General features: G+C 65.9%; 41 protein-coding genes and 1 riboswitch (1 of these 42 running past the window's edge). Of the genes, 17 read left to right on the top strand and 24 right to left on the bottom strand.

The window, feature by feature from the left end; all coding sequences use genetic code 11:
• A protein-coding gene (locus DK926_RS15350) for an arabinosyltransferase domain-containing protein (protein ID WP_243636839.1) crosses the window boundary here: on the top strand, positions 1-2,415 show its 3' portion. 867 nt of this gene lie to the left of the window's left edge; the window shows 2,415 of its 3,282 coding nt (coding positions 868-3,282); the start codon falls outside the window, past its left edge; it ends in the stop codon at positions 2,413-2,415.
• Positions 2,416-2,732: 317 nt separating this feature from the next.
• The gene (locus DK926_RS15340) at positions 2,733-3,680 is read left to right on the top strand and encodes a hypothetical protein (protein WP_114331126.1); all 948 of its coding nucleotides are present in this window, start codon (positions 2,733-2,735) and stop codon (positions 3,678-3,680) included.
• A gap of 150 nt (positions 3,681-3,830) precedes the next feature.
• Here the strand turns inward: DK926_RS15340 and DK926_RS15335 are convergent, their stop codons facing one another.
• The 16 genes from DK926_RS15335 to cobM all read right to left on the bottom strand — a co-directional run bounded on the left by DK926_RS15335 (position 3,831) and on the right by cobM (position 28,151).
• Entirely contained in the window at positions 3,831-5,375 is a 1,545-nt protein-coding gene (locus DK926_RS15335) for an acyl-CoA carboxylase subunit beta (protein WP_068430012.1), read from the bottom strand.
• 4 nt (positions 5,376-5,379) lie between these two features.
• Positions 5,380-10,413 (bottom strand): polyketide synthase Pks13, encoded by a 5,034-nt coding sequence (gene pks13, locus DK926_RS15330; protein ID WP_114331168.1) that lies wholly within the window; start codon positions 10,411-10,413, stop codon positions 5,380-5,382.
• Positions 10,414-10,534: 121 nt separating this feature from the next.
• Positions 10,535-12,433: a long-chain-fatty-acid--AMP ligase FadD32 gene (fadD32, locus tag DK926_RS15325; protein WP_114331125.1), complete on the bottom strand. Its 1,899-nt coding sequence runs from the start codon at positions 12,431-12,433 to the stop codon at positions 10,535-10,537.
• Positions 12,434-12,596: 163 nt separating this feature from the next.
• A complete protein-coding gene (locus DK926_RS15320) occupies positions 12,597-13,637 on the bottom strand; it encodes an LLM class F420-dependent oxidoreductase (protein ID WP_084423912.1) in 1,041 nt (346 codons plus the stop codon).
• Between the two features lie 179 nt (positions 13,638-13,816).
• Positions 13,817-14,785 carry a cutinase family protein gene (locus DK926_RS15315; RefSeq protein ID WP_114331124.1) on the bottom strand — a complete coding sequence of 323 codons (969 nt, stop codon included), beginning with the start codon at positions 14,783-14,785 and terminating at the stop codon, positions 13,817-13,819.
• A gap of 11 nt (positions 14,786-14,796) precedes the next feature.
• Positions 14,797-15,348 (bottom strand): DUF732 domain-containing protein, encoded by a 552-nt coding sequence (locus tag DK926_RS15310; RefSeq protein ID WP_114331167.1) that lies wholly within the window; start codon positions 15,346-15,348, stop codon positions 14,797-14,799.
• A gap of 99 nt (positions 15,349-15,447) precedes the next feature.
• On the bottom strand, positions 15,448-17,337 hold the full coding sequence (locus tag DK926_RS15305) for an alpha/beta hydrolase-fold protein (RefSeq protein WP_165839580.1): 1,890 nt from the start codon (positions 17,335-17,337) through the stop codon (positions 15,448-15,450).
• 255 nt (positions 17,338-17,592) lie between these two features.
• Positions 17,593-18,606, bottom strand: a complete 1,014-nt coding sequence (locus DK926_RS15300) for an alpha/beta hydrolase family protein (RefSeq protein WP_068430007.1) — start codon at positions 18,604-18,606, stop codon at positions 17,593-17,595.
• Positions 18,607-18,957: 351 nt separating this feature from the next.
• Complete coding sequence (locus DK926_RS15295) at positions 18,958-19,950, bottom strand: alpha/beta hydrolase family protein (RefSeq protein ID WP_174551479.1); 993 nt, start codon at positions 19,948-19,950, stop codon at positions 18,958-18,960.
• Positions 19,951-20,129: 179 nt separating this feature from the next.
• Positions 20,130-22,043, bottom strand: a complete 1,914-nt coding sequence (gene zomB / locus DK926_RS15290) for a flagellar motor control protein ZomB (RefSeq protein ID WP_279387088.1) — start codon at positions 22,041-22,043, stop codon at positions 20,130-20,132.
• Positions 22,021-22,926 carry a decaprenyl-phosphate phosphoribosyltransferase gene (locus DK926_RS15285; protein WP_068430006.1) on the bottom strand — a complete coding sequence of 302 codons (906 nt, stop codon included), beginning with the start codon at positions 22,924-22,926 and terminating at the stop codon, positions 22,021-22,023. Before DK926_RS15285 ends, zomB begins: the two co-directional genes overlap by 23 nt.
• Positions 22,923-23,459, bottom strand: coding sequence for a phosphatase PAP2 family protein (locus tag DK926_RS15280; protein ID WP_114331123.1), 537 nt, complete (start codon positions 23,457-23,459; stop codon positions 22,923-22,925). The genes DK926_RS15285 and DK926_RS15280 overlap by 4 nt, the downstream gene beginning before the upstream one ends.
• Positions 23,437-25,344 carry a glycosyltransferase gene (locus DK926_RS15275; RefSeq protein ID WP_114331122.1) on the bottom strand — a complete coding sequence of 636 codons (1,908 nt, stop codon included), beginning with the start codon at positions 25,342-25,344 and terminating at the stop codon, positions 23,437-23,439. Before DK926_RS15275 ends, DK926_RS15280 begins: the two co-directional genes overlap by 23 nt.
• Positions 25,341-26,570 (bottom strand): UDP-galactopyranose mutase, encoded by a 1,230-nt coding sequence (glf, locus tag DK926_RS15270; protein WP_174551478.1) that lies wholly within the window; start codon positions 26,568-26,570, stop codon positions 25,341-25,343. The genes DK926_RS15275 and glf overlap by 4 nt, the downstream gene beginning before the upstream one ends.
• 67 nt (positions 26,571-26,637) lie before the next feature.
• Positions 26,638-27,366: a precorrin-6A synthase (deacetylating) gene (cobF, locus tag DK926_RS15265; RefSeq protein WP_243636833.1), complete on the bottom strand. Its 729-nt coding sequence runs from the start codon at positions 27,364-27,366 to the stop codon at positions 26,638-26,640.
• Positions 27,363-28,151, bottom strand: coding sequence for a precorrin-4 C(11)-methyltransferase (gene cobM, locus DK926_RS15260; protein ID WP_114331120.1), 789 nt, complete (start codon positions 28,149-28,151; stop codon positions 27,363-27,365). The genes cobF and cobM overlap by 4 nt, the downstream gene beginning before the upstream one ends.
• Before the next feature lie 317 nt (positions 28,152-28,468).
• Here cobM and DK926_RS15255 point away from each other — a divergent pair, with 317 nt between their 5' ends.
• Positions 28,469-30,556 carry an N-acetylmuramoyl-L-alanine amidase gene (locus DK926_RS15255; protein WP_114331164.1) on the top strand — a complete coding sequence of 696 codons (2,088 nt, stop codon included), beginning with the start codon at positions 28,469-28,471 and terminating at the stop codon, positions 30,554-30,556.
• 180 nt (positions 30,557-30,736) lie between these two features.
• On the opposite strand, the gene DK926_RS15250 is transcribed toward DK926_RS15255, so the two are convergent.
• Positions 30,737-31,573 (bottom strand): HAD family hydrolase, encoded by an 837-nt coding sequence (locus tag DK926_RS15250; RefSeq protein WP_114331119.1) that lies wholly within the window; start codon positions 31,571-31,573, stop codon positions 30,737-30,739.
• A 130-nt stretch (positions 31,574-31,703) separates the two neighbouring features.
• Here DK926_RS15250 and DK926_RS15245 point away from each other — a divergent pair, with 130 nt between their 5' ends.
• The 5 genes from DK926_RS15245 to DK926_RS15225 are packed head-to-tail and all read left to right on the top strand — an operon-like array spanning position 31,704 to position 43,180.
• The gene (locus DK926_RS15245; RefSeq protein WP_114331118.1) at positions 31,704-39,878 is read left to right on the top strand and encodes a non-ribosomal peptide synthetase; all 8,175 of its coding nucleotides are present in this window, start codon (positions 31,704-31,706) and stop codon (positions 39,876-39,878) included.
• A gap of 10 nt (positions 39,879-39,888) precedes the next feature.
• Complete coding sequence (locus DK926_RS15240) at positions 39,889-40,845, top strand: ATP-binding cassette domain-containing protein (RefSeq protein WP_114331117.1); 957 nt, start codon at positions 39,889-39,891, stop codon at positions 40,843-40,845.
• A complete protein-coding gene (locus DK926_RS15235; RefSeq protein ID WP_243636832.1) occupies positions 40,842-41,618 on the top strand; it encodes an ABC transporter permease in 777 nt (258 codons plus the stop codon). Before DK926_RS15240 ends, DK926_RS15235 begins: the two co-directional genes overlap by 4 nt.
• Positions 41,615-42,388, top strand: coding sequence for an ABC transporter permease (locus tag DK926_RS15230; protein WP_114331116.1), 774 nt, complete (start codon positions 41,615-41,617; stop codon positions 42,386-42,388). Before DK926_RS15235 ends, DK926_RS15230 begins: the two co-directional genes overlap by 4 nt.
• Before the next feature lie 48 nt (positions 42,389-42,436).
• Positions 42,437-43,180 (top strand): CPBP family intramembrane glutamic endopeptidase, encoded by a 744-nt coding sequence (locus DK926_RS15225; RefSeq protein WP_114331115.1) that lies wholly within the window; start codon positions 42,437-42,439, stop codon positions 43,178-43,180.
• Positions 43,181-43,498: 318 nt separating this feature from the next.
• Here DK926_RS15225 and DK926_RS15220 read toward each other — a convergent pair whose 3' ends face one another.
• Together DK926_RS15220 and DK926_RS15215 are read right to left on the bottom strand one after the other, a co-directional pair.
• Complete coding sequence (locus DK926_RS15220) at positions 43,499-44,245, bottom strand: lysophospholipid acyltransferase family protein (protein WP_114331114.1); 747 nt, start codon at positions 44,243-44,245, stop codon at positions 43,499-43,501.
• 2 nt (positions 44,246-44,247) lie between these two features.
• A complete protein-coding gene (locus DK926_RS15215) occupies positions 44,248-44,991 on the bottom strand; it encodes a lysophospholipid acyltransferase family protein (RefSeq protein ID WP_114331113.1) in 744 nt (247 codons plus the stop codon).
• A gap of 64 nt (positions 44,992-45,055) precedes the next feature.
• Here DK926_RS15215 and DK926_RS15210 point away from each other — a divergent pair, with 64 nt between their 5' ends.
• Together DK926_RS15210 and DK926_RS15205 are read left to right on the top strand one after the other, a co-directional pair.
• Positions 45,056-45,886 (top strand): hypothetical protein, encoded by an 831-nt coding sequence (locus DK926_RS15210; RefSeq protein WP_114331112.1) that lies wholly within the window; start codon positions 45,056-45,058, stop codon positions 45,884-45,886.
• On the top strand, positions 45,883-46,305 hold the full coding sequence (locus tag DK926_RS15205) for a hypothetical protein (RefSeq protein ID WP_114331111.1): 423 nt from the start codon (positions 45,883-45,885) through the stop codon (positions 46,303-46,305). The genes DK926_RS15210 and DK926_RS15205 overlap by 4 nt, the downstream gene beginning before the upstream one ends.
• Before the next feature lie 86 nt (positions 46,306-46,391).
• Here the strand turns inward: DK926_RS15205 and DK926_RS15200 are convergent, their stop codons facing one another.
• On the bottom strand, positions 46,392-48,341 hold the full coding sequence (locus DK926_RS15200; protein WP_114331110.1) for an amino acid transporter: 1,950 nt from the start codon (positions 48,339-48,341) through the stop codon (positions 46,392-46,394).
• Positions 48,342-48,392: 51 nt separating this feature from the next.
• Here DK926_RS15200 and DK926_RS15195 point away from each other — a divergent pair, with 51 nt between their 5' ends.
• The 5 genes from DK926_RS15195 to DK926_RS15175 all read left to right on the top strand — a co-directional run bounded on the left by DK926_RS15195 (position 48,393) and on the right by DK926_RS15175 (position 53,331).
• The gene (locus DK926_RS15195) at positions 48,393-49,622 is read left to right on the top strand and encodes an NAD(P)/FAD-dependent oxidoreductase (RefSeq protein ID WP_114331109.1); all 1,230 of its coding nucleotides are present in this window, start codon (positions 48,393-48,395) and stop codon (positions 49,620-49,622) included.
• A 214-nt stretch (positions 49,623-49,836) separates the two neighbouring features.
• Complete coding sequence (locus DK926_RS15190; RefSeq protein ID WP_114331108.1) at positions 49,837-50,880, top strand: ABC transporter substrate-binding protein; 1,044 nt, start codon at positions 49,837-49,839, stop codon at positions 50,878-50,880.
• Between the two features lie 5 nt (positions 50,881-50,885).
• Positions 50,886-51,695: an ABC transporter ATP-binding protein gene (locus DK926_RS15185; RefSeq protein ID WP_114331162.1), complete on the top strand. Its 810-nt coding sequence runs from the start codon at positions 50,886-50,888 to the stop codon at positions 51,693-51,695.
• The gene (locus DK926_RS15180; protein ID WP_114331107.1) at positions 51,692-52,516 is read left to right on the top strand and encodes an ABC transporter permease; all 825 of its coding nucleotides are present in this window, start codon (positions 51,692-51,694) and stop codon (positions 52,514-52,516) included. Before DK926_RS15185 ends, DK926_RS15180 begins: the two co-directional genes overlap by 4 nt.
• A complete protein-coding gene (locus DK926_RS15175; protein ID WP_243636831.1) occupies positions 52,513-53,331 on the top strand; it encodes an ABC transporter permease subunit in 819 nt (272 codons plus the stop codon). The genes DK926_RS15180 and DK926_RS15175 overlap by 4 nt, the downstream gene beginning before the upstream one ends.
• Positions 53,332-53,386: 55 nt before the next feature.
• Here DK926_RS15175 and serS read toward each other — a convergent pair whose 3' ends face one another.
• Both serS and DK926_RS15165 read right to left on the bottom strand, forming a co-directional pair.
• Positions 53,387-54,640, bottom strand: coding sequence for a serine--tRNA ligase (gene serS, locus DK926_RS15170; protein ID WP_114331106.1), 1,254 nt, complete (start codon positions 54,638-54,640; stop codon positions 53,387-53,389).
• Between the two features lie 11 nt (positions 54,641-54,651).
• Positions 54,652-55,047, bottom strand: a complete 396-nt coding sequence (locus DK926_RS15165; protein WP_114331105.1) for an ankyrin repeat domain-containing protein — start codon at positions 55,045-55,047, stop codon at positions 54,652-54,654.
• Between the two features lie 33 nt (positions 55,048-55,080).
• Here DK926_RS15165 and DK926_RS15160 point away from each other — a divergent pair, with 33 nt between their 5' ends.
• A complete protein-coding gene (locus DK926_RS15160) occupies positions 55,081-56,172 on the top strand; it encodes a septum formation family protein (RefSeq protein ID WP_243636830.1) in 1,092 nt (363 codons plus the stop codon).
• Between the two features lie 13 nt (positions 56,173-56,185).
• A complete protein-coding gene (locus DK926_RS15155) occupies positions 56,186-56,518 on the top strand; it encodes a metallopeptidase family protein (protein ID WP_068429938.1) in 333 nt (110 codons plus the stop codon).
• Positions 56,519-56,569: 51 nt separating this feature from the next.
• Here the strand turns inward: DK926_RS15155 and DK926_RS15150 are convergent, their stop codons facing one another.
• Both DK926_RS15150 and DK926_RS15145 read right to left on the bottom strand, forming a co-directional pair.
• A complete protein-coding gene (locus DK926_RS15150; protein ID WP_114331103.1) occupies positions 56,570-57,361 on the bottom strand; it encodes a CbtA family protein in 792 nt (263 codons plus the stop codon).
• On the bottom strand, positions 57,352-57,546 hold the full coding sequence (locus DK926_RS15145) for a CbtB domain-containing protein (RefSeq protein ID WP_114331102.1): 195 nt from the start codon (positions 57,544-57,546) through the stop codon (positions 57,352-57,354). Before DK926_RS15145 ends, DK926_RS15150 begins: the two co-directional genes overlap by 10 nt.
• 57 nt (positions 57,547-57,603) lie before the next feature.
• Positions 57,604-57,668, bottom strand: a riboswitch (cobalamin riboswitch).
• Positions 57,669-57,671: the final 3 nt, after the last annotated feature.

Genomic DNA, 57,671 nt, shown 5'->3' with positions numbered 1-57,671 from the left:
GGCTACATGGCCAACTACTTCCGCTGGTTCGGTGTCCCCGAGGCACCCTTCGGCTGGTACTACGACGTCCTGGCCGTCTTCGCCAAGATCTCGACAGCGAGCCCGTGGATGCGTCTGCCCGCGCTGATCGCAGGCGTGCTCTGCTGGATGGTCATCAGCCGCGAGGTCGTCCCGCGCCTGGGCCGGGCAGTGCGGAAGTCCAACGTCGCACTGTGGACCGGCGGCCTGGTCTTCCTCGCCTTCTGGCTGCCCTACAACAACGGCCTGCGACCCGAACCCATCGTTGCCGTCGGCGCGCTGCTGACGTGGTGCTCGATCGAGCGCGCCATCGCTACCGGGCGGCTGCTGCCCGCCGCGGCCGCGTTCCTGATCGGCGCCTTCACGCTCGCATCGGCGCCCACCGGTCTGATGTGTGTGGCTGCCCTGCTCGCAGGTGCCCGCCCGATGGCCCGCATCGTGGTGCGTCGTCATCGTCTCGTCGGCACGTTGCCGCTGCTGGCGCCGTTGGCTGCCGCCGGCTTCCTCGTACTCGTCGTCGTCTTCGCCGACCAGACGTTCGCGACGGTCATGGAGTCGACGCGGGTGCGTACCGCCATCGGTCCGAGCGAGGCGTGGTACCAGGACTTCCTGCGCTACTACTACCTGTTCGTCCAGACCGTCGACGGTTCCGTGGCACGCCGCTTCGCGTTCCTCGCCATGATCCTGTGTCTCTTCACGACGCTGTTCGTGCTGCTGCGTCGTCGCCGCGTTCCCGGCATCTCCAACGGGCCCGCGTGGCGTCTGATGGGTGTCGTCTTCGGAACGATCTTCTTCATGATGTTCAACCCGACCAAGTGGACCCACCACTTCGGTTCGTACGCGGGCATCGCAGGCAGCCTTGCAGCCCTGACGGCCGTTGCCGTCTCCGCGAGCGCACTGCGTTCGCGCCGGAACAGGACGATCTTCCTCGCCGGCCTGATGTTCGTTCTCGCACTGTCGTTCTCGGGCATCAACGGATGGTGGTACGTCTCCAGCTACGGTGTGCCATGGTTCGACAAGACGGTATCGCTGAGCGGAAACCAGTCCAACACACTGTTTCTCGTGCTCTTCGCGCTCGCGCTGGCACTCGCCGCATGGCAGTACCTACGTGAGGGCTACGCCCCGCCGCAGCCGCGCGCAGGTACCGAACGCGGACGACGCATCAAGAAGTTCGCAGCAGCACCGTTGACCGTGATCGCAGGACTGATGGTGCTGTTCGAAGTGCTGTCACTCGTCAAGGGCGCCGTGTCGCAATACCCGGCCTACTCGCTGGCGCGCTCGAACATCCAGGCATTGACCGGAAACACGTGCGGACTCGCGAACGACGTCCTCGTCGAGTCCGACGCCAATGCCGGCGTGCTGCAACCGATTCCGGACGACTTCGACCCCGAGACCGGACCGCTGGGAGGATCGACGCCGTCGAACTTCACACCGAACGGTGTGCCGACGGACCTCAGCGCCGATGCCGTGGAAGTCAAACCGGGACAAGGCAATACGGATCAACAGAGCGTCGGACCCGCGTTCGAGGAAGGCCAGAGCTCGGGCACCGGAGGAGGCGTCGGCGCCCGTGGCGTCAACGGTTCCACCGCGGCACTGCCGTTCGGACTCGACCCCGCCACCACCCCGGTCCTCGGCTCCTACCAGCCGGGCATCCAGGAGCCTGCGTCGGCTACGTCGAGTTGGTATGCGCTGCCGGAACGTTCGGACTCTGCACCGCTGATCGTCATCTCGGCCGCAGGCCGCATCCTGTCGTACGACGACACCGGCGCGATGACCTACGGTCAGTCGCTGCTCGTCGAATACGGCACCCGCCAGCCCGACGGCACCGTCGACGTCAAGGGCACCTACCTGCCCCGCGACATCGGCCCCGCGCCGTCGTGGCGCAACCTGCGCATCCCGATCGCCGACCTGCCGGGCGACGCCGACGCCGTTCGCATCGTCGCCAACGACCCGAACCTGACCGGTGACCAGTGGTTCGCGTTCACCCCGCCGCGCGTGCCGCAGCTGGAGACGCTGAACTCCGTCATCGGCAGCGAACAGCCCGTGCTGCTCGACTGGGCCGTCGGACTGCAGTTCCCGTGCCAGCGTCCCTTCGACCACCAGTACGGCGTCGCCGAGGTGCCCGGATACCGCATCCTCCCCGACCGCCCGCTGGCCGTCAGCTCCACCGACACCTGGCAGTCCGCGGACAACGGTGGTCCGCTGGGATGGAGCGAACTCCTCGCCCAGCCCGTGACCGTGCCCACCTACCTCAACCGGGACTGGGCGCGCGACTGGGGTTCCTTGGAGCGCTACGACCCGTACTACCCCCAGGCCGTCCCGGCGACCATCGACACCGCCGAAGCCACGAGATCGGGCTTCTGGACGCCCGGGAACCTGCGCGTGTTCGACAGGTAGGTTCTGCGGGTTCTGCTGAGCCCTTCCGGCATCGATGGACCACGGCAACTGTCTAACGGTTGTGGCGGGCCATCGACGCCGTTGCTTCAGCGCACCTTTTCGGCATCGATGGACCACGGCAACTGTCTAACGGTTGTGGCGGGCCATCGATGCCAACCGGTGCGACCGCACCAGATCGGCACCACAACGGCGCGTCGACTGTCCTCGCCCATCGCCGACACGACCATAGTTGTCCACAGGACGCCGCTATCCACAACCCAATTCGCGACCTGCGGGATACCGATCTTCATGTCGGCGCGAACGTCGAGGGTGAGCGCATGAAGAAACCGAAATGGTCACCGTCTCAACTGCACGATCTCAGCACTCACGGCGTCGTCACCCGGGCAATGCTTCGGGAGGCGAAGGTCTCCGACAGCACCCTCACCGCCCGGTGCGCGCCCGGTGGGCCTTGGCAGCGCGCGCTGCCGAGCGTCTATCTACTGCACAACGGGTACCCGACGCCTCTTCAGCGGTCGATCGCCGCACTGGAGTACTGCGGTCCTACGAGCATGATCACCGGTCGCGTCGGCCTCGGCGCGCACGGTTACGGGACGGGCGCCACGCCCAGCGAGGTGCATGTGCTGATCCCGTCGGACCTACGACGCGCCTCCAAATCTTTTGTGCGCGTGGAGCGCACGGGCCGATTACCCGACCCGACCATCAAAGGTAGCCTCCGCGTCGCGCCATTGGTTCGGTGCCTGGTCGACACAACGCGTGCAGTGACCAGCGACAAGTTGTGCACTCAGTTGTTTGCCGAGGTTCTCCAACGCGGCGAAGTCACGATCGCCGACATCGACCGCGAACTGCGCGATGGGCCAAGACAATACGGCGCTATAAGCCGACGAGTAGTGAACGAGTTACGCGACGACGCGCATTCGGTCGCGGAAGCCGAAGCACAGAAGCTCTACGCCCGCAGCGGGCTCCCACCGATGCTGCACAACTGCAACGTGTACACCGAATCCGGCGTGTTCATCGGATGCTTCGACAACTTCCTCGACGAGGTCGGTTGGGTGTGGGAAGTCGACTCCTACGCTCACCACCTCTCCCCTCCCGACCACGCGAAGACCATGGAACGGCGAACGCATATACAGAATCAAGGTCTTCTCCTGCTGTCCACGCTGCCCAGCGAGATTCGTGACAACCCTGAGAAAGTGTTGGCGGACTTGAGGTCTCACTACGAACTCGCGCGGAGCCGGCCAAGACCGCGGATCGTCGTGAAGCCCTGACCACCGACCGCATCGTTGGCCCGCGGCACCCGTCCAACGGATGCTGCGGGCCATCGATGCCAACAGGCCCGAGTCGGCCACCAACATGAATGGCCCGCGGCAACCGTCTATCGGATGCTGCGGGCCATCGATGCCGAAAAGGCCGGGACACTAGATCGGAAACAGGTGATGCTTCCGCGGGTTCTTGAACACCTTCTTCTCCGTCAACAGCTTCAACGCCTTACGGAGTTCGAGGCGGGTCTGCGACGGCTCGATGACGGCGTCGATGTAGCCACGCTCGGCCGCGACCCAGGGGGTGGCGACGTGCTCGTTGTAGAAGTTGATGAGCTGCTGACGCACGGCGGGGGCGTTCTCGCCTGCCGCGGCGAGCTGCTTGCGTCCGATGATGTTGACGGCACCCTCGGCGCCCATGACCGCGATACGGGCCGTCGGCCAGGCGAAGTTGATGTCGGCACCGAGCTGCTTGCAGCCCATCACCGCGTAGCCGCCGCCGTATGCCTTGCGGACCACGACGGTGATCTTCGGGACCGATGCTTCGATGTACGAGAACAGGAATCGGCCACCGCGCTTGATGACGCCGACCTTCTCCTGGTCGACGCCGGGCAGGAAGCCGGGTGTGTCGACGAGGAACACCAGCGGAATGTTGTACGCGTTGCAGATGCGCACGAAACGCGCTGCCTTGTCGGCACTGTCGGCGTCGAGCGCACCCGACAGGTACATCGGCTGATTGGCGACGACACCGACGGACTTGCCGTCCACCCGCGTCAGACCGGTGATGACGTTCGGCGCGATTTCCGACGACAGTTCGTGGAACTCGCCGTCGTCGAACAGGCGCAGGATGATGTCGTGCATGTCGTAGCCGGCGTTGTCGGCGTCGGGCATGATCCGGTCGAGCGACAGATCGGACTCGGTGATCTCGGGCTCGAGACCCGGGTTCACGACGGGCGGATCTTCCTGGCAGCTCGACGGCATGTAGCTCAGGTAGTTACGCACCCAGTCGAACGCGGCCTTCTCGTCACGCGCGACGTGGTGCACGTTGCCGTACTGCGCCTGCTTGCGTGCACTTCCGAGTTCGTCGAGGCTGACGTCCTCACCGGTGACGGACTTGATGATGTCCGGTCCGGTAACGAACATGTACGCCTCTTCGGTGGCGACGACGATGTCGGTGTTGATCGGCGCGTAGACGGCACCGCCTGCGCACTTGCCCAGGATGACCGAGATCTGCGGGCACATGCCCGACAACGGCTCGTGACGACGGCCCAGCTCGGCGTACCACGCGAGTGACGTGACGGCGTCCTGCACGCGCGCGCCACCGGAGTCGTTGATGCCGACGACGGGGCAGCCGACCTTGATCGCGAAGTCCATCAGCCCGGCGACCTTGCGGCCGAACATCTCGCCGACGGTTCCGCCGAACACGGTCTGGTCGTGCGAGAAGACCGCGACGGGACGGCCGTCGACGGTTCCGTGGCCGGTGACGACGCCGTCGCTGTACAGCGCGCCCGGATCGTTCGGAGCTTTGACCAGCGCGCCGATTTCGACGAAGCTGCCCGGGTCGAGGAGCATGTCGATGCGCTCGCGCGCGCTCGGGATGCCCTTCTTCGCCCTCTTGGCGACACCGACCTCCCCCGCCGGTTCCCTGGCAAGTTCGAGGTTGGCGCGTAGCCCGGCCAGCTTTTCCGCGGTGGTACCAGTCAAGATTCTAAACTCCGGTTCTAGCTGACTCGATGTCGTTCAGCGTCGTCGTCAGGTGTGCCGCAATACGGCCGATGTACGGTTCGTCGACGACGGCAAGGTGGTCGCCTCCGATGTACACGATCTCGAGATCCTTCACGACCGGACCCCAGCCGCCGTGTTCCTCACGGGTGGCGTACGCGGGTTCGAGCGCGATGGCGTCGTCGTGATACTTGTCCGCCATGTACAGCGTCACGTGTCCACCGTACGGCTTCAGTTCCGCCGTTTGGATGGCACGGTTGTCGAGCCACGACGTGCGCTGGTGCTCGATGATGCCGCCGGGGATCTTCGCGCCGCTGAGCTTGACCAGGTCCGTGATGATCCGGATCTGGCCCTCGTCGTCGGCATCCACGAGCTTCTCGTACGGAATCGGGTAGTCGACGCCGTACGTCTTCTTCGCGAACGCGGCGTACCGCTCCCAGCGTCGACGCACTTCCTCGCGCGTGTCCGGAATCTCGGTGCCCGGCATGACCGTGTCGAGCAGTCCGACGTACGCGACCTCGATGCCCTGCTCTTCCATCTGCCGTGCGACCTCGTAGGCGAGGATGCCGCCGAGCGACCAGCCGACGAACACGTAGGGACCCTCGGGCTGGATCTCGCGGATGAGCGGCACGTACTCGGCGGCCCGCTTCGAGATCGGGCCTTCGACGCGCTCGAGTCCGTACATCGGCGTGCCCGCGGGCAGCTTGCGGAGCAGCGGCTCGTAGGCGACGGTCGAGCTACCGGCCGAGTGGAACGCGAAAACCGGTGTGGCCGTCGACCCTTCGGGACGCGGACGCAGGTTGCGTACGAGCCCGTCCATCTCCCCGCCTTCGAGGTGCGGACGTACCTTCTCGGCGAGCTGCTCGATGGTCTCGGAATCCAGGACGTCGTCGAACGTGACCTCGCCGCCCGCACGCTCGGTCAACCGAGCAGCCAATTTCTCGGCGGTCTCGTCGTCGAGAATCGGCAGCGTGTTGAAGATGCCCTTCGCGGACTCCTTCGTCACGACGGCCCATGTGGCGAACGTCAGACGCTCGGCGTTGTCACGCGGCGGCACATCCGACCCGGCCGCCTCGGCGAACGCCTCACGATTGCCGACGTCGGCAGCCCCGGTCTCGGGGGCAGGCTGGTATTCGGCACTCGGCACGTCGGTTTCGGGGGTCGCGACGGCCTTCTCCAGCGCCTCGTCGCGCGCCTGGCCACCGGCTTCGGCCGCGGCTTCGGCTTCCTTCTCCGCCTTCTGCTGATCTGCCAGCGCCTGAACCTCGTCGCGGTTCTCGAGCGCGTAGCGCAGGTACTTCTCGACCTCGCGCAGATTGGCGTCACGCACGGCCTGCAATTGCACTGTGGGGATGTCGAATTCGTACTCGACGCGGTTCTTGATGCGCACCGCGCTGAGCGAATCGAGACCCAGCTCGATCAGCGGAATCTCCGGCGGCAGATCCTCGGGTGCGTAGCCCATGGAGTCGGCGACGATGATCGCGAGCCGCTCCTCCATGGTCTGCTTGCCTGCCGGATCCCAACGATCACCGAAGTCCTCGACCACCTCGGGCAGCTCTTCCATGGGCGAAGAAGAAGAAGGCACTGCGACAACAGGTTCCGGCAGCGCCTCACCCGATGTCACGACTGCTTCGTGCAGCAGCGTGAACGTCGACCCGGCGCGCGCATGAACCTGGATCGACGCGCCTCCGAGGTGCGACGTCAGCGTCGTGACCAGCGTGCCACCGGCAGGCACCGAACCGTGCGACACGGACGCGCCGAGCGTGACGCCCGAGAACACCTGTGCGGCAGCCGCATTCACCAACGCGTCCAACGAATCCACAGCCGACGCGTCGACCTCCCACACGTGGCGGCCGTCCGGCAGTGCTACCCGAGATCCGGGAATCCGGGCGCTTCCGCTCGAGTTCACCCGAGTCGACAGCCAGAATTCCTTGCGCAGGTAAGCGGTTCGTGGAATCGCCGCGTACGCACCGTCGTCGAACAGCGTCGTCAGGTCGAGCGCGTGACCGTGCACGTAGAGCTGCGCGAGCGCGGCCAGGAACGTCCCGGCCTCGTCTTCCTTGCGCTTGAGCGTCGGGATCAGCGTCGAATCGGCGACGCCCGCAGCCCACGCCGTCGCGGCGACCGACATGAGAGCGACCGGGTTCGGCGCCAGCTCCACGAACGTCGTATGCCCGTCTCCCACAGCCACATTGACGGCCTGCGTGAAGTAGACCGGGTACCGCATGCCCTTGGTCCAGTAGTCGACGCCGTGGATCGGCTCGTGGCCGGCGCGGTAGTGGGCTTGCTTGTCGACGGACGAGTACACGCCTGCGCGCAGCTTGCCCGGCTCGATACCTGCCAGTTCGGCCGCGAGTTCACCGAGCAGAGGGTCGACTGCAGCCGTGTGGCCTGCGCCCTTCACGTCGAGGATGCGGGCCATCTTCTCGGCCGCTTCCGCTTGCGCGACAAGCTGTTCGACCTGTTCACGCGGCCCACCGACCGTGGTGTGCGTCGGTGCTGCGTAGACGCAGGGTTCGACGTCGGGGAATTGATCGGTCAGCTGAGTGACCTCGTCGGGGGTGTATTCGACGAGTGCCATCGCGCCCTGCGACGCGGCACCGAGACCCTCCTGGCCCTCGGCGAGCAGGCGGGATCGTGCGTAGATGATGCGCACGGCGTCCTCGAGGTTCAGACCACCGGCGACATAGGCCGCGGCGACCTCACCCATCGAGTGCCCGATGACGGCAGTCGGCTCGGCGCCGTGCGCGCGAAGCGTTGCCGCCAAGGCGATCTGGATGACGAAGATGGCGACCTGAGAGTTCTCGAACTCGTAGGTCTGCGAGTCGTCGAGGACGATCTCCTTGATGGAGTACCCGGCCTCGTCGATCAGCAGTTCGTCGACCTCGTCGAGCGCGGCAGCGAAGATCTTGTTCGTGCGGTACAGCCGCGACGCCATCTTGCGATGCTGCGAGCCGAACCCGGAGAACACCCACACCGGCCCGTTCGACGCGGGCGAATCGGCCGAGAACACACCGGGCCCCGGCTTGCCCGCGGCGACCGCGCGGAGTCCGGTGATGGCCTCGGCCGTCGTCGACGCGAGAACCACTGCGCGCGAACGACCGTGGTTGCGCTTGGCCAGCGCGCGGCCGACGTCGACGAGCGGGGTCGTGCTGCCCTCTTCGGTCTCGAGCCAGTCCGCGAGATCCGAGGCAGCGCGCTTGCGTCGCGACGGCAGTGCCGCCGACACGGCGAGCACGATCGTCTCGGGAGCGAGCTCCTCGGCGAGCGTCTCCTCCGCAGCGGGCGTCTCGAGAACCACGGGTTCTTCCTCGACGGGTCGTTCCGCAGGCTCCACTCCTGCCGAAACACCCTCCGCCAGAACAGCTTCCGGGTCCACCGACGCCGCGTCGAAACCGGCTTGACCATCGGGTCGTTCCGCAGGCTCCACTCCTGTCGTTTCGTCGGCGACGTACTCCTTCACGACGACGTGCGCGTTGGTGCCACCGAAGCCGAAGCCCGAGACACCCGCGACGGCCTTGCCGGTGTAGCGAGGCCACTCCGCGCCGTCGGGAATGACCTTCAGATGCGCCTTGTCGAAATCGATGTACGGGTTGGGGCCCGCGAAGTTGAGCGACGCAGGCAGACGGTTCTGCTGCATCGCGAGGACGACCTTGATCAAACCTGCTGCGCCTGCGGCGGATTCGAGGTGGCCGAAGTTGGTCTTGGCCGAACCGAGCAGGGCAGGCTTGTCGGCGTCGCGCCCACGGCCGACGACGCGTCCCAACGCGTCGGCCTCGATCGGGTCTCCGAGGATGGTGCCGGTGCCGTGCGCCTCGATGTAGTCGACGCCCGACGGGGCGATACCTGCATCGCGGTACGCGAAACGAAGTGCGTCGGCCTGGGCGTCGGGGCTCGGAGCCAGAAGACCGTTGGAACGCCCGTCCTGATTGACGGCGGAGCCCGCGATGACGGCGAGGATGTCGTCGCCGTCTCGCTTGGCGTCCTCGAGACGCTTGAGCACGACGAGACCGCCGCCCTCGGAGCGAATCATGCCGTTGGCGTCGGACGAGAACGCTTTGATCTTTCCGTCGGGCGCGAGCACGCCGGTCTGACCGAATCCGACGGTGATCGGCGGCGCTAGCAGCATGTTGACGCCACCGGCGACGGCGAGATCGGACTCACCGGAACGCAGGCTGCGGACTGCCTGGTGGACGGCGACGAGCGACGACGAGCACGCGGTGTCGACGGCCACGGACGGGCCACGGAAGTCGTAGAAGTACGAGACGCGGTTGGCGACGATGGCGGTCGACGTTCCGGTCAGCGCGTACGGGTGCGCGTTCGGGTCGCTGACGGCGAGCAACTGGTAGTCGTTGGACGAGCTACCGATGAAGACACCGACCTGCGAACCCTTCACCGAGCTCGCCGGGATGCGTGCGTGCTCGAGCGCTTCCCACGTCAGTTCGAGAGCGAGTCGCTGCTGCGGGTCGACGTTGACGACCTCGTTGGGCGACATCGCGAAGAATTCGGCGTCGAACGTCTTGACGTCGTCGAGGTATCCGCCCTTGGTGACGGTCGCGTCGACGGCTGCCTTGATCGCCGGATCGGAGGTGAACTCCTCCCAGCGGCCCTCGGGCAGATCGGTGATGCCGTCGCGTCCTTCGCTCAGCAGCGACCACATCTCCTCGGGCGTCGACCCTGCACCGGGGAAGCGCGTCGACACGCCGACGATGGCGATGTCGTGCGAGTCGCCGGGCTGCAGCCCGTGCGTGTAGAACGAGTCGTCGACCGTGTCCGTGACCTCGGGCTCGCCCTCGATGATGATCGTGGCGAGCGAGGCGATGGTCGGGTGCTGGTAGACGACCGTCGCCGTGAGCGTGACGCCGACGAGCTCCTCGATCTCACCACTGAGAGCGACGGCGTCGCGCGAGGACAGCCCGAACTCCTCCATCGGCCGGTCGTCGGAGATCTGCTCTGCCGACTGGCCGGTGGCCTCGGCAACCCAGTTGCGCAGCCACTCACGAAGCTGAGCGACGGTCATGTCACCCCCAGCGCCGTCGCCGGCCACGGTGGGCATCGTCTTCTCAGCATCGTTTTCGTGGTCTGCCATCAACTCACCAAGTTACCTGTCGATTGAGGAACGGGACGTCTGCGCGCCGAGGTCAGTCCTGCAGTTCCGCGTCCGGGAACGCGGTCTGCTGGTATCCACCGCGCAGCGTGCCCTCGATGTACGCCGCCTTGCAGGCACGGCGGGCGATCTTGCCGCTGGACGTACGCGGGATGGACCCGGCGGGAACGAGCAGGATGTCGCGAGCGGTGACGCCGTGACGAGCCGAGATCGCAGCGCGCACCTCGTCGGCGATCGGCTGCGGATCCGCCTTGCCTGCGCCGGGAGCACGCTCGGCCACGATGACGAGCTGCTCGGACGAGTCGCCCGGATCCTTCGTCAGTGCGGCGCCTGCGAATTCGAAGACGACGTCGGGCAGCTGGTTGGCCGGGACCGCGAACGCTGCGACGAAGCCGGGGCGCAGGGCCTTGCTCGCTTCTTGCGCCGAGAACTCGATGTCCTGCGGGTAGTGGTTGCGACCGTCGACGATCACGAGGTCCTTGACGCGACCGGTGATGTACAGCTCGTTCTCGTAGTAGACACCGAAGTCGCCGGTGCGCATCCAGTTGGCACCCTCGGGCGCTTCCTCGGCGTGCGACGCGGTTCCGCTCAGCGTCAGCAGCTTGTTGTGGAACGTCTCGCTGGTCTCCTGCTCACGACCCCAGTAGCCCTGACCGATGTTCTCGCCGTGCAACCAGATCTCGCCGACGCGCTCGTCGGGCAGCTCGGTGGCGGTCTCGGGATCGACGATGGCGGCCCACTGGCTCCGCGCGACGTGTCCGGTGGAGACCTGCGGAATCGCTCCCTCGGCGTCCTGATCGACGACGACGAACACGCCCGCGTTGAGCTTGTTCCGATCGACGTAGACGACCTTGGCCTCGTCGGTGTGCCTCGGGGTGGAGACGAACAGCGTCGCCTCGGCCATGCCGTACGACGGCTTGATGGCGGTCTTCGGAAGCCCGTAGGGGCCGAACGCCTCGTTGAACTTTCTCATCGACGTCGTCGTGACCGGCTCGCTGCCGTTGATGAGGCCGATGACGTTCGACAGGTCGAGGGTCTCGCCTGCTTTCGGCAGGCCGCGGGTCGCGGCGTGCTCGAACGCGAAGTTCGGGGCGGCGGCGAAGGTACCTGCACCGTCGGAGACGGCAGCGAGTTCCTTGATCCAGCGCCAGGGACGCTGGACGAACGCGCGCGGGGACATGATGGTGATGTACTTGCCGCCCAGCGCCGGGAGGATGACGGTCAGCAGACCCATGTCGTGGAACATCGGCAGCCACGTCACGCCGCGCGAGTCCTCGTTGAGCTCCATGCTGTCGACCATCTGCAGCGCGTTGACGCCGACGGCGCGGTGCGTGATCTCGACACCGGCGGGCACACGCGTCGAACCCGACGTGTACTGCAGGTAGGCGATGTCGTCCAGCTTGGCGGGCGGCTCGACCCAGGTTTCGCCGACGCTGTCCGGGATGGCGTCGACGGCGATGACACGGGGACGCTGAGCGGCGGGAAGAGAGCGGAAGAAGTTACGTACACCGGCGGCGGAATTCGTGGCGGTGAGGATGGCCGTCGGCTCGCAGTCACCGAGGACCGCGTGCAGCCGGTCGGTGTGGCCGGGCTCGTCGGGATCGAACAGCGGGACGGCGATGGTGCCCGCGTAGATGGCACCGAAGAACGCGACGACGTAGTCGAGGCCCTGCGGCGCGAGGATGGCGACACGGTCTCCCGGCTGGGTCACCTGCTGCAGACGCGCGGCGACTGCGCGGAGTCGGGTACCGAACTGAGACCAGGTGAGCTCGTGAGCTTCCCCGTCGCGTTCGCGGGAGTAGTCCATGAAGCGGTATGCCAGCGTGTCGGCGTTCTCCGCGACGTTCACCTCGACGTGGCGGACCAGCGTCTTGCCCTCGCCGATGTTGATGTGGCCGTTCTCATCGATGTACTCATCGAATTTGTGGCTCATTGTGTTCAATCTCCTCCGACGGGAATCCGCTGCCGGCTGTGCCCCGAACGGCAACGGCCCGCGCCCGACTATGCTCCGGCTCACGCCTGGTTCGAACAGCGTGAATAGTAGTAGCTGCTAACTATCTCGATGACCAAATCTTTTCGTCGCACCGCGTCCGCGGTCATTCGCCTTTCAGCAGATCCACGACAGGTGCGAAGGCTTCCATCTGTGTGGGGAAAACCCCGACATAGGACATCGTCGTCATCTTGCGAACGTTACGGATCTGGTCGGCTATTTCCTCGTACGTGCCGAATGCCAGGTACGGGGACGTCAGAATGTCCTCGACGCTGAGCTTCACGTCGACGTCGACGTTCGGCGGGTACCCGTTGTCGAGCGCGGCCAACGCCATCTCTGCCATCTGCTCGCGGTCGTCGGTGACGACGATGGTGGTGATGGCCCAGTTGAGCTCGATCGAGTCGAAACGATCGCCCGCTGCCTTGCGGATCAGTTCGACGCGCTCCAACGTCTTGTCGAGGGTCATTCCCGACAGCTGGAGCTTGCCCTCCTTCGTCGTACTCGGCACGACGGAGATGATGTCGGCGTACTTCGCCGCGAGTGCCAGCATGCGCGGTCCGCCGCCTCCGACGCAGATCGGCGGGCGTGGACCCTGACGCGGGCGAGGGCTTCCCTTGAGACCGGTGATCGTGAAGTGCTTGCCCTCGAAGTTGCACTCCTTGCCGCGCAGCAGCGTGTCCAGGATCTCGAGGCTCTCCTCTAGCTTCTCGATACGGACACCGGGCCGGTCGTACTCGATTCCGGCCTTGTCGTACTCGTCCCGCATCCAGCCGGCGCCGAGACCCAGTTCGAGACGGCCACCGGAGAGGACGTCGATCGTCGCCGCGTCCTTCGCGAGGATCGCCGGATGACGGAACCCGTTGGCAAGGACGGCGGTGCCGAGGCGGATCTTGTCCGTCGCGACCGCGAGTGCTCCGAGGGCGGCAATCGGCCCGACCTGATTCCCGAGGTGATCGGGGATCATGAAGCTGTCGTAGCCCAGCTCTTCGGCCTGCTGCGCCAGCTTGATGAACTTACGCGCCCCGCCCTCTTCGGCATTGCCCTCTCCGCCTGCGGCGAAGCGGAACTTGCGCAGTGCCGCGGTCTGCCCTTCTGCGGGCTGAGCTGAGCCCCCGGGAGACAAACCTGGGGCCTGGGCGGAACACATCTATTGGTCTCCTCGGTGCGGGTTTCGGCGTGGTCGATCGATGCCGATCTCGGCTGGTCCAAGGCGTCACTCTATAGGTTCGCCACGTGCGAATACACCTGGCGGGGTCACCCACGACCAGCTTTGTGCCCGATCATCGACCGTCCCAAGCGGTCGTTGTGAGAACTACACGGCCGTAGTCAGGAGTGCGCAATCTCCGGTGCCGACTCGATCAGACCAGCTGCCCACGACGCCGTCCACTGCGTCGAAGTGGTACCCGCGTCGTCGACGACGAAACTGTTGTACGACGCGTGCACCGGGTTGCCCGCGGCCCCCAGCAAAATGCCGATGCTTTGCGGAATGTTCCGCAGCGACAAGCCTTCCGACGGTGCGGCGCAGATCAGATCGCCTGCCGCACAGATCTGATTGACCTTGTCGTCGAGCGTTCCGAAACCGCCGGGACGCGGTCCTGTCATCGTGATTCCCGGCAGGTCCAATCCGCCGAGAGCCACCTCCGCTCCGACGCCGTCGACGGCCGGTCCGATGTCGTTTCCGGACGTGCCGTCGCGCCTGCCGTCGGCGATGAGTGTCACGCCGAGAACGCGGTCCGCGGCGATCGGTCCGTTGCCCGCGCCGATGTCCGACGCGATGTCACCGGCGATGACCGCGCCCTGCGAGAAGCCCGTGAGAACGAAGTTCGTCAGGGGGCAGTGCTCGCTGTAGCGAGTCATCTCGTCGCGCGCCACTGCCGAACCCTCGGTGCGGCTGTTGTTGTACGACTGCTGCCCGTCCGGCGGGAAGGCGATCGGATTCGAGAACTGCGCGACGTACGGAACGGTGTAGACCGTCGCCCGGCTCGGGTCGAACTGCTGCTGCAGCGCTCGCGTCACGTTCAGCATCAGAGACGCGGGGTTCGCGGTCGGGTTGTACGGGTCGTCGTTCGCCGCGGATTCCCACGTGCCCGGAATGGCGATGACCGCGACGTCGGCGCAATCGGCGGGTTGCGACGACGGCTCTTCGGGACCCGGCCCCGGAATCGGCGACGGAATCTCCTTCGGGAGCCTTCCGGCCAACAGGTACCAGAGCGCCACGATGACAAGCCCGAGTACGACTGCTACCGCGAGAAGCTTCGGTAGCAGTCGTCTCCTGCGTTTCGTTCGATTCGCCACGACGTGTCTCGTCAGGACTTGCAGTAGGTGTTCTGCGCGGCCGTGATGTAGGTCTGGGCCTGCTGGCCTGCCTGCTCGGCGCTGATCTCCGTGCCCGACGCACTGGCCTCGACGCCGACGTTCGCGGTCACGAACGTCGAGATCTCGTCCGCTGCGACACCCTGCGACTGCGCAGAGCAGATGTAGTTGGCGGTCGAGATCGCGATCTCACCGTTTCCTGCCGGCGTGATGCCGTCCTTCTTCAACTCGTCGAGGAACGCCTGCCCGCGTGCGTCGATCGGACTCTCGGTCGTGCCGGGGAAGTCGTCGGGCACGGGCTGCGGCTGCTCGGGGGGAGCCGTCGCCGCCTCGCCCGGAGTCGTCGTCGGCGCAGTCGCACTGGTCGTGTCCGACGCCGACGTGGTCGCCTCCGCCGATGTGGACGTCGACTCGGCGGCGGCGGAGGTCGTGGTCGACGGAGTTCCGGTGGCAGTGGAATCGTCGCTGCCGCACGCCACCAACAGTCCACCGGCGGCGACGGCCAGTAGGCCCATGGACAGTGTTCGGGCCAGAGTCGTGTGCATCATCGTGTCTACGTCCTTGGTCGTCGTCGTTTCAACGCGTCACGGTACAGAGAACCGCTGAGAGAACTCTGAGGGACTACTCGTCGGTAACTGCGGGAGTTACGGGGCGATCGTGACCTTGCCGTCCTTGACCGTGATGATGCCGAACTGGAAGTTCTGCTGGATTCCGCCGCCGTCCATCTCGAACTGATCGCTCGTGATGTAGCCGAGGCGTCCGTTCTCGTAGCCGACGCTCTTCCACGCGTCGAAGATCTCGCCGTTGCGGATGGCCCATGCACCCGTCACAGGACTCCAGTAGATGTTGCCGTTCTCGAACTCGTTGAACCGACCGCCGTCCTTGAGCGGACCCATCTCACTGGTCTTCGGGAAGCCGAGAGCGCTGTTCTCCCAACCCAATTGACCGTACTTGTCGAGGATCATGCCCTGCACGGAATGCGTACCGAGGTCGGGGCTGTGGTACATCGCTCCGATCTCGAAGCCCTGGACCGCGCCCGGCTTCGACGGCGTCGCGACCTCGTCGAGGACGGGGTAGCCGAGCGGTCCGGTCTCGTAGCCCTGACGCGCCCACTCGTCGAGAATCGCTCCGCGGACGGCGTGCGCACCGGTCTGCGGCGTGAAGTAGATCATCCCGTTCTGGAACGCGCCCGCGCGTCCGCGGCCGTCCGGCGTGCCGAACTCACCGGTCTTCGGGAAGCCGAGCGGGCCCGCAGGTCCGCCGGATGCCTGGTAGTTTCCGCCGATCGCGCCTGCCACGACCTGCGCACCGGAGTCCTGCGAGAAGAACACCCGTCCGAAACGGAAGTCCTGAGCGCGTCCACCCGCGACGTTGTATTCCGGCGTCAGGCAGTCGCCGAGCCAAGCGTTGGCTCCCGACGCGTTGCCGATGGCACCCGTCGGGCTGCACGCGGGCTTGTCCGCTTCGACCCCGAGGGCGCCCGCGAGCTGCGGCCACAGCTGGTGCAGCTCGAACTGCCAGTACTCCCACGAGTGCGTGCCGGACGGCCGGTAGTTGACCTGCGCGGGAATGCCGAGCTTGTTGAGCTTGGTCGCGAACGTCTGCGACGTCAGCCGCGACAGAATCTCGAGGCCCATGCCGGCGTAGTTGGAGCTGACGCCGGGGATTCCCGACGGTGCGTCGTACGGCCCGGCGGCACCGTTGCCGCTCGAGATGTACAGGCTGACGCCCTTCAGCTTCTCGGCGAGCAGGTACGGATCGTGCTGCGCCCACAGATCGTTGGTCGGCGCGCCCCACATCGCCTTCGAGTCGAAGCCACCCGCGTCGGCCATCGCGTACTGAATTGCCTGCGGCATGCCGAGGGTCGTCGTGGTGAGCATTCCGGACAACGATCCGGCGAACTGGAAGAATCCCTCGTTGCGCGCGGCGAGGAACATGGCCGCGGTGCCGCCCATCGACAGGCCGACGACGCCGCGTGTCTGGTTGGTGCGCCAGTCCCGCTCGAGAATCGGGGGCAGTTCCTTCGTCAGGAACGTCTCCCACTGGTAGTTCTTGCCGTTGTCCTGGTCGACCCAGTCCGAGTAGAAGCTGGACTGTCCGCCGACAGGAAGGACGACGTTGACGTTCTTGTCCGCGAAGTACGACTCGGCGTCGGTCTCGGCGGTCCAGCCGTTCTCCATGTCGGTGGCGCGCAGACCGTCGAGCATCCACACCGACGGGAAGGACGCCTGCGGGTTCAGATTCCAGTCACGCGCGAGCAGCAGCTGCACCTGGATCGGAGTGCCCATCGACGGCGACTGGATCCACAGCGCGACGCGGCGGTCCGACAGCCAATCGACGGCGGTGACCGTCGCCCCGGACGCCGTCTGCGTACGGTCGGGCGACGACGCCACTGCAATGGGCGACGCCTGCGCGATCCCCACGGCGCCGAACGGCGACGCCAATGCGACGGCCACTGCCGCGGCGATCGCAGCCCGACGAGCCTGAATTCCGGCTGTGCGGCGCCGATCGGTCCGAGCAAGCCCAGTGCGCATGATGGTGACTCTCCTTCTGCAAGTGCTGCTGCGAGGTCGCGTCGACCCGTGTCGGATGCCGACGAGGGGTAGGTCACCGACCTCTTTAGCTGTCTTTCTTACACGCGAACGACGACGAAACGACCGAGGCTCGCTGTGGCTGGTGATGCAATTGTGAATTTATCTTCGGAATGCCGACCGGTCCGTACACACGCGAAAGCCGTCCTACGCAGGGCGCAGGACGGCTTTCGACGATCATGAGACGAACGACCCGAATCAGGCGTTCAGGGCCTCGAGGATCTGGCCGCGAGCCTTCCAGAGCTCTGCGGACCAGTACGGCCACGAGTGGATTCCGTTGGACGGGAAGTCGAACGTCGCCGGGATTCCGAGCGTTGCCAGGCGGACCTGGAATGCGCGGCTGTTGGCGAGCGCGAGCGCTTCGAGAGCCATGCCATTGGCCGTGTTGTAGAAGTCGATCGGTGCGCGCGGGTGATCGAACTCGCCGGGCAGGCCGCTGGCTGCCGAGATGTACATCGACAGGCCCTCGAGCTGCGGAGCGAAGACGAACGGGTCGTTACGCAGCCATGCCGGGCTCCACGGAGGTCCCCACATGGAGTCGACGTTGAACCAGGACTGCGACAGCATGGCGACGCGGATCGCTTCGCGCATACCGGGAGCCGAGATGTTCAGGTAGCCCGAGAACGAACCGGCGAACTTGAACTGCTCGCGGTGGTACGCAGCCAGCGTCAGAGCGGCCGATCCACCCATCGAGATGCCGAGAACGGCGTTGTTGGTACGCGAGACTCCGTAGCCCTCGAGGAACGCGGGCAGGTCCTGCGTCAGGAAGGTCTCCCACTTGTAGGTGACTTCCTGGCCGTTCAGGTTCGACGCGGCGTACCAGTCGCTGTAGAAGCTGGCCTGGCCGCCGACGGGCATGACGAGCGTGACGTCGTCGTTCGCGAACTGGTCCTGGGCGTTGGTCTCGAAAGTCCATGCGTTGCGGTCGTCGCGAGCACGGAGGCCGTCGAGCAGGTACAGAGCCGAGCTGCCGCCGCGGGCTGCCCACTGGACCTGGACCTTGATGGGGCCCATCTCGGACGGAACCCAGAGGTCCTCACGGCCGCCGGCCGGAGCCTTGTGGGTGATGGGGCTGGGAGCCGCTACCGCTGTGGCACCGCCGACGGCTCCGAGAGCGATCGGAAGTACGAGTGCGGCTGCACCGAGTCCCATGAGTCGCTGACGCCATCGCTGGGTCAACCTCGGTTTGTTGCTGAGGCCGGCAAATCGCATGAATCGTGCTCTCTCTCGTCTTCTGCGGATTCCGCGTCTGCTGCGGCCCCCGGCAATTCCAACAGGGCTGTTCTTCGGCCCTGTCGGGCCGTAGTACGGGCTGTTCAGTTTTTCGACAATCAAGTGTGAAACAGGTACGGACCCGTCCGCGCCCGCGAGGGTCGGCGGCCGTGACCGAAAGGGAGGCTATTGCACCCGGCGGCCCCGATGCAAAACCGTGATCTTGATCTCAGGTTTGCTTCGGGGCCGATATCAAGTCGTGACACTATCCTGTCGGCCCCCCGCGCGACACCCCGTGAAAGTAGTGAAATATCACAGCAAGTTGTCGTGCGGGGACCGCCGTCAGGTGTTTCAGCCGATGTTGGCGCTCAGGTCCGGTGCCATGATGTGCACCTGCTCCTGCCAGTAGCCCCACTGGTGGGTACCGACGGCCGGGAACGCGTACGTCACGTTGTTGGCGCCGATGCTGGCCATCCGGACCTGGAATGCCCGGCTGTTGGCCAGTGCGATCGCTTCGAGTCCCATCGCGTTGCCGGTGTTGTAGTAATCGATGAAGCTGCGCGGCTGATCGAGACCACCTGGGAGACCGCTACCGGCGAAGACCCACACTCGGGTGCCGTTGTCGCGCAGTCGCGGGGCGAAGACGAACGGGTCGTTGCGCAACCACGCCGGGTTCCACGGCGGGCCCCACATCGCGTCGATGTTGTATCGGCCCGAATCGAGCAGAGCCAGACGCATCGCTTCGCGCATGCCGGGTGCCGAGATGTTCAGGTAGCCGGACAGCGAGCCCGCGTAGGAGAACTGATCGGGGTGGTAGGCCGCCAGCGTCAGCGCCGCGGATCCACCCATCGAGATGCCGACGACGCCGTTGCGGTTCCGGTTGAAGCCGAGCTGATTGGCGAGATTGTCGCGCAGGTTCTGCGTCAGGAACGTTTCCCACTTGTAGGTCGTCTGCTGACCGTTGAAGTTCGACGGCGCGTACCAGTCGGAGTAGAAGCTGGACTGACCACCGACGGGCTCGACGACATTGATGTTCCAGGCAGCGAGCGTCGCGCCTGCATCCGTCTCGTGCTCCCAGCCGGAGATGTCGTTCGTGGCGCGGAGGCCGTCGAGCAGGTAGACGACGCGGTCGGTGTTACCGTCCGCGGCCCGCCAGACACGGCTCTTGATCGGGCCCATGCTCGAGTCCGTCCAGAAGTCGAACGCACGCGGATCGAACGCCGCGTTGGCGGTCGCACCCGTTCCCACCACTGCCAGCCCGAGGGGTAGTGCCACAGCCATCACCAGTGACGTCAGCAAACGGCGTGTGCGCCCCCCGGCACTCTTCTTCGTTCCAAACAGCATGCAATCGACCTCTCAGCGGTTTTGGTGGGCCGTAGTGCTACGACTCGCCCGTTCAGCGTGGTGATTTCGGTCCCGACGGCCCATCAGTCACACACATCTTCGACATACATCGGCCGAAACTCGACCTCCGTTACGAAAATGAGATATCCCATCTTGGCGTCGAACCGATATCGGCGCAACTAATTGTCGGCTTGGAGAACCGGCTCTTCCAAACCACATCTCTGTATTTCGTATTTCGGCACTCGGTCGAAACGGTAACCCGCATAGAACAGCGACCGCTTGATGTTCCTGATGAACAGGTCTTTCGTCAACGGGGCCCGGTACGACGCGATCAATTCCTGCGTATCGGGGCAGGACAGCGCGACCCGCGCCTCGGTGTTCCAGTCCTCGTCCATGTACCAGGGCAGATACGGATGCTCGCCGACCATGCCGAGATCGGCGACGACCCAGTCCGGGAAGAGGTTCTTGTCGTGGCCGATGCGTCCGTTGTCCAGCCGCTCGGTGTGGGACGCCAACGGGTACGCGAGGCCCATCTGATCGATGACGCGAACGTCGAGTCCGACGTTCATGCTCGTCATGCCCAGATTGAGGAAGTACACGGTGTGCCCTGCGCCGCCGGGCGGGATCGGCAACGGTGGCGACACGACGTCCCAGTACGTGAATTGCGACGACGGAAGCAGCAAGCCGCCGTCCGGCGTGTTGTCGATGGCTTCGACCATCGCACGCATACGCGGGTAGTCCAAGTAGTCCGACGCCAGGATCGGGTGAGCGTGACCGGTGTTGAGCGCGTAGAAGGCGCGCTCGTCGACGATGCCGGATCGACCGACGATCGACCCCTCGGGCATTCCCGTCGTGTTCGCCGCGAAGAACGCCCAGATCACCGTGACCACCCAGACGAAGGCACCCGCACAGAGGAGAACGACACCGCGGGTATCGGACTTCGTGGCGGGGATCGTCAGCGGCAACACCGAGATCGGCAGCAGAAGGGTGAACAGTGCCGGGAGCAGCGTGCGTCCGTGCATGAAGTCGCCGCCGACGCGTACCGCGTACACGAGCTGCAGCACACCTGCGAGCAGTACGAACACGAGAACCGCCGTCGGCGACCGCAGCGCACGTTGCGCGCCTCCCACCGTCTTCGGGAGTTGCACCTTCCGCGGCGTGCCCGTCGTGACGACGGCGCCGACGAGGAGCAACAGCAGTGGCAACCACAGCATGTACGGGCCGAGAAGATTCCACAGGTAGTCCAAGCCCTGTGCCCATTTGGCGCCGCCCGCGTCCTTCGCCACCGCGGTGTTGGGGTACGGCAGGCCGTAGTAGCCCATGCGCCAGATCTGGTAGGCCACGGGGACGGCGCCGGCGAACACGAACACGAGGAACCGACTCGGCCAGGTCTGCGGGGCCAGGAAGATCATGGCGAGCGCGAGCCCGGACAGGATGACCAGCTCAGGGCGAACGAGCGGGCCGAGGCCCGCCCAGAACGACAGGAACAGCAGCTTCGCCTGGTCACTCCGCAGGCTACGCTCCCGCGCCACCTTGCCGATGTCTCGCGTCGCCCACCGGACCATGAGCAGCCACAGCGTCGCGATCCAGAAGATGACCAGGCAGGTCTCGAGTCCCGACGTCGCGAAGTCACGTGCAGGCGGGACGGCGATGTAGACGAGTACGCCGGCGGGAAGAAAGATGCGCTTCGCGCCCGTGCGGGCACGAAGTGCATAGGTGCCGATCATTGCGATCGCGATGGCGGCGGTCGACAGCACGAGCGCGATCGTCAGCACGACGTACTCGATGCGCGCCTCGCTCAGCCAGCTGCCCGCGTACACGAGGTACGTCCAGATGGTGCTGGTGTTGGTCTCGACGCGTTCGCCCGCGTTGAAGACCGGGCCGTTGCCCGCCAGGAGGTTGCGGACGGTGCGAAGGACGATCAGACCGTCGTCGGCGATCCACCGTCGTTCCCAGGCGCCGAACAGGAACAGCAGGCTGGAGACGGCGACGCCGATACCGAAGATCGCTGTGGTGAGGGGGGTACGCGAGCTGACCGAGGGCGCGTCGGGTGCGGGGTCGGTCAGTGCCTCACGCGAGGTAGACAGCGACACCCACTACTCCGATCCACGCAAGGGCGAGCACCTGCAACACCCTGTCGCCCAGCGCGATCTCCTCCGGTTCACCGGCCTGACCCCCGTCGACGTCCACCGCGTACCGCAGGATCGCGATGGTGAACGGAATCATCGAGATCGCGAACCAGTTGGTCGAGGTTTCGGCGTCTTGTTCGAAGGCCCACAGTCCATAGCAAATCACGACTGCCGTCGCGGACAACGTCCAGACGAACCGAAGGTAGGTGGTCGTGTAGTTCTCGAGCGACTTACGAATCTTCGCGCCGGTGCGTTCTGCCAGCTGGAGCTCGGCGTAGCGCTTGCCCGCGGCCATGAACAACGAGCCGAACGCCATGATCAACAGGAACCACTGCGACAGCGGAATCGACGCGGCGACGCCGCCCGCGATGGCGCGAAGCAGGAAGCCCGACGAGACGATGCAGATGTCGAGTACGGCCTGGTGCTTGAGCCCGAAGCAGTAGGCGAGCTGGATCGCGATGTAGACGGCGATGACCAGCGCGAGCTTCCAGTTCGCGAGGAACGACAGTCCGATCGCCAGCACGATGCAGGCGATGGCCATGCCGTACGCCAGCGGGACGGGCAGTACACCTGCGGCGATGGGCCGGAAACGCTTGGTGGGGTGCGCACGGTCGGCCTCGACGTCCATCGCGTCGTTGACCAGGTAGACACCCGATGCCGCGAAGCAGAAGACGACGAACGCCAGCCCCACGGGCAGCAGGACGTCGGCCTGCGTCACCGATCCCGCGGCGAGCGGGGCAGCCAGGACCAGGACGTTCTTGACCCACTGACGTGGACGCAGGGCCTTGATGATCCCGTCGACCAGGTTCTTCGGGGGCGCCCCGACGGCAGTAGCTTCCTCGCTCATGAATCTCCTTCGAACTTGCGCACGGCGGCTGCGGACAGAGCGCCGAGCGCAGTTCCGGCAAGTACATCTGTGGGGTAGTGCACACCGAGGACGAGCCGCGACAGCAGCATCGGAGGCACCAGGACCGCAGGCAAGGGTAGACCGGTGAGCCGTCCGAGCAGAATCGCGGCTGCCGTCGTCGAGGTGGCATGCGACGACGGGAAGCTCAGCTTGCTGGGCGTCGAGACGTTGATCTGGACGCTCGGGTCGTTCGGTCGAGGGCGACGGACGACGCGTTTGATCACGATCGACGCCGCATGCGAGCCGACGGCACCGACGGCGACGCCTGCCCACTGCCTGCGACGCGTCGAGTCCAGAGCCGCGCCGACGCCTGCGACGGCCACCCAGCCGAGCGCGTGCTCGCCGAAGTGGGACATGCCGCGCGCGACGGAGATCGCGCCCGGCTGGGCTGCGACGGTCTTCTGGATCTTCGACAGGATGCGAACTTCGGCGGCTGCCTCGCTCTGGTTCTTACGCCTCGTAACGAAAGACACGTTCCCAGGTTTCCTTACTGGTGAGGTGAGGGACGGCGTCGCGATAGCGACCCTTGAGATCGGGGAAGCGGCGAGACAGTTCCGTCCGCAGCGCCATGGCTTCCTTGAACAGAGCCGCCGCCTTCTCGCGGTCACGCTGCCGGTACACGACGCCACGGCCGTCGGCAGTGGTGACGGTGACGCCGTCGACCTGGGACAGCAGGAACCAGCGCGCGTCGAGCGTCGGCACGTTGAGCTGCGGGCGCTCGTGGTGACGCGTGTGCGCGGGCTTGACGTTGTGGATCAGGCCCTTCGCGAGCCGGCCGATCTTCGCGAGCGGGTTGGTGGGCAGTCCGACGGCTCCCACCTCTTCGCCGGACGCCAGCGGCAGTTCCGTCGAGGAGCCGACGACGACGGCGTCCGGGTAGTTCTTGCGCAGCGCGTGCACATCGCCGAGCGACGTCGGCAGGATGTCGAGGATGTGTTCGGGTCCTTCGAGGAAGTCGCGGATCGCCTTGTTCTGGATTGCGACGGTCGAGTACTCGAGGCACAGCAGATGCTTGATCGTCGCCTTGACGGTGTCGAGGACGAGTCCTCGGCCGTTGCCCGGCATGTGCAGCGCCGCGACGACGAGACGGTTACGCAGGTGGAAGTACGCCTGCCAGTCGATGGCGTCGTCCTTGTCGCTCCACGCCATGTGCCAGATCGCAGCACCGGGCAGAGTGACCGTCGGGTAGCCGGCTTCCCGTGCGCGCAAACCGTATTCGGCGTCGTCCCACTTGATGAACAGCGGGAGCGGCTGGCCGAGTTCCTCCGCGACGACGCGCGGGATCATGCACATCCACCAACCGTTGTAGTCGACGTCGATACGCCGGTGCATCAACTTGCTGGAGCGCAAGGGGTTTTCGCTGAAGTCGTGGTCGTACTCGACGTTCTGGGCACCGGTCCACATGAAGTTGGTCCGGTTGACGACCTCACCCATGACGTGAAGGTGACTGCGCGCCTGCAGATTCAGCATCTGTCCGCCGACGAGAGTCGGCACTTTCGCGAAGCGGGACATCGCGAGGGCACGCAGGATCGAGTCCGGCTCGATCTCGATGTCGTCGTCCATGAACAGGATGTGCTGCGCCGACGTGTTGTTCAGCGCCTCGTACATGATGCGGCTGTATCCGCCGGAGCCGCCGAGGTTGGCCTGGTCGTGGACGGCCAGCCTGCCACCGAGAGCTGCGGCGGCCGCGTCGAAACCAGGTTCGTCCTTGGCTTTTCGGGTTCCCTGGTCCGGCATGATGACGGCGTCGACCACCTCGAGAACCAGCGGGTCCGATCCCAGCGCCTCCAGCGCCTTGACGGCGTCGGTCGGGCGGTTGAACGTCGGGATTCCGACGGCGACGCTTGCCTCGCCCGGCGCCTCGATCGGCGCGTACCAGCCTGCGCTCTCGAGCACGACCTCGCTGTCGGAGGTGATGTCGAACCAGATCCAACCGCCGTCCTCGAACGGGCCGAGATCGATCAGGAACTCTTGTGTCGCATCGGATTCGACGACCTCGCGGCCCTCGACGTGGATGCGCGAGCTGTCGGCCTTGGACCGATAGACGTCGATGCGGCAGTGCCCGGAGACCTCGACGCGCAGCACGACGGACGTCAGGATGCTGTAGCGCCGCCAGTAGCTCGCCGGGAACGCGTTGAAGTAGGTGCAGAACGAGACCTCGGACTCGGCACCGACGGTCAACGACGTACGCGAGAGCGAATGTGCCCGTCGCGCATTGGTCGTCGCTTCCTCGAGGTAGAGCGTGCGCACGTCGAGCGGCTCACCGGATCGCGGCAGCAGAATCCTCTGCAGAAGCGACTTGCCGAGAACCTCGGTGACGTCCTGGACGCCGTCGTCGAGCAGGTGTTTGGCCGTCATTTGTCCCCCGTCAGCGCAGCGCCCGACTCGAAGTGCGGGACGAGCGTGTTGTCGTACATGTTGAGCGCGCTGGCGATGGCCATGTGCATGTCCAGGTACTGGTACGTGCCGAGGCGACCACCGAACAGCACGCCCGCGTCGGCCGTTTCCTTCTTGGCCAGGTCGCGGTACGCCTCGAGCTTCGCGCGGTCGTCGGGGGTGTTGATCGGGTAGTACGGCTCGTCGCCGCTTTCCGCGAACCGCGAGAACTCGCGCATGATCACCGTCTTGTCCGACGGGTACTCGCGCTCGGGGTGGAAGTGGCGGAACTCGTGGATACGGGTGTACGAGACGTCGCCGTCGTTGTAGTTCATGACGGGCGTGCCCTGGAAGTCGCCCGTCGGCAGTACCTCGGTTTCGAAATCGAGTGTGCGCCAACCGAGTTCGCCTTCGGCGTAGTCGAAGTACGCGTCGAGGGGGCCGGTGTAGACGATCGGAGCGTCGGGGCTTTCGGCCGTCAGCTCCGCCTTGACGTCGAACCAGTCGGTGTTCAGCCGAACCTCGACGAGCTCGTTGTCGGCCATCTTCTCGAGCCACGCCGTGTAGCCGTCGACGGGAAGGCCCTCGTAGGTGTCGTTGAAGTAGCGGTTGTCGAAGTTGTAGCGGACCGGCAGACGCGTGATGTTGCCCGCGGGCAGATTCTTCGGATCGGTCTGCCACTGCTTGGCCGTGTAGTCGCGGATGAACGCCTCGTACAGCGGGCGGCCGATCAGCGAGATGGCCTTCTCTTCGAGGTTCTGCGCGTCCTTGGCGTCGAACTCGCTGGACTGCTCCTCGATGAGGGCGCGCGCCTCTGCAGGCGAGTAGTACTTGCCGAAGAACTGCGAGATCAGACCGAGGCCCATCGGGAACTGGTACGACTGCCCGTTGTGCATCGCGAAGACGCGGTGCTGGTAGCTCGTGAACTCGGTGAACTGGTTGACGTAGTCCCAGACCCGCTTGTTCGAGGTGTGGAACAGGTGCGCGCCGTACTTGTGGATCTCGATGCCGGTCTCCGGCTCGGCCTCCGAGTACGCGTTGCCGCCGATGTGGTGACGACGGTCGAGAACGAGGACGCGCTTGCCCAGCTGCGACGCCGAACGCTCCGCCACGGTCAGGCCGAAGAATCCGGATCCGACGACGATGAGGTCGTATCGGCCGGTCACGGAGGCATCTCGGGCAGAAGACGAAGGAGTTACAGCAGTCACGGGCAACCAGGGTATCCGACGCCGGCGGATGTGCCGTCCATGGTTGGTTTGCCGGCGGATTGCCCAGTCACCGACGAAGCAGGTATGTATCCATCACCCAGCCGTGCTCGGCCTTGAGCTGCGCCCGCACCTGCTCGATCTCGCCGATGCAGTCGTCGAGCGGCCCGGCCACCAACTGTTCATCGTCCGTTCCCAGGTTGGCTCCCCAATGAATACTCCACCGGCCGTCGCCGACCAGGCTGCGGCAGGTCAGGTGGCCGTCGAGCATGACGACGACGTTGTCCGCCCCGGCCTTCACGTCGTCGAGCAGGGCCCGTCCGGTCGTGATCACGATCGGCCCGCCGATGCGATTGAGCACCAACCGGTGCGCCGCTGCGAGCATCGACACACTGCTGATGCCAGGGGTGACATCGAAATCGATGCCCAGCCTCTCGACGACTCGAATGGTGCTGTCGTAGAGCGCCGGGTCGCCCCACACCAGAAAACCGATCGTCGACGACGGATCCAGCTGCGCCAGAACCTCCTCGTACGCGCGGGCACGGGCGTCGTGCCAGTCGAGCACCGCGGTGCCGTAGTCGCCGGGCTTGCGGTCGCGCTCCGGATCGGGCACCTGGATGACCGTCGGCTCACCGGGAACGTGGCGACGCAGGATCTCGGCGCGCGCCTGGGCGAGGTCGCCCACCGAGGAGCCCTTGTCGGCGACGAGAAAGACGTCGACCTCACGGAGCTTGGCGACGGCCTGGACGGTGATCTGGTCGGGATGGCCTCCGCCGATTCCGACGAGATGCGCCCTCACGCGTCGCCCCCTGGCCGTTCCGGTCGTTCCGCGGGCTCCACTCCTGGTCGTTCCCGGCATGCGTCGTACAGGTGCGATTCGACGCCCGAAGTGCGGCCCACCGCAGGCCCGACCAGGATCACTGCCGCCTGCCGAAGCCCCGCGGCCTCGACCTGATCCGCGATGTCGGCGAGCGTTCCCGTCAGGACGAGCTGATCCGGCTTGCTGGCGTGGAACACGACGGCAGCGGGGCAGTCGGACCCGTAGAACTCGACCAGCTCGTCGGCCAGAACCCGGGCGCGCGTGATCGCGAGGTGCAGCACCAGCGTCGCGCCGGTCGCCGCGAAGTTCGTGAGCGCCTCGGCGTCGGGCATCGCGGTGGAGCGTGCCTGGGTCCGCGTCAGGACGACGGACTGCGTGACCTCGGGAACCGTCAGTTCGACGCGCAACGTCGCCGCTGCGGCTGCGTACGCCGGCACCCCGGGCGTGACGTCCCACGGCACACCTGCCCGGTCCAGGCGCGCGGACTGCTCCGCGAGCGCCGAATAGAGAGACGGGTCACCCGAGCACAACCTGGCGACGTCCTCACCGCGTTCGTGCGCGGCGACGAGCTCGGCGGTGATCGCGTCGAGATCCATCCTCGCCGTATCGACCTTCCGAACATCGTCGGGGCAATGCGCGAGGACGGCGTCGTCGATGTAGGTGCCTGCATAGACGCAGACCGGGCTGGTTCGGAGAAACTGCGCCGCGCGCAGCGTCAGCAGATCTGCGGCGCCCGGGCCGGCGCCGATGAAGTGAACAGTCACGAGCAGCAGCCTAAATCGGGGCGCTCCTGCGGACTCCACGCCCGACCCCAGGCACGAAGCCCGACGCGCCGCGGCCCCTCGGATCCCCGCACTGGCTAACTCTCAAGCTAAGGTTTAGCCTTGTGTCTGATGAGGTTGCTGTTACTCGTGTGACTTAATTCAAGCATCAACAGTCACACACGTAACAACAGCATCGAAGCTTGCGGACATTGGATCTGAACGGAAGCAGAACGCGTCGCACCGTCGCCGGATGCTTCGCGGCGGAGGCCATGGCAGTACCGGTCGCCCGTCGCACCCAACAACCAGGGAGAAACGCCTTGCACCGTCGAACGAAGCCGTCGATCGTTCTCGGCGCAGTCGCCTTGCTGGCCGTCGCGGGCCCCGTGACGGTCTACAGCATCTCCGGCGACGCTGCGTCCACCGATGTTCGATCGGCCAACGAGACCACCCCTGTCACCGTGCCGACCAAGATCGTCGAGACAGCGCTCGATTCCGCGCCGGACATCGTCCTCCCCCTCGCAGAACTCACGGGTCTGCCGTTGCCGGACCTGCGCCTCTCCGACCTGAAGTACCTACCTCTTCCGGACAACATCACGCTTCCTGCGATCCCGGAGATCCCCGGCCTGACCGTTCCGGCGCCGACGAGCCCGTCGGCGCAGGCCCCCATTCCCGGCCTGGAGCGCAACAACGCATCGGCACCGATTTCCCCGTCCGCCGACGACCCCGGCGCCCCCTTGGGTGCCGTCGTCAAGGAACTGCGTCAGGACGACCCCTTCAGCATGGTCGCGCTGACGTCGACGGCTCTCGACGGGGCCGTCGCGCAGGTCCGCCGCCAGCTCGACGACGGTTCGTGGGGCCCGTGGATCGCGACGGAACCCATCGACACCGCCGCGAGCGACGCCGCACCAGTGCCCGACAAGAAGGGCACCGAACCGATCTTCGTCGGCGCGACGAAGGCCGTGCAGATGCTCCTGACGCCGCGGCCCGGATCTGCCGTTCCCGCACCGGAACTCGCACCGGTACCCGAGGCAACACCTGCTCCCGAGGCGCAGGCACCCGCTCCCGAAACGCAGGCACCCGCTCCCGAAGCGGCAGCACCCGATCTCGGGTACACACCCGCGTCGGTCTCGAAGCCGCTGCGCCAGCAGGAAACTCCCGTCGCGGACGCATTGGCCGACATCAGTGCCGTGCTCATCCAGCCGGGAAGCTCGCCTGCGGACTCCGCGCTCGCCGACCTCGCGACGCCCGTCGCCGGTGATGCAGGGCCGAAGGTCATCTCGCGTGCACAGTGGGGTGCCGACGAATCGATCCGCTGCGCCAACCCGACGTACGACGACTTCCTCGGTGGCGCAACGGTTCACCACACCGCAGGCAGCAACGACTACTCCAAGTCCGAGTCGGCCGAGATCGTCCGCGCGATCTACGCCTACCACGCACAGACGCTCGGCTGGTGCGACGTCGGCTACAACGTGCTCGTCGACAAGTACGGCCAGATCTTCGAGGGTCGCGCAGGCGGACTCGACAAGCCGGTCCAGGGCGCGCACGCCGGTGGCTTCAACGAAAACACCATGGGCATCGCGATGATGGGTGACTACACGTCGCAGTCGCCGTCGCAGGAAACCCTCGACTCGGTCGGCAAGTTCCTCGGATGGCGTTTGGGCAAGGCAGGTCTCGACCCCGAGGGTGAGACCACGATGACGTCCGAAGGCACGAACTACACGTTCATCGGCCAGGGCCAGAGCGTCGACCTGCCGGTCATCTTCGCGCACCGCGACGTCGGAAACACGACGTGCCCCGGCGACGCCGCCTACTCGAAGATGGACGAGATTCGCGACATCGCGGCCGCCAATCTGGGAGGTGGAAGCGTCGACACCGCTCCTGCTCCGTCGGCGGACGAGCCGGAACAGGCAACGCCGTCGTCACCGGGAACGGATGCGAGCAGCACTGTCGGACAGAACATTCCGGCTCTCGTCGACGAACTGGTTCGCCTCGCGAGCTCGAACCCGATCGCGAAGAAGTGGCTCGACTCCGGCGGTGAGACAGGATCGCTCGGCGCCCCCGTCAGCGGTCTGGTCCAGGTCAAGGGCGGCGGTGAAGCCGCGGCGTTCACCAACGGGTCTATCTTCACTTCGCTTGCCGGACAAGCTGTATCGGTGATCGGCAAGATCTTCGAGCAGTTCATGGCCCTCGGCGGCGAGAACGGTGAACTCGGTCTGCCGATGACGGACGAGTACCGGGTTCCGGAAGGTCTGCGCACCGACTTCGAGAACGGGTCGCTGATCTTCAACGAGCTCACCGGCATCGTCACGACCGTCATCAAGACGTACAACGACACGTACGAGCAGGAGATGCAGAATCCTGTCGCTGCCCCGGTCGAGCCCGCTCCCCCAGCTCCGGCCCCGTAGCAGTTCCGCCCAGAGAAATGCCCCCGCACAACGGCGTGCGGGGGCATTCGGCGTTCTCGGGGCCGTGGGCTTCAGGGGCCGTGGGCTTTGGGGACCGGGGGCTGGCGCGGCATCGATGCGCCGAGGTAGCCGTCTATCGGCTGCCGGGGACCATCGATGCCACCGGGGAGGGCCGGACCGTCACCACCAACGCTCGAGGACCCGCGCGACGCCGTCGTCGGCGTTGGTGGCCGTGACCTCGTTCGCGACGGCCAGAGCCGCGGGATGCGCGTTGCCCATGGCGACGCCGAGGCCCACCATTTTCAGCATCGGCACGTCGTTGGGCATGTCGCCGAACGCGGCGATCTCGCCGACCGCGACGCCGAGCCGCTCGGCGACGACCGAGAGTCCCGACGCCTTGGTGACACCGGGCGCAGAGAGTTCGATCAGTCCGTTGTCGGTGGAGAACGTCAGGTCGGCGCGACCGTCGACGAGCGGTTCCAAGGCGTCGACCATCTCTCCGCTGGATGCGCTGGACAGTCGGATGAGCAGTTTCACGGCCGGGACGTCGAGAACCTCGTCCTGCGAGACCTCGGTGTTGTCCGGGTTCAGCCAGGCGTGTTCGTAGCCGGGTGAGCTGACGAACTGCGGGGTCGCGGCGTCGTGAGCGGTGGCGCCGACGCGTTCCGCGGCGAGACCACAGCCCGGCAGGGTGCGGTAGGCGATGTCGGCGAGCCAGCGCAGCGTGTCGCTGGACAGTGTCTGCGCGTCGAGGATGCGGTCGGTGCCACTGTCGTAGACGACGGCGCCGTTGGCGCACACGCACATGGGGGCGTATCCGAGTTGCTCGACGACGGGCCCGATCCAGCGCGGCGGACGGCCGGTGGACAGCACGAACGGCGTTCCTTCGGCGGCCATGGCCAGCACGGCCCTGCGGGTACGCGGGGTGACGTTCTCGTGCGGGTCGAGGAGCGTGCCGTCGACGTCGCTGGCAACGAGGCGGGGCTGGATACGGCTGGTTTCAGGCATCGGGGCCATTCTGCCGTACCGACATCCACGCCAGTGGAGCGGAGCCCCACCCAGGGTGGAAAAACCACCACCTCAGGGTGCACGCCACCACCTCGAGGGTCCGTGTCGGCGAAGCCCGATCCCGACGAGTGTTCTGTACATGGATTTCACCACTTCAGAGGCCACGACCTTCCCGCTCTCCGCCGCTCAGCGCGGAATCTGGTTCGCGCAGCACCTGGCGGGCGACGTCCCCATCTCCATCGCGCAGTACGTCGAGATCCACGGCAATCTCGACATCGAGCGCCTGACCACTGCGGCGAAGACCGCGGGCCGCGAGTTCGGCACCGGCTACCTGCGCATCGTCGAGGTGGACGGCCACCCGATGCAGACGATCGATCCCTCCACCCCCGAGACCATGCCGTACTTCGACCTCCGCGACGAGGCAGATCCGATCGCCGCCGCGCGAGCCTGGATGTACGACGAGTACACCTCGCCCCTCGATCCGACGCGCGATCGTCTCGTGAACATGGCCGTCCTGCGCGTCGGCGACGAGCAGTCGTTCTGGTACTCCCGCATCCACCACATCGCCCTCGACGGGTACGGCGCGATGACGCTGCTGAAGCGCTGCGCCGAGCTCTACACCCTCGGTTCCAACGCACCGGCATCCAAGGCCGAGGACCTGAACATCCTCGTCGACGCCGACCGTAAGTACCGCGCGTCGGACCGCTTCGACGCAGACCGCGAGTACTGGACCGAGCATCTCGCCGGACTTCCCGACCCGGTCAGCCTGGCCGGACACGCAGCACCGGCCGGGGCACATCCGAGGCTGCACCGCGGCGAACTGAGCCGCGCGATGTCGCAGCGTCTCGAAGAGGTTGCGGCGCAGCTCGAGTCGAGCGTCGCACCCGTCACCGTCGCCGCCTTCGGTGCGTATCTGGCCCGTGCCACCGACAGCACCGAGGTCACCCTCAGCCTGCCGGTCTCGGCACGAACGACCGCCGCGCTGCGACGCTCGGGCGGCATGATGGCGAACGTCGTCCCCCTGCGTCTGCGGCTGACGGCCGCGACGTCGGTCGCCGATCTGGTGCGCGACGCGCAACTGGAACTCACGGGGGCCCTGCGGCGTCAGCGATACCGTCAGGAAGACATCGCCCGCGATCTCGGCAACGCGTCGGGCTTCGGACCGTCGGTCAACATGATGATGTTCGACACGCGAATTATGCTGGGCGACTTCACCGGCCGATTGCACGTGTTGACGTCGGGCATGATCGACGACCTGTTCGTGAACATCTATCCAGGTGTCGGCGGTGAGAGCACGCATATCGATTTCCAGGGTAATCGGGAGCTCTATTCCGACGACGATCTCGCACGCCATCACACCGCATTCCTCGCGTTCCTCGAACGATTCCTGGACTCGCCGTCCACACCGATCGTCACCCTCGACATGACCGACGTCGACGAGATGCACAGCGGCGCCGAACCCGTTGCCGTACGAACCTTTCCGGAGATCCTGGGCGACGCGGCGACCCGGCGCCCCGACGGAATCGCCATCGCGAACGGTGACGACGAGATCACCTATCGCGAACTCGACGAACGCTCGAACCGTCTTGCTCGCGCACTCATCTCCGACGGCGCGCGCCCCGAAACCACGGTAGCCGTCCAGATCTCACGCTCGATCGAGTCGATCGTCGCGATGTGGGCCGTCGCCAAGACCGGCGCTGCGTTCGTCCCCGTGGACCCGACCTACCCGCAGGAGAGAATCGACTACCTCGTGTCCGACTCCGGCGCACTGTTGTCGATCGACGACGTCACCGGACACGACGACTTCTCCACCGAACCCATCACCGACGCCGACCGTATCGCGCCGATCCGCCCGGGTAACGCCGCGTACATCATCTACACGTCGGGGTCGACGGGGAAGCCGAAGGGCGTCGTCGTCACGCACGGCGGACTCGCCGATCTGGTCGACGACGGTGTCACCCGCCTCGGACTGACCGAGAACTCGCGCCAGACACATTTCTACTCACCGAGTTTCGACGCGTCCCTGTCGGAACTGCTGGTGACGTTCGCGGCGGCCGCGACGGTGGTCGTCGTACCTCCCGGAACCTACGGCGGCAGCGAACTCGCCGACCTGCTGACCGCGCAGCGCGTCACACACACCGACGTCACCCCTGCCGTTCTCGGCACGCTCGACCCCACGAAACTGTCCGACCTGACCCATGTAGTCGTCGGTGGCGACGCCTGCCCATCGGAGCTTCGCGCCCGGTGGGCAGGCGACCGGCAGATGATCAACGGGTACGGGCCGACCGAGATGACGGTGACGTCCACCTACAGCGCACCGATGAGCGTCGACGGCCCGGTCACGATCGGCACCCCGGTCGGCGGCACGTCGGCCATCGTTCTGGACCGCTGGCTGCGGCCCGTCCCCGCTGGACGCGTCGGCGAGCTGTATCTGGCGGGTGAGGCAATGGCCCGCGGATACCACGATCGTCCGGCCGTCACAGCATCCCGGTTCGTCGCGAGCCCGTACTTCCCCGGCGAACGCCTCTACCGCACCGGCGATCTCGTGCGCTGGAACTCCGATGGCCAGCTCGAGTACTCGGGACGCAGCGACTTCCAGGTCAAGATTCGCGGGTTCCGCATCGAGCTCACCGAGATCGACGCGGCCATCTCCGCCGCAGCGGACGTCGACTTCGTCATGACGATCGGCCACCGAACCGATTCGGGTGCAACGATTCTCGTGTCGTACGTCACCGGACGGGTCGACGTCGCCGTCCTGGCCGCGCAGCTGTCCGCGACCCTGCCCGCCTACATGGTGCCGTCGTCGATCATGGTGCTGGACACGGTCCCGCTGACCCCGGTCGGCAAAGTCGACCGCCCAGCACTTCCCGACCCGGTGTTCACGACGTCGACGTCGCACCGACCGCCGAGCACCGAACGGGAGATCGCGATCGCAGCACTGTTCGAGGACGTTCTGAGTATCGACTCCGTCGGCGCCGACGACAGCTTCTTCGCCCTGGGCGGCGACAGTATCGTCTCGATCCAACTGGTGTCCCGCGCGAAGACCGCAGGACTGCACTTCACCGCTCGCGACGTCTTCGAGCGCAAGACCGTTGCAGCACTGGCCGACATCGCCACCGATATCGTCGCCGCACCGGTGCTCGACGAACTACCGGGCGGCGGCGTCGGAGACGTGCCGTTCACGCCGGTTGCCGCCGAGATGGTGGCTGCGGGCCACTTCCGCACCTACAGCCAGGCGGTCCGAGTCACCCTTCCCGACGGCATCTCCGACGACACGCTGATCACCGCAGCGGCGGTTCTGATCGATCATCACGACGCCCTGCGCTCCCGCGTCACGGACAAGCACGAGATCATGCCGGCCGGATCCGTCGATGCCGCAGCGGCATTCGTCAACGGGGGCATGGAGGATGCCGCGGACCGTCTCGATCCGGAAAGCGGGAAGGTCGTCCAGCTGGCTCGCACCGACGATTCTCTGTGGATCGTCCTGCACCACATCGCCGTCGACGGAGTGTCGTGGCGAATCCTGCTGCCGGATTTCGCGTCCGCCGTGATGGGTGAGTCGCTCGAACCCGTCGGCACCTCGATGCGCCGATGGGCGCACGGACTGACCGACTGTGCCGCCCGGCGCATGGACGAGGTGTCCCTGTGGTCCGACATCGCACGCACACCGGATGCCCCACTGTCGCACCGCTCGATCGATCCGGCGATCGATACCGTCGCCACCCGCGTCGACAGCGTCGTGACCGTCCCGGCGGCACTCACCGACACCGTCCTCGGCACCGTCGTCGACCGCTTCGGGTGCGGGCCGAACGATGTCCTGCTGGCTGCACTGGCCCTGGCCGTCGCCCGTTGGCGTAGCCGTGCGACGTCCGTGGTCTCGCTCGAAGGCCACGGACGAGAGGAGCAGGCAGTGCCCGGAGCCGATCTGGCGCGCACAGTCGGATGGTTCACGACGGTCTTCCCCGTCGCGTTCGATCTGACCGGCATCGACATCGCCGACGCGTTCGCCGCGGGTTTGGCCGCAGGCACGGCGCTGAAAGCGGTCAAGGAACGACTGGCCACGATACCGGACCACGGCATCGGCTACGGCATGCTGCGCCACCTGGCCGACGCGTCGGAGATCGCCGTGACGCCCCAGGTGTCCTTCAACTATCTGGGGCGCGTGCAGACGGCAGCCGATTCCCCCTTCGTGCCTGCCCGATTCGCGTCGCATGCCGATCCGGCCATGCCGCTTCCCGCCGCGATCGACATCAATGTCGTTGCGGAACAGACGGGTTCGGACACCGAGCTGGTGGCGACGTTCTCCTACGCGTCGACCATGTTCGACGATGTCGACGACCTGGCCACCGCGTGGATGGATGCACTGACTGCCCTGGCCGCGCACGCCGACGCCGAGACCGTCACGAGGCACACGCCGTCGGACTTCCCGCTCGTGCGCACGACGCAGACCGAGATCGATTCGTGGGAAACCGAATTCCCGGAACTGATCGACGTGTGGCCCCTGTCGCCGCTGCAGGAGGGCTTGCTGTTCCATGCGGTGTTCGACGCGGAGGGTCCGGACAGCTACATCGTCCAGTCCGTTCTGACGTTGACGGGCACCGTCGACGCCGGCCGGTTGCACGATGCAGCACAGGCACTCGTCGACCGGCACGAGAACCTGAGAGTCGCTTTCCGCGAGCAGGATTCGGGCCCTCGCCAGATCGTGTTGGATCAACTCGACGTCGGTTGGACCGAGACCGATCTACGTGGCGCGGAAGACGCAGCATTGGGCCGAATCCTGGAGCAGGACAGGGTTACTCGCTTCGACATGGCACATCCGCCGCTGATCCGGTTCGAACTGATCCGCACCTCCGACGACCGATACCGCCTGGTGATGACCAACCACCACATCCTGCTCGACGGCTGGTCCACGCCCCTGCTGGTGCAAGAACTGCTGACGCTCTATGCAGCCTTTGACGGTCTCGGTGCACTTCCCCCCGCACGCTCCTACCGCGAATACCTGAGCTGGCTGGCAGACCAGGACCGCGGCGCGTCTCGGCTGGCCTGGCAGGAGGCACTGAACGGAGTCACCGAACCGACGCTCGTGTCGTCGTCGGACCACATCGGCGGCGACAGCACCGCGGGTGAGCACTCCCGGGCCCTCGGCGCCGACGTCACGGCCGCTCTGCACGGGCTGGCCAGGACGCACGGCATCACGATCAACACGGCCATCCAGATCGCGTGGGCGTTGACGCTGTCGTCGCTGACCGGCAGGACCGACGTCGTCTTCGGCGGCACGGTGTCCGGTCGGCCACCGGCTCTGCCGGGCGTCGAGCAGATGGTCGGACTGTTCATCAACACCGTTCCCGTCCGAGTCCAGCTGGGCCCGCGAGAAACGCTCGCCGAGTTGATGTCTCGCGTCCAGAACGAACAGTCCCAGTTGCTCGACCACCAGTACGTCGGGCTCAGCGATATCCACGAGGCAGCAGGACTTCCCGAACTGTTCGACACGTCGACGGTGTTCGAGTCGTATCCGGTCGACCGAGCGGCGCTGTCGCAGTCACTGGACCTGGCCGGAATGCGGGTCGTCGACGCCGAAGGCACCGACGCAACTCCGTATCCGCTGTCGCTGTTGATCATCCCGGGTGACTCACTGCAGATCACGCTGAAGTACCTGGAGAACGCCGTCGACGATCCCGAAGCAGTACTCGACCGGTGCGTGGATCTGCTGTCGCGGGTCGCTGCCGAGCCGGACACGAAAGTCCTGGCCCTGTCGCCGGCTGCACAGCCCATCCGTGGTGGAGAAGCACACGCTCCGCGTACCTTCGCGTCGATCCTGGCCGACACGGTCGCGGCACACCCCGATCGCATCGCCGTCACCTACGAGGGCACGGAGATCACCTACCGCGAACTCGATGCACGGTCGAACGCGCTGGCACACCGACTCGTTCGGCACGGCGCGAAGCCGGAGACGTTCGTTGCACTGGCGATCCCGAGGTCCATCGAGTCGGTCCTCGCGATGTGGGCGGTTGTCAAGACCGGCGCCGCGTTCGTTCCGATCGACCCGAAACTGCCCGCCGAGCGGATCGAGCGCATGCTCGACGACTGTGGCGCGCGAATCGGTGTCATCGCGGACCAGCAGCTGGACCAATCTGGGTCACTCCGCAGGCTACGCTCCCGCCCCGCGTTCAACGCGCCGATGACGTGGATCGACGCCACCGACACCGCCTGCAGCACAACACCTGTGGACGTACCGGCTCCACACCTGGACAACCTGGCCTACATGATCTTCACGTCTGGATCGACCGGGACGCCGAAGGCCGTCGCGGTTCCGCATCGCGGGCTGGCGAATTTCGCCGAGTCACAGCGCGAGGAGTTTCGCCTCGACAGCACGGCACGCGTGCTGCACTTCGCCTCACCGAGTTTCGACGCGTCGATCTCGGAGTCGCTCATGGCCTGTGCACACGGCGGCACCCTGGTCGTCGCACCACCGACCGTCATGGCAGGTGTCGAGCTCGCCGAGCTGGTGCGTCGGGAACGCATCACGCACATGGTCATCACGCCCGCAGCGCTGGCCACGGTGGATCCGATCGACAGTGTGCGTGTGTTGGCTGTCGCGGGTGAGGCACCGAGTCGCGACGTCGTCGAGCGGTGGGCAGGCGATCGGGTGATGCTGAACCACTACGGACCCACCGAGTTCACGATCTGGGCGACGGGTTCGGCTCCGCTGCAGACAGATTCACCGGTCGACATCGGTGGTCCGATTCGCGGGGCATCGATGCTGGTTCTGGACAGCTGGCTCCGCCCGGTCGCCGACGGCACCCCCGGCGAGCTGTACCTCGCCGGCCCCGCCGTCGCGCGTGGATATCAGAACCGCCAGGACCTGACGTCGACGCGATTCGTCGCGCATCCCACCGATCCCGGCGTTCGCATGTACCGCACGGGTGACGTCGTCCGCTGGGACGGAGAGCGACTGCACTACCAGGGCCGCGCCGACTTCCAGGTGAAGATTCGCGGCTTCCGTGTCGAACTCGGCGAGGTGGACGCGACGTTCACCGAGCGTCCCGACGTCGAGTTCGCCGTCACGGTCGGTGTCGACGCACCTGCGGGAGCGACGGTCCTGGTGTCCTACGTTCTTGCCGCCGACGGCACGACACCGGATCCGGAAGCGTTGCGGCAGCACGCATCCGAACGCTTGCCCGGATACATGGTCCCGACGGTCGTCCAGATGCTCGACGAGGTCCCGCTGACTCCCGTCGGGAAACTGGATACGGCGTCGCTCCCGAAGCCGGACTTCGCATCTCGGCGTCGACGCTACCGCGCTCCGCGCACACCGATCGAGTTGCTCGTGGTGGACGCGTTCAGCGAGATACTGGGCGTCGACGATGTCGGTGCCGACGACTCCTTCTTCGACCTCGGCGGCAACTCGCTCGTCGCGACCCGAGTGGTGACGCGCATCAACGCGGCTCTTTCGTCACCTGTGTCGCTGCGTGACCTGTTCGAATCCCCCACTGCAGCAACGCTGGCGAGCCGAATCGACGACGGCGACACCGGCTCGGAATCGACACCGTTCGACACCGTCGTCCCGCTGCGGCGCGGCGACACCGAGGCTCCGCTGTTCTGCATCCATCCCGCATCCGGGATGGCATGGAGCTACGCGGGACTCGCGGCGATGCTCGGAACGGATCGCACCGTCTACGGTATCCAGGCACCCGAACTGGCCGGGGTGGCAACGACGTCCACGCACCTCGACGACGTGATCGATCGGTATCTCGCCGAGATCCGCGCGGTGCAACCGCATGGCCCGTACAACCTGCTCGGGTGGTCGTACGGCGGATTCGTCGCACACGGAGTCGCAACCCGGCTGCAAGCAATGGGCCAGGAGGTGTCGCTGCTGGCGATGCTCGATTCCGACGTCGACGCGTGCGAGCTCGAACCGCCGAATCCACTGACCACCGGTGAATTCTTCGGTGAGTTCGCGCCCGTACTCGGCATCGACGGAGTGACGTCCGAGATCACTGCGGACGACGCAGCGATGCGGGTTCGGGAAACCGTCGGAGTTCCCGTCGAAGCGCAGCACGTCGACCGTCTCGCGACGGCCTACAACAACGCACTACGACTGCTCGCCGGATATCGCCCGCCGGTGTTCGACGGGGACGTGCTGTTCTTCAGCGCTCGCGACTCACACGCCGCCGAGACGTGGCGAACCTACGTCACCGGCTGGATCGACGACCATGCTGTCGACGCCACCCACGACGGCATGCTGGATTCCGCTTCGCTGCACCAGATCTCGGCCCCGCTGTCCGCCCACTTCACCTACGCACTCGCCTCCTAGGAAGGATCACATGACCACCTCGATCGAAGTATGCGACCTCCGCAAATCGTTCGGCCCCGTCCAGGCATTGCGCGGCATCGACTTCGCCGCCCAGCGCGGTGAGGTGCTGGCGGTGCTCGGGCCGAACGGCGCGGGCAAGACGACCACCGTCGGTGTCCTGGCCACACTCGTCACACCGGACAGCGGGACGGCACGCGTGGCAGGACACGACGTCGTCACCGACCCCGCAGGTGTCCGCGCGTCCATCATGCTGACGGGCCAGAACGCCACGCTCGACGAAACCCTCACCGGCTACGAGAATCTCGTGATGTTCGCCCGACTCATGGGCATGCGGCGCCGCGATGCGAAGCGTCGTGCGGACGAACTGCTCGACGAGTTCGACCTCACCCACGCGGCCGGTCGACGCGTCGGCCGCTACTCCGGTGGGATGCGTCGCCGCATCGACATCGCCTGCGGTCTCGTCGTCCCACCCGAGGTCGTGTTTCTCGACGAGCCGACCACAGGACTCGATCCGCGCAGCCGACAGGCCGTGTGGGACTTGGTCGCCGGCTTCTCGGACCAGGGCATCACCACATTGTTGACGACGCAGTATCTGGAGGAGGCAGATGTGTTGAGCGACAGGATCGTCGTGGTCGATCACGGCACGGTCGTCGCCGAGGGAACCTCGGCGGAACTGAAGGCACGCACCGGTGGAAGTTACTGCGAGGTGGTTCCGCTGCACCCGCACGACGTGCCCGCCGTCGCCGAGGTCCTCCGACCGATGTTTCCGGGTGGCTTCCTCCTCGACCCGACATCCGACCGGGTGTCCGTTCCCGCGCCCGACGGCGCCCGCACGCTGGCCGAGGTGCTGCACCGAATCGACGGTGCCGACGTCGAACTCGTCGACATCGCACTGCGACGCCCCTCGCTCGACGAGGTCTTCCTGTCTCTCACCGGCACACCTGTCGCAGACAAGGTCGCGTCGTGACCGCGCCTGCCCGGTCCTCGGGCTTTCAGTGGTGGGTGCTGACGTCGCGCACGCTGCGCACGTCGATGCGTGCGGGTGAGTTCGTGACGGCGCTGATCGCGCCGGTCGTGTTCACGATCGGCTTCTATCTGCCGCTACAGAAGGTCATTTCGATGTTCGGCAACGGCGTATCCGACTTCGGGCAGTTCCTGATGCCTCTGATCGCGTTGCAGGCCATCGCGTTCACGGCCATCTCGGCGGCGTTCCTCGCTGCGACCGACGCCACCACGGGCATCAACAGACGGTTCGCGTCGATGCCCGTCTCGCCGGCCGTGCCACTGTCGTCGCGCGTGGCGACGGGACTGCTCAAGTGTGCGATCTCCTCCGCCGCGGCCCTCGCATGTGGTCAGGTGATCGGATTCCGGTTCTCCGGCAGCGCACTTCAGACCGTAGGTTTCGTCGCTTTCGTCGTCGTCATCGCGGTGACACTGATCGTCGGCGCAGACATGGTCGGCACCCTGTCCACGAGCCCGGAGGCGACGACGCAGATCCTCGTCCTCCCGCAGCTGATTCTCGGCCTGCTGTCGACCGGTTTCGCGCCGATCGACCAGTTCCCCCAATGGGTGCAGCCGTTCGTCCGCAACCAACCCATCTCACAGTTCACCACGGCACTGCGAGGCCTCGCCGACGGCACCGCCACCGGGTCCTCACTGCTGCCCGCCGTGCTGTGGTTCGCGGGCATGCTCCTGCTGCTCGTTCCCCTGTCCCTCCGCGTGAATACGAGACGCCCATGACCGAGAACGCCACCTTCGCGCTCGTCCCCCAGACTCTGATCCAGAGCAGGCGCCTGCTACTGCATCTCGTGCGCGATCCGATGACCCTGATGCAGTCGATCGTCTACCCCGCCATCATGCTGGTGATCCTGAACATCGTTCTGGGACAGCAGGTATCGGCGTTCTCCGGTCACGACGCGCTGTACGGGACAGTGCCTATGACCGCCGTGCTCAGCGCGATGCTCGGATCCGTCGCCGGTGCCGTCACCCTCGGAAGGGAATGGGACGCAGGCATTCTCGCCAGGTTCTGGGTGTTGCCGATCCACCGCGCATCCGGCCTCGCGGGTCGTGTGACGGCAGAAGCCACACGAATTCTGGTCACTACGCTAGCCATCATTGCCGTCGGGCTGCTTCTGGGTTTCACGTTCCACGGCTCGGTGGTGCTGTTCGTCTTGATCCCGTTGGTGTACGGCATGGCGTTCACGACGGCTGTCATGGCCGCGTCGTTCACGCTCGGCAAGACGGCACTCGTCGAGACGGTGTCGCTGTTCTGCTCGCTGTCGATGTTCCTCAGCCCGGGCTTCGTGCCGATCGCCGCCTATCCGTCATGGATACAGCCGCTCGTCGAGTACCAGCCGATGAGCTGCGCGATCCAGGCGATGCAGGCGATTGCACTCGGTGAACCGGCCGGCGCGGCGCTGGCGAAAGCGGGCATCTGGTCGGTCGGAATCTTCGCCGTCTCCGTCGTCCCGGCCTACCGCGGATTGCGACGGGCAACGCAGCCACGGTGATCTCCTCTTCGGCTGACGTTCTCAGGAACCGTCCGTACACTCGGCGGGATGCTCATGACGAAGGACGCCGCGAACGCTGCTCGCTGGCGCGGCTTCCACGCGTACCTCGACGTCGCCATCGTCGTCGCCGTACTCGTCTGTACCAACCTGATCGCGCATTTCACCACCGTGTGGGCCAGCGTCGCGACGGTCCCGATCGCGGCCGTCGTCCTGGTTGCCCTGACGCGTCGGCGCGGGCTCGGGTGGGCCGAACTCGGCCTGTCCCCGAGACAGTGGAAGACCGGGTCGCTGTACGCGCTCGGTGCCGTCGGCCTCGTGCTGGCCGTCGTCGCGATCGGTGCATTGTTCCCGCTGACCAGGCCGTTCTTCATGGCGGACCGCTACGCGACCATCTCGGCTGCTCTGGTGGCGTCGATGATCGTCATTCCGCTGCAGACGGTCATCCCCGAGGAACTCGCGTTCCGCGGGGTGCTGCACGGCACGCTGGGTCGGATCTACGGCGCTCGCGGTGTCTTCGCCGCCGGGTCACTGCTGTTCGGACTGTGGCACATCGCGTCGTCACTGGGCCTGACCGCAGGCAACGCCGGGCTGAGCAACTTCCTGGGTGGCGGAGTGTTCGGCCAGGTCGCCGGTATCGTCGCCGCCGTCCTCGCAACCGCAGCCGCCGGGTTCGTCTTCACGTGGCTGAGGCGTCGCAGCGGCAGTTTGCTCGCCCCGATCGCACTGCACTGGTCGCTGAACGGCCTCGGCGCGCTCGCCGCGGCACTGGTATGGCACGCGTCGGTGGCCTGACGCTACTTCTCCCGGGTGGTGGCTGCGGTCCCCACGCGCAGGTTGCAGTGAGTGCGCACGTTGCAACACGCGCGTCTGCTGGAACGTGCGCGGTCAAGGTGAGGATGCCGGGACCGTAGACTCAACCACCCCCGCGCGCAGGTTGCAGCAACTGCGCACGTTGCAACACGCGCGTCTGCTGGAACGTGCGCGGTCAAGGTGAGGATTCCGGGACCGTAGGCTCAACCATCCCCGCGCGCACGTTGCAGTGAGTGCGCACGTTGCAACACGCGCGTCTGCTGGAACGTGCGCGGTCGTTCCCGAAAAACCTGGCCGACGCTACTTCTCCCTCGCAGCCCGTCTGGCCGCCATTTCGGCCTCTTCGATCTTCAGTGCCTCTTCCAGCGTCGGTGCTGTTCCGCCGAGGCGTCGCGGAACCCACCGTGCGCCGACGGGATGCTCGTACCCGTCCTGCGCCGCCGCGAGCGTCGTCTCCATCGCCGTCCGCAGCTCTGCAGTCAGCTCGTCGGGCGTGCCGTGCGGCTGGATGGGCGGGCCGACGGCGATGTGGATCGGGAAATTGTGCCGACCCACCGCCCTCGGAATGTCCTTCGTCATGACCCGCTGCGCGCCCCAGATCGCGACGGGAACGATCGGCACCTGAGCTTCGAGAGCCATCCGCGCGGCACCCGACTTGAACCGTTTGAGCTCGAAGCTTCGACTGATCGTGGCCTCGGGATAGACGCACACCAGTTCGCCGTCGCGCAATGATTCGACTGCGGCCGCAAAAGACGCTGCCCCGGCCTCACGATCGACGCCGATCGCTTTGCAGTGCCGCATCAAGAACCCGACGATCGGGTTCGCTTCCAATTCCTTCTTCATCATGAAGCGAACCCGCCGCTTACCGCGCCGCGCGACGAGCCCGACCTGCATGAAGTCCAGGTACGCCGTGTGATTGACCGCAAGCACGACGCCGCCCTCGCGCGGAATGTTCTCGGTGCCGCGGTAGGTGGTCCGCAAACCCTGCACCGCCGTGATCGCCCGCACCAGCGCGGTGAGGGTGGCGTAGACGGGTTCGCGGGACATCGTTACTTCTGTTGTCTCCGTGCTGCTTTCGCGGCCGCGTCGTCGGCGTCGAGCTTGTTGGCTTCCTCGAGCGTCGGAGCGCTACCGCCGAGACGCGCGGGCACCCAGTAGGCGCCGGGCTCGTGCTCGTAACCGGTCTGCAGCTTCAGCAACATCTCCTGCATCGTCGAGTGCAGCTTCTCGGTCAGTTCACTCGCGGGACCGACGGGAGCGATCGGCTCGCCGACGGCAATCGAGATCGGAGTGTTGGTGCGCCCCAACCGTTTCGGGAATCCCTTGGTCCACACGCGCTGCGCGCCCCAGATGACCGTCGGGATGATCGGAACGCCCGCTTCGATGGCCATGCGTGCCGCGCCGGACTTGAACTCCTTGATCTCGAAGCTCCGGCTGATGGTCGCTTCCGGGTACACGCCGACCAGTTCACCCTTCTGCAGGGCCTGCACTGCCGCCTTGTAGGACTCGGCACCCGCAGCACGATCGACCGGGATGTGCTTCAGAGCGCGCATGATCGGGCCGGAGATCTTGTTGTCGAACACTTCCTTCTTCGCCATGAAGCGGATGTACCGCTTCACGCTCCGCGGCGGCAGACCCGCGTAGGTGAAGTCCATGTAGCCGGTGTGATTGACGGCGATGACCGCACCGCCGGTCGCAGGGATGTTCTCCTCGCCCTCGACCTCGAATTTCAGGCCTTCGAAAGCGAAGACCGCACGGGCAATGCCGATGACAGATCGGTAGACGGGTTCCACAGTCGGCTAGCGTAGTCGCATCGGCAACTCGGGGAGAAGACAAAGTGGGGAAGGTCAGCTGAACATGAGTGACGTGCGCCGTTTTTCCATCGCCGGAGTCGGGCTGTCGGTGGCAGTTCTGGCGCTCACCGCTTGCGGGGGCGACGGTCAGCAGGGGCTGCCGACCGAGACGCAGTCGGCGCCGACCACGGAGGACACGACCACCACGACGCAGCCGACCACCACAGTCGCACCCCCTCCCGGACCGGCGGTCGGAGACGTCGCCGGGAACCCGGAGGCCGCGTCGGCGCTGCGTGCGTTCCTGGTCGACCTCGAAGCGGGCGGCATCCCGGCCGTCGCACCGACATGCTGGACCATCCCGCCGTCCGAGGTTCCGCAGCAGTATGCGGACGTACCGGCGATTCTCGACGCGGCCGCCGCACCCGGCGTCGACGGGCCGTCCACAGTGACATGGAACGGGCCCGCGGTCACACTGTCCGTCGCACGCACCGACGTCGCGTCGGGCTATGCCTGCCCTCGTATCTCGCCTGCCGGAACCCAGCCCGTCTTCTCGGACGCCGACGCCACCTACACCGTCGCCCGCTACCTGGGCCGCTTCACCGGCAGTCCCGTGTCGCCGGGCGATCTCGAGGGCGACTTCCCTCTCGTCTGTGCCGACGAGCCGACGTGGGACCCGCAGGGCACCGGCGCGCCGACGGTTCCGCCGCTGGTGAACAACCCCGGCCGGCTCACCGGGTCCGCGTCGTACAACCCCGACAGCGTCTACGTCGCAGCGGTGAACGGGACCTATACGACGGTGTACGCCGACGTCACCGACGTGTCGGGGTTCGAGCAGAATCGAGTGTTCACGCTTGCATCCGGGCCGAACGGCTACTGCATCGGTGACGTCGCGTGATCGGCGTCGACACCAAGATTCTGCTGCTGTTCGCAGGCTTGATTCTGTTGTGGGCGCTCGCGCTCGGGGTGTGGAAGTTCCGAGAAATGTCGACGTCGCCAACGGCCCTCGCGCACCCCTATGTCGACATCGCGCATCGCGCTGCGCTGATGTACTCGTTCGCGACGCTCGTACTGGCCGCGCTGACGGAATTCTCCGGATTCGCGACGGCCGTGAACCTCATCGCGGGGCTGGTGGTGGTGTTCTTCTTCGTCGCGGCCATCGCGAGCTACATGTACCACGGGTGGGCGAAGGACACGGACAATCAGTTCCAGAACCCGGTGCACGGCACGAACGCGTTCATGTGGGCCTTGATCGTCGCCGAAATCGGCGGTACGGCAGTGCTTCTCGCCGGATTCGTGAGTGGGCAGTTCTTCTGATCGCTCGTCGCCCCCACATTTCGGCATCGATGGCCCGCAGCATCCGATAGACGGGTGCCACGTGACATCGATGCCACTTTCGGCGCTCACCCCACATGCACATTCGGCCGCTGCTTCGGATCGCGCTCGGCCCGCCGGATGACCTCGCGGGTCACCGGTGCCACCTCACCGACTCCGATGAACAGGAATCGCAGCAGATTGACGACGGGATCGCCCTCCGACCATTCGAAGTAGACGTCCGGGCGCACACCCGTCGTATCCCGAATCTGCAGCAGCACAGCCGCAATCGAGTTCGGCACGGCCGCGGCGTCGACCCACAGAATGCGGTATTCGCCGCGCTGCCGACCGTGCACCAGAATGTCCGTCGAGAATTCCGACGCGTCCTTGATGTTGATCTCCAGGAACAGGATCGGGTCGTCCGACGGAATGTGACTGTCCGCGCGTTGCTGCGCTTCCTTCTTCCCGTACTCGTCGAGATCGAGGTTGCGCGCATCGTGGCACACCACTTGGATACTGCCCCGCGCGGCAGCCTCCTCGACGAAGGCCGATGCCCGCTCGTCGAAAGTTACCGACGTGGAACGCAATTCGAACGATCGCGTCACCCGCGAGACGAACGACACCACAAGGATCGCGGCGATGAAGAACGACGCCACCTTCACGCCGTCGGGACGCTCGAAGATGTTGGCGACGGTCGTGTACACGAAAATCGTTGCGACAACCGAAAACATCCACGCAAGCCTGCGCTGACCGTGACGTGCGGCCGACAGCGACACCGCTACGGACGCCGACGTGATCAGCACCAGCACACCCGTCGCATAGGCGGAACTCTGCGCGTCGACACTGGCCTTGAAGTACAGCGTCACGACGAACGCGATCACCGAGAACACAAGCACCAGTGGACGAACCGCGCGCGCCCATTCGGGGGCCATGCCGTACTTCGGTAGATAGCGGGGCACCAGGTTCAGCAGACCGGCCATCGCCGACGCGCCTGCGAACCACAGAATGGCGATGGTGCTGACGTCGTACACGGTTCCGAACGCACTCCCCAGATATTCGTGCGCCAGGTACGCAAGCGCACGTCCGTTCGCCTGTCCGCCCGCCTGGAACTCCGCCGGCGGAATCAGAATCGTCGTGACAATACTCGACGTCAGCAGGAATCCACTCATGATCAGTGCCGCGGTCGTGAGCAGCCGACGTGCGCCGCGGATTCGCCCGGCTACCTCCCGTGCGTGCGAATGTGTAGAGGAGTACGCATTTCTGCTCACATGGCCGTCGATCTGCGGCATCACGGCGACCCCGGTTTCGAAACCGGACAGTCCCAGTGCGAGCTTCGGGAACACGATGAGCGCGACGGCGATCATCATCAACGGATTGCCATGCTCGGCCGTCAGGGCGTGTTGCCAGTCGGTGATCAGCGAAGGCTCGGAGGCGATCTCCCAGAACCCCACGATCACGACGACGAGGTTCAGCGCCAGGAACGTCCCGACGAGCGCGACCGCGATACCGATCGCCTCGGTGAACCCTTTCAAGAAGACAGCGGCGAGGAGCGCCAGCAGCACGAGGGTGATGATCACCTCCGCGTCGCCCAGACCTGCAGGCGCGAACGGGTTCTCGACGACGTGAGCCGACGCGTCGGCCGCCGACAGTGTCATCGTGATCAGAAAGACCGTCGCCGCGAACCCCAACAGGACGAGCACGAAGATCTTGCCACCCCATTTGGGGAGCAGCTTCTCCAGCATCGCGATAGAGCCCTCACCGTGCGGGCTTTCCCGTGCAACGCGCCGATACACCGGGAGGGCACCGAACAGCGTCAACAGAATCAGTACGACGGTAGCCAGCGGCGCCAGCGTTCCCGCCGCCAAGGCAGCGATTCCGGGTTGGTAGCCGAGCGTCGAGAAGTAGTCGACGCCGGTCAGACACATCACCTTCCACCACGGATGAGTGTGCTCGACCCTGCGCGGCTTGCGATACGGACCGAGATGTCCCGACGGTTGCTCGGTGATATCGCTCAGCAGCCACGACCGCAGACGCACCATCCCCAGAGCGTAAACCCGCACAGGCGGTACGGAGGGGCTTACTGTTGTCCCATGACTCACGTGGTGGTCGCCGGAGCTGGACTGGCAGGCATTGCCTGTGCACACGAGTTGGGGAAGAAGGGGGTCGACGTCACGATCGTCGACCGACACGACTATCACCAGTTCCAGCCGCTCCTCTACCAGGTCGCGACGTCGCAGTTGCCTGCCGAGGACGTCGCCCGGCCTCTCGCGTCGATCTTCGAGCATCTGCCGACGGTCCGAGTCGTTCGTGCCGAGATCAGCTCGATCGACGCCGGGGCGCGTTCACTCGTCGCGTCCGACGAGACGATCTCGGGTGACTACCTCGTCGTGGCCGCGGGTGCGACGGCGAACTTCTTCGGAACTCCCGGCGCCGACGAGTGGTCGTTCCCGCTCTACTCCGTCGCCGACGCCGAGCGACTTCGGCACCACGTCCGCGACGTGCTGGCCACCGCCGAGGACCCGCTGGACATCGTGATCGTCGGCGGTGGTCCGACAGGTGTCGAGACGGCGGGCGCCTTCGCGGAACTGTTCCGCGCGCTGCGCACGATGAACCACCCGGGCGGACGCGGTGATGCATGGCTCGTGAACCACGGCCCCGCGCTGCTCGCGCCGTTCACCGACAAGTCGCACCGGTACGCGCACGACACGCTCGTCGCACACGGCGCCAAGGTCCGCCTCGGTGTCGGCGTGCAGTCGGTCGACGCGGACGGTGTGCAACTCAGCGACGGGTCACGCATCTCGTCGCGGACCGTCGTCTGGGCCGGCGGAGAGACCGCAGCTCCGGTCGCCGGAACGGCGGGGGTGACGCTCGGCCACGGTGGACGAATCGACGTGTCCGCCGATCTCACCGTTCCCGGTGTCGACGCGGTGTACGCCGTCGGCGACGTCGCGAACATTCCTGGCGACGACGGAAAAGCACTGCCGCAGTTGGGTTCCGTCGCCCAGCAGGCAGGAACGTGGGTTGCGCACAACATTCTGCGCACAGCCGAGGGCAAGGCGACGAAGCCCTTCTCCTACCGGGACAAGGGCATCATGGCGATGATCGGTCGCGGTGCCGCGGTCGCCGAGATCGGCGAGCACCGTCATCAGATCGAGGGGCCGATCGCGTTCGCGGCGTGGCTCGGCGTCCATGCCGCGCTGCTCAGCGGCGCACACAGCAAGGTCGACGCGTTCCTCACCTGGGCCTGGGACTACTTCGACGCCGACCACGCCGCGATCGTCGAATGCCACGGGGATCCGAAGCGCATCGCGTGGGCGTAGTGCGGCTCCGCCGCCCGCAGGTGCACTAATCATCAGAGCTTTACGGGCAGATTTGGTCCGCAGCGTGCGGCACTGCCCCTCTTGACGGCATAAAAGTCTTATGTTTAGGTTGAGTCGTCTGTTATCCACGTCTCAGTAAAGACGTCGAGTGGTAGCTATCACTACGGCGACGGGACGCATGCACGTACGCACAGCGACCAGCCCTAGGACATCCATGTTCACACACCGTGCCGCGCTTCTACCGGCCGCCGTGATTCTCGCGCTCGGGCTCACGGCCTGCGGGTCGGATCCGGGTCCCGACGCGGACCCTGCCAATCCCGTCACCATCGACGTCACCGTCTCCGCGGCGGCCGAGATCTACAGCATTCCGTGGCTCGTGGCCCAGCAGCAGGGGTTGTTCGAGAAGCACGGCGTCATCGTCGAGAACATCGTCCCGGGCAAGGGCGGAAGTGCCACGATGCGAACGCTTCTCGACGGCAACATCCCGATCGGCGAGGTCAGCTACCCGTCCATCGTCCAAGCCGACGCAGGTGGGTCCGAGCTGCGCATCGTCGGCGGCGGAACGCAGGGTCCGTACCCGATGAACTTCTATGCGCTGGCGTCGAACACGACGGTGAACACCATCGAGGACGTCCGAAAGTGGGCCTACACCAGGCCGAATTCCGCGTCCGACGCGCTGACGCTTCTGCTCCCGGAACTCGCGGGTGTCGACACCAGCAGAATCGAGCGCGTCGCGTCGGGAGGCATCGGTGAAGGACTCGCACTGCTCGAGGCCGGTTCGGTCGACATCGCCCTGATCCCGTCGATCGTCGCCGAGCAGCGCCCGGAGGACTTCAAGCTGATCGTCTCCAGCCCCGACTACGTCAAACGCTTTCTGCAGTCGACGATCACGACCACCAAGGACTACGCGGCGAGCAACCCGGGAGTCGTCCGCGCGATCAATGCCGGCTACACCGAGGCCGTCGCGTCGATCAAGGCCGATCCCGCGGCTGCTGCCCGAATCTATGCCTCCTACACCGGTTTCGACGTCGAGTCCGCCTTGGCAGTCGTCGAGCGCGCGTCGTCCGTCGACACCTGGGGCGGAGGCTTCGAACCGGCAGGCGTCGAGGCCGCGCAAGACGGTGTCGAGGCGTCGGGAAGCGACCGGGTGCCCGACTTCTGCACACTGTTCGATCCGCAATTCCTCGCCGACGGTGTCGCGAACGACATGCCAGGTGACTGCGAATCTCCCTATCCGACCGACCAATCGAGAAAGTGACGCCGATGACGCGAACGATAGAACGACACCGAGCGAGCGCGACGGAGCACATCGCGGTCGCGTCCTCCGTCTCCCGCCGATTCGGCGACGTCGTCGCACTCGACAACATCGATCTGGCGATCGGACGGGGTGAGTTCGTCTCCATCGTCGGCCCGAGTGGCTGCGGCAAGTCGACGATGCTCGAAATCTTTGCGGGACTGCAAGATCACGATTCGGGCTCCGTCACCGTCGACGACAAGCCGTTGACCGGGCCCCGCAACAAGACGGCCATCATCTTCCAGGAATCGGCGACGCTTCCCTGGCGGACCGTGCGCGACAACGTCGCATTCGCGATGGAAGTCAAGGGCGTCGGTAAACGCGAAAGGCGCTCTCGCGCAGACGAACTTCTCGCGACGGTCGGACTTTCGAAGTTCGGCGACCATTTCCCGATGCAGTTGTCCGGCGGTATGCGTCAGCGCGTCGCGATCGCACGATGCCTGTCGATGGAACCCGATCTGATCCTCGCCGACGAGCCGTTCGGCGCTCTGGACGAGCAGACTCGCCTCGTCATGTCGTACGAACTACTGCGTATCGTCGAAAAGCTCACGTGCGGCGTTCTGTTCATCACCCACAGCATTCAGGAAGCCGTTCTGCTGTCCGACCGCGTTCTGGTCATGAGCGCACGGCCCGGCAGGTTCATCGACGAGCTGACGATCGACCTTCCGCGTCCCCGGTCCGAGGACGTGCTGGCCAGCCCCGAGGCGCGCGAGCTACACGAACGAATCTGGTCGAGCCTGCGCGACGAGGCCAAGAAGACGATGAGCATCGAGCCATGACGACCGCACCGACCCGCCGAAAGTCCGTCGTCCCCGGGTATCTCAGGCCCGCGCCTCCGACCGTGCTGAAGCTGCCCTCCGCGGGCTGGACCGTTGGTATCGTCCTGCTCGCACTACTCGCTGTCGAGGCGTACGCCCGGTCGCCGTTCGCGTCGCCGCTCGACATCGTTCCGGTGTCCGAGATGGTGGCCACGATGGCCGATCTTCTGACCCGGCCGGAATTCCTGGTCGACGCGTTGGCCCGCACCGTCGGCATCATCGTCGTCGCGTTCGTCCTGAGCTCGGTGCTGGGTGTCGCCGCCGCGTACGTGCTATGGCGTTTCGAGCTGTGGGACAGAGCGTTTCAGCCCTACCTGAACGTCTACTACGCCGTCCCGACGTTCGCGCTCTATCCGATCATGGTCGTGCTGTTCGGAAGCGGTATCGCACCCATCGCGATCCTGTCGACGATCTTCGCGTTCGGTGTCGTCGCACTCAACGCGCGCACCGGTTTCAATTCGGTCAGCCCCATCGTGACCAAACTCGGCACCACACTCGAGATGACGCGGTGGCAGTTCTTCCGGTCCATTCTCCTGCCGTACGCGTTGCCCAACATCGTGACCGGACTGAAGCTCGGTCTGTCCTACGCCATCATCTCGGTGCTGGCCAGCGAATTCATTCTGTCCACACAGGGTCTCGGACACTTCATCTCGATCGCCTACGACAGCTTCGACATCGCCGAGATGTACGCGGGCATTCTCGTCGTGACCGCGCTGGCACTGCTGGCTACGTTCGGTATCTCCGCTGTTCTGAATCGCTTCGATTGGAGGCGTCGTCGATGACCACAACTACAGCCGTCGAGCGGCCGGTGATCACGCCCGCATCGAGGAAAGCCGATCCTGCACAGCCCAGTGTGCTGCGGAAACTCGCACCGCCCGTCGTCGTCGCGGTGGTCGCGGTTGCACTGTGGTGGATCGCCGCACTGCTGGTGAACAGTCTGATCTTCCCGACTCCTGCCGAGGCGATGCATTCTCTCGCAGACGATCTCGGCAAGGCGGAGTTCCGCGCCAACGTGCTCGACTCGCTTCGCATCCTCGTCCTGGGGTACGTCGCCAGTACGATCGCGGGAACCCTGCTGGGGCTCGCACTGGGCGTCAGCGCATTCTGGACGCGCGCGATCCTGCCGATCTTCTACTCCGTCAACAGCATTCCGAAGATCGTTCTGTACCCGATCTTCCTGTCGTTCCTCGGAATCGGCGAGCTCAGCCGTGCCGGGTTCACGTTCTACGCCGCATTCGTTCCGATGTTCCTCGTGGCGGTGGAGAGCACGGCGGCGGTGCAGCAGATCCACCTGAAGATGGCCGCATCGCTTCAGGTCGGTTGGCCACGGTTGATCCGGCAGATCGTCATCCCGTCGGCGCTTCCGGCACTGGCGACGGGTATGCGGATGACTTTCGGTCTCGCGTTCCTCGGTTTGCTTCTCGCCGAGATGTTTTCGTCGTCGAGCGGAATCGGCTACGAGTTGCTGCGCAACGTCAGCCTCGTGCGGATGGAGAACATCATGGGCACCGTCGTGCTGATCATGGTGATGGCGCTACCGCCGACGATCGCGTTGCAGTGGTTGGAGCACCGGGTCACGGCTAAATACGGCGGCTGACGCCACCCGTGAGTGGCAATGTATAGCCCGCTATACATTGCCACTCACCTGCGCGCTAGCGCAGCACGTCCGTCCCGACGAACGGAACCAGCGCCTCCGGGACGCGCACGGTGCCGTCGGCCTGCTGGTGGTTCTCCAGGATCGCCACGATCCATCGCGTCGTCGCCAGAGTTCCGTTGAGCGTCGCGGCGATCTGGGGCTTGCCGTTCTCGTCGCGGTAGCGGACGTTCAAGCGCCGCGCCTGGAACGTGGTGCAGTTCGACGTCGACGTCAGCTCGCGGTACGCGTTCTGCGTCGGGACCCAGGCTTCGCAGTCGTACTTGCGCGCCGCCGACGAACCGAGATCGCCGCCTGCGACGTCGATGATGCGGTACGGAAGTTCCACTGCTGCAAGCATTTCCCGTTCGAACTCGAGCAGCTTCTTGTGCTCTGCCGCCGCATCCTCGGGCTTGATGTACGAGAACATCTCGATCTTGTCGAACTGGTGCACACGGATGATGCCGCGCGTGTCCTTGCCGTAGCTGCCGGCTTCCCGGCGGAAGCACGACGACCATCCGGCGTAGCGCCTCGGGCCGTCGGACAGGTCGATGATCTCGCCCGAGTGATAACCCGCCAGCGCGACCTCGGATGTACCGACGAGGTACAGGTCGTCGGCTTCGAGTCGATAGATCTCGTCGGCGTGTGCACCGAGGAACCCGGTCCCCGCCATGATCTCGGGGCGCACGAGCACCGGCGGGATCATCATCTGGAAACCGTTCTTGACCGCCTTCTGGGCCGCGAGCTGCAGCATTCCCTGCTGCAGCAGCGCCCCGTAGCCGGTCATGAAGTAGAACCGCGAGCCCGAGACCTTCGCGCCGCGTTCCATGTCGATGAGGTTCAGCGACTCGCCGAGCTCGAGGTGATCCTTCGGCTCGAAATCGAACGACGGAATTTCGCCGACGGTCTCGAGCAGCACGAAGTCGTCCTCGCCGCCGGCGGGGGCTCCCTCTTCGACGATGTTGGAGATCTTGCGCGCGGCGACGTCGAGGGCCGCGTCGGCCTCGTTCTGGGCAGCCTCGGCGGCCTTGACCTTCGCCGCCAGCTCGGATGCGCCCGCGAGGAGGGCCGGCCGCTCCTCGGCGGATGCCTTCCCGACCTTCTTACCCAGTGCCTTCTGCTCGGCGCGGAGCTGATCTCCGGCCAACACAGCGGCACGACGGGTGGCATCGGCCTCGAGCAGTGCATCGACGAGACCGGGGTCTTCGCCGCGGGTGCGCTGCGAGGCGCGGACAACGTCGGGGTTCTCGCGAAGGAACTTGAGGTCGATCACGACATGCAACCTTACTTGCCGAGGATCCCCAGGTAGTCCTCGCGTCCGAACATGCGAGCTGCATCGATCGCCGACGGGTGGCCGCCGTGCGGATCCGCGCCGCCCTCGACGAGCGCCTGCACGACGTCGTCCTCGCCCTTGAACACCGCCCCGGCCAGCGGCGTCTGTCCCTTGTCGTTGGGACGGTTCACGTCGGCACCCCGCTCGACCAGCGCTCGAACCGTCTCCGCGTGACCGTGGTACGACGCGAGCATGACCAACGTGTCACCGGACTCGTTGTTCAAGTCGACCGGGATGCCCGCGTCGAGGTAGCTCGCGAGCGCGGCCGTGTCACCGGTGCGCGCCATAGTGAACAGTCGGCCCGCCAATTCGGCGATGTCGGCGTCGTCTGCATCCGGGTGCGTCATGGGAACCGAACATACTCGGGCATGATGGAGGAGATGTCCACACCCGATCCCGCCCGGCCCGGGCGCTCGAAACCACGACGCAACCAGCGCACCGTGACCGCGCCCGTCGCGCGCCGAGGGCTGGCGTTGATCGCGATCGGCGCTGTCGCGGCCGCCGTCGTGACCCTCTTCGTCTCCGGGGGCTTCTCGCAACCCGAGAAGATCACCACCCACGCCGATTCCGGGCCTGCCACCAGCGGACCAGTGTCCGCGAGGTCGTTCGGATCCGCCGATCCTGGCACGTGCCTACAGTGGACGCCGACCGACGATCCCGAGACCGACCGTCAGGATCTCGCCGAGGTGTCGTGTGCAGAACCGCACCGGTTCGAGGTCGCCCAGGACGTCGATCTGAGCGCGTACCCCGGCATCGAGTTCGCGCCCGGCTCGGCCTATCCGGGGGCACTGCGCTTCGGTCAGTTGCGCGACGAGCACTGCGTCGGCATCGTCGACGACTACCTGGGCACCAAGTTCGATCCGAACGGCAAGTTCAGCGTCGGACTCATGTTCCCGTCGCAGTCCGGATGGATGGCAGGAGAGCGGACACTCCGATGTGGCATCCAGCAGTCGTCGAACACCGGGGTCCCTCAGGAGATGACCGGTTCGGTGCTCGACCAGGACCAGTCGAACGTATGGGACGTCGGCACCTGCATCGGCATCAACCAGAACGTGCCCGCCGACCCCGTCGACTGCAACTCGCCCCACGCGTTCGAGGTGGCGTCGATCGTCGATCTTCAGCAGCAGTTCCCGCGCGGAATCCCCAGCGAAGCAGACCAGGACGCCTACCTCGAACCGACATGCACCGCCACCGTCAACACCTACTTGGGCTCCGACACGGCTCTGCGCGACAAGACGCTGACGCTGTTCTGGAACACCATCGACGTCACCAGCTGGCTGGCCGGTAGCCGACAGATCACCTGCTCGGTCGGCAAGGAGCTCGACGAAGGCGGATTCGCCACCATCACCGGAAGCGCCAAGGGCGACATCCTGATCAACGGTCAGGCACCCGTCCCACCACCGGCGGCACCGGACGGACGCGCCTTGCCGACCCCGCTGCCCGGCGCAGCCCCGATCACCCCGGGAGGGTGACATTCCTTTCCACATGAGCGACGCCGACTTCGACAACGTGGTCTCCGACGCCCTCGACACCCTCCCGCCCGCGATCATCGACTTCATGGACAACGTCGTCGTCCTCGTCGAAGACGAACACCCCACCGAGGACATCCTCGGACTGTACGAAGGAATCGCGCTGACCGAGCGCTTCGAATACAGCGGTCACCTTCCCGACGTCATCACCATCTACCGTCGACCGATCCTCGAGATGGTCGACGACGCCGACACCGCCCGTCGCGAAATCGCCATCACGGTCGCCCACGAGGTGGGCCACCACTTCGGCATCGACGACGAGCGGTTGCACGAGCTCGGGTTCGGCTGATCTTCGGTCCCACACCGCTCGAAGTTGGCATCGACGGTCCACTGCAGCTGTCTAGCGGATGCCGCGTGACATCGATGCCGACGGGGTGGCCGGCGAACGCGACGCCCTATCGGTCAGGAAAGCGAACACCAAACCTAGTCCGAGCCACAGCGTCGCCTGGGTTGCGAGGGACGACAGCCGGAACTCCCACAGCAGTGTGGCCGGGAAATCCGATCCAACTTCGTCGATTGCGGGCAGCAGGACGTACCCGAGCCCGACCACGACGAGGAACGCCACCAGCGGGGACGCGATCCTCACGGCGATCGATGTCCGTGCCGCGGTCAGCTTGGCGACGTAGACGCCGATTCCGACGGCCAGCAGTCCCAGCGTCACCGACGCCAACCACAGCCATGTGCGCTGCGAGATGGTGTCCGGATCGCCGACGGCAGGCGGGTTGGCCGGGTACTTGAAGAAGGGCACCGCCTCGATCGAAACCCATCCGAGGGCCGCGACAGCCACCGCCAGTACCGACCCGGACAGCGTGGTGAACCGTCGCGCGTAGTGCAGGACCGTCGCGAAGATCGCACCGAGCGCGAGACCGGCGAGTCCCGTCGCCAGGAACAGTCCGACGCGTTGGCCGTCGCGGCTGACGAGGGCGTCCTCCTCGTCGTGCGAATGCGCGGCGGGTGCTTCGTCGGCGTGGGAGTGCTCTCCTGCGGCTTCTTCGATGGCGATGGCCGAATCGACGTGCGGCTCACCGATCGTGAACGCCACGGCTCCCGCGAGGAGCCCTGCGATCAGTCCGGCGAGTAGTCCCCGGACGAGTAGCTGAACGAACGTGCCCTGGAGTGCGTTCAGTGGCATGGCAGACCCAGCAGGTGACGTCCGTCGTGCATCAGTTCGTGCATGAACATCCCGCTGCGCGAGATGGCGCCCTGATCGAATCCGACCAGGTAGAGCACGAGGAATGCGAGCAGAATCACCGCAGCCACGACGAGGGCAAGAGCCGCCGACTCGGTGGTGGTGCTGGGGGTATGGACAGTAGCCATGGGGATGTTTCCTCCTGGGATTGTGCGTCCCGTCGAAGAACCGAAGCGATGTGTGAGTTTTCTGGCTCCCGAACTCATGTCCGGTCACAGTGGCGCAACCGCTCCGGATTTCCACCGGCATTACC

The sequence above is a fragment of the Rhodococcus sp. Eu-32 genome (assembly GCF_003336925.1).
Lineage (GTDB): Bacteria > Actinomycetota > Actinomycetes > Mycobacteriales > Mycobacteriaceae > Rhodococcoides > Rhodococcoides kyotonensis_B.
Note: the sequence above shows the minus strand (reverse complement) of the source record. Positions and strands in the feature narration are given on the sequence as shown.

What these genes read in the sequence shown, in the direction of transcription:
- DK926_RS15295 (WP_174551479.1), bottom strand. Translation starts at nt 19,950, where the DNA reads ATGCTGTTTGGAACGAAGAAGAGTGCCGGGGGGCGCACACGCCGTTTG.
- DK926_RS15145 (WP_114331102.1), bottom strand. Translation starts at nt 57,546, where the DNA reads ATGGCTACTGTCCATACCCCCAGCACCACCACCGAGTCGGCGGCTCTT.
- DK926_RS15175 (WP_243636831.1), top strand. Translation starts at nt 52,513, where the DNA reads ATGACCACAACTACAGCCGTCGAGCGGCCGGTGATCACGCCCGCATCG.
- DK926_RS15180 (WP_114331107.1), top strand. Translation starts at nt 51,692, where the DNA reads ATGACGACCGCACCGACCCGCCGAAAGTCCGTCGTCCCCGGGTATCTC.
- DK926_RS15200 (WP_114331110.1), bottom strand. Translation starts at nt 48,341, where the DNA reads ATGGTGCGTCTGCGGTCGTGGCTGCTGAGCGATATCACCGAGCAACCG.
- DK926_RS15190 (WP_114331108.1), top strand. Translation starts at nt 49,837, where the DNA reads ATGTTCACACACCGTGCCGCGCTTCTACCGGCCGCCGTGATTCTCGCG.
- DK926_RS15250 (WP_114331119.1), bottom strand. Translation starts at nt 31,573, where the DNA reads ATGGCCCCGATGCCTGAAACCAGCCGTATCCAGCCCCGCCTCGTTGCC.
- DK926_RS15160 (WP_243636830.1), top strand. Translation starts at nt 55,081, where the DNA reads ATGTCCACACCCGATCCCGCCCGGCCCGGGCGCTCGAAACCACGACGC.
- DK926_RS15300 (WP_068430007.1), bottom strand. Translation starts at nt 18,606, where the DNA reads ATGCGATTTGCCGGCCTCAGCAACAAACCGAGGTTGACCCAGCGATGG.
- DK926_RS15275 (WP_114331122.1), bottom strand. Translation starts at nt 25,344, where the DNA reads ATGACGGCCAAACACCTGCTCGACGACGGCGTCCAGGACGTCACCGAG.
- pks13 (WP_114331168.1), bottom strand. Translation starts at nt 10,413, where the DNA reads ATGACCGTCGCTCAGCTTCGTGAGTGGCTGCGCAACTGGGTTGCCGAG.
- DK926_RS15320 (WP_084423912.1), bottom strand. Translation starts at nt 13,637, where the DNA reads ATGTGTTCCGCCCAGGCCCCAGGTTTGTCTCCCGGGGGCTCAGCTCAG.
- DK926_RS15150 (WP_114331103.1), bottom strand. Translation starts at nt 57,361, where the DNA reads ATGCCACTGAACGCACTCCAGGGCACGTTCGTTCAGCTACTCGTCCGG.
- DK926_RS15165 (WP_114331105.1), bottom strand. Translation starts at nt 55,047, where the DNA reads ATGACGCACCCGGATGCAGACGACGCCGACATCGCCGAATTGGCGGGC.
- DK926_RS15310 (WP_114331167.1), bottom strand. Translation starts at nt 15,348, where the DNA reads ATGCACACGACTCTGGCCCGAACACTGTCCATGGGCCTACTGGCCGTC.
- DK926_RS15240 (WP_114331117.1), top strand. Translation starts at nt 39,889, where the DNA reads ATGACCACCTCGATCGAAGTATGCGACCTCCGCAAATCGTTCGGCCCC.
- DK926_RS15305 (WP_165839580.1), bottom strand. Translation starts at nt 17,337, where the DNA reads ATGCGCACTGGGCTTGCTCGGACCGATCGGCGCCGCACAGCCGGAATT.
- fadD32 (WP_114331125.1), bottom strand. Translation starts at nt 12,433, where the DNA reads ATGAGCCACAAATTCGATGAGTACATCGATGAGAACGGCCACATCAAC.
- DK926_RS15195 (WP_114331109.1), top strand. Translation starts at nt 48,393, where the DNA reads ATGACTCACGTGGTGGTCGCCGGAGCTGGACTGGCAGGCATTGCCTGT.
- DK926_RS15210 (WP_114331112.1), top strand. Translation starts at nt 45,056, where the DNA reads ATGAGTGACGTGCGCCGTTTTTCCATCGCCGGAGTCGGGCTGTCGGTG.
- DK926_RS15230 (WP_114331116.1), top strand. Translation starts at nt 41,615, where the DNA reads ATGACCGAGAACGCCACCTTCGCGCTCGTCCCCCAGACTCTGATCCAG.
- DK926_RS15225 (WP_114331115.1), top strand. Translation starts at nt 42,437, where the DNA reads ATGCTCATGACGAAGGACGCCGCGAACGCTGCTCGCTGGCGCGGCTTC.
- DK926_RS15185 (WP_114331162.1), top strand. Translation starts at nt 50,886, where the DNA reads ATGACGCGAACGATAGAACGACACCGAGCGAGCGCGACGGAGCACATC.
- DK926_RS15245 (WP_114331118.1), top strand. Translation starts at nt 31,704, where the DNA reads ATGGATTTCACCACTTCAGAGGCCACGACCTTCCCGCTCTCCGCCGCT.
- DK926_RS15155 (WP_068429938.1), top strand. Translation starts at nt 56,186, where the DNA reads ATGAGCGACGCCGACTTCGACAACGTGGTCTCCGACGCCCTCGACACC.
- DK926_RS15285 (WP_068430006.1), bottom strand. Translation starts at nt 22,926, where the DNA reads ATGAGCGAGGAAGCTACTGCCGTCGGGGCGCCCCCGAAGAACCTGGTC.
- DK926_RS15220 (WP_114331114.1), bottom strand. Translation starts at nt 44,245, where the DNA reads ATGTCCCGCGAACCCGTCTACGCCACCCTCACCGCGCTGGTGCGGGCG.
- DK926_RS15340 (WP_114331126.1), top strand. Translation starts at nt 2,733, where the DNA reads ATGAAGAAACCGAAATGGTCACCGTCTCAACTGCACGATCTCAGCACT.